We start from the raw sequence: 56,031 nt of genomic DNA, 5'->3' as shown, positions 1-56,031 counted from the left end.
TTAGTTCGTCTAGAACTACGTAAAAATGTAAGTATTAACATCCAATCTCAAACGATAGATCAAATTTTATCTGAAATTCTGAAAAACACCGGTCTTACCTACGTTCTCAATGACAGACAGGTAATGATTATGCGAAAAGGAGAAACAGAACAACAGCAAAAAAGTATCTCTATCAACGGAACAATCAGAGATGCACAGCAAGTTCCATTACCAGGTGTCAATGTTATTATTAAAGGTACAACAAAGGGTACAACTACCGATATTAACGGAAATTACTTCATTGAAGTTCCTCATAAAAACACGGTACTTGTTTTCAGCTATATCGGTTTCGAATCACAAGAAATTAAAGTCGGAGACCAGATCAATATAAACGTAAATATGTCTGAAGAATCGAACAATCTGGATGAAGTTGTAGTAGTTGGTTACGGTTCCCAGAAAAAAGTATCCGTAGTAGGCTCTATCACGACCATCGAACCTGCTCAATTGCAACAAGGAACAACCCGTGCCGTTTCCAATAATCTGGCAGGACAACTGGCCGGAGTGATCGCCGTTCAACGTAGTGGCGAACCTGGTTCTGACGGTTCCGACTTTTGGATTCGCGGTATATCTTCATTCAAAGGGACAGGTATCAAACCATTGGTTTTGGTAGATGGAATAGAACGTACGCTCGATGATCTTTCCGCTGCAGAAATCGAATCATTCTCTGTATTGAAAGATGCTGCTGCCAGTGCTGTCTATGGTGTACGAGGAGCAAATGGAGTTATCATCGTAAAGACCAAAAGAGGGCAACTGGGCAAACCCAAAGTAAATTTTCACTTCGAACAGGGTTTCACACAACCTACCCAGCTCCCGGAATATATCGGATCGGCTGATTATCTTTCATTAATGGATGAACTATATATGGACGCAGGGAATCCTAATCCTCTTTACGGAGAAGAAAAAATCAACAACTACCGTAATAATGTAGATCCGGAGCTTTATCCAAATGTAAACTGGTTGGATGCCGTTTCAAAAGACATGGCATCCAATACACGAGGTGATCTGACTATTACAGGTGGTAGCGATATTCTTCGTTATGCATTAGTTGCGTCCTACTATGGGGAACGTGGTATTTTTGTCACCGATAAAAGTAAAGACTGGGATTCGTCGACCCGCCTGAACAAATACAATATCCGTTCAAATGTTGATATTAACGTTACGAAAACAACCGTTGTCGGCATAAGTATAGGGGGATATTTACAGGAACAAAACGGAATGGCAGTCAGTGGACAGGACATTTGGAATTATGCATTTGATACACCTCCTTTCTACCATCCGATCCAGTATTCCGGTGGACGCGATGTCCGTGTAACAGAGCGCCATAACCCTTGGGCGGAAGCCACACAGCATGGTTATCAGACAACAACCAACTCAAAAGTCGAATCCTTATTTTCTATCGAACAGGACCTGAAATTTATTACTCCCGGTTTGAAAATAAAAGGACTCTTTTCTTTCGACCGTTACTCCAGTTCATGGGTGAAACGCTCCAAAACTCCGACTTACTATAATCCGGCAACAGGCAGAGATCCGGAAACAGGAGAACTGATCCTGACAGTCAGTACGGACGGACAAGAATTTCTGGATACAAAAAGCGAGTCTGCATGGGGAAATAAAGCCACTTATCTGGAAGGAAATATCGCTTACGACCGCACATTCAATAAGAAACACGCAGTCAGTGCCATGTTCCTCTATAATCAACGGGATTATCAGGATGGTAACATTGTGCCGTTCCGCCGCATGGGTATAGCAGGACGTGCCTCCTATACTTTTGACAACCGTTACATCGCCGAATTCAATTTCGGTTATAATGGTTCGGAGAATTTCACAAAAGGACATCGTTACGGATTCTTCCCTTCTGTCGCCGTCGGCTATATGCTTTCGGAAGAAAAATTCATGGAACAATTCAAAGAGACTTTCTCTAAAATCAAATTCCGCGCATCATGGGGGTTGACCGGTAACGACCAATTGGACGGACGCCGCTTCGCTTTCCTACCAACAATAGACACGGATGGATCATATAAATGGGGTGTAAACAACGATTACAACCGTTCCTCCCGCTTTGAGGGAGAATTTGGTGTGACAGATTTGAAATGGGAAACCGTAGAAAAACTAAATGTCGGTATAGAATTAGGTCTTTGGAACGCTCTGGAATTACAGGCAGACTGGTTCAAGGAACAGCGCCGTGATATTTTCATGCAACGTAATAATATCCCGACATCTGCAGGTTTCCGTAAAACACCATGGGCTAACTACGGTAAAGTGAACAACACAGGTATAGATCTTTCATTAACTTACAATAAACAGTTCAATAAAGACCTGCACGTGGGTTTTCGCGGAACTTTCACTTATGCACACAACGAAATTATTGAAATGGATGAAGCGATGGGAGTTATCGGAACAAATCGTCAACGCACCGGAAGAGCTGTCAATGAATTATTTGGCCTCGTTGCCGAAAGATTATTCACAGAAGATGATTTCACTACAAATGAAAAAGGAGACCTGGTTTTAAAAGAAGGTATACCGGCACAAACTTTCAGCGCTATCCGTCCGGGAGATATTAAATATATGGACATCGACGGTGATGGCGTTATCACTAATAAGGATGAGAAGGCAATGGGCGGAACCGTCAATCCAGAAATTGTCTATGGCTTCGGAGCAACAGCTCGTTATAAAAATGTAGACTTCAATATCTTCTTTCAGGGGAACGGGCAGACTTATCGTTTTATCGGAGGCGTTGTTTCCAATTTCTTACCAGGAGCTTCCCAAGGATCTATGGGTAACATCCTGACCAACTACAACGATCGTTGGACCCAGGAAAACCCGAAACAGGATGCCTTCTACCCGCGTTTAAGTTATGGAACAAACGCCAACAACAGCCAAAATTCGACCTGGTGGTTGCGTAACATGAGCATGCTCCGGATGAAAGATATAGAAATCGGTTACACATTTCCCAAACACTGGATTAATTCGGTCGGCCTTGCCAATATCCGCCTCTATGCCAAAGGTTCCAACCTCTTCACTTTCTCCTCCTTCGATCTTTGGGACCCGGAGTTGGACACGGCAAACGGAGCTAAATACCCGATCATGAAATCCTTCTCTTTCGGACTGGATATTAATTTCTAACAGAGTAATAAATATAAAACATATAGAAAATGAAACTACTCAAATATATTGGCTTATCATTTTTAGGCTTATCCCTCAATAGTTGTACGGATTATCTGGATAATGCACCGGATGATACACTAACAATGGAAATGGTATTTAACGATAAAACCAGAACCGAGGACTGGCTCTCCGGGGTTTATAACAGGGTTCCTGACCCTTACTGGAGTCTGTTGAGAGATTATGGTTATGACAGTATGGGAGATGACCTCGATCCTTCCCAACGTTGGTATCAGTGGTGGGGTAATACACTGAATTTCGTAATTGGACAATGGTTTACAAGTTCCTCCTGGGACGGAGCGGTATGGAGTCAATGCCCTGTACGTATCCGTTCTGCCTACCAGTTTATTGAAAATGCTCATGCACTTCCGGATCAGGGAGTTACAGAAGAAAAGATAGAAAGAATGAAAGATGAATGCCGCTTTCTGATTGCCTATTATTACTGGATGATGATTGAAGCATACGGCAGTGTTCCTTTCTTCGACGGATTGGCAGATGTCAATGATCCCAATTTAATGCGTGGGCAGATACCTTTCGACGAAATGGTTGACTGGATTGACGGACAATTAGTCAGCCTATCAAAAAAACTGCCGACTTCCTGGCTAAGCGAATCGACACAGTTCTATGGACGTGCCACATCCATTATGTGCCTCGCAGTCCGTGCCCGTATGTTATTGTTTGCAGCCAGCCCGCTGGTCAACGGCAATGAATGGTATAATGGATTTAAAAACTATGACGGTAAAGATCGTTTTAGCCAGACTTATGACGCCAGCAAATGGAACCGCGCGGCAGATGCCTGCAAGGAATTGATAGAGGCAGCCCATGCTGCCGGTCACGACTTGGTACGCGAATATAATGCAGACGGGAGCATCGATCCTTTCATGTCCTGCTATAACGTGCTATTCCTGCGTGGAGATGTGAATCCGGAAGCATTATTCGTTCGTTCAGACAGTAACTTCAGTGAATTTGAAAAACATGCTACTCCACGCGGAGCATCCGGTAACGGAGGATTAGGTATTTATCAGACATTAGTCGATGCCTTCTCCATGAAAGATGGTTCATTACCCATTACCGGTTATAAAAGTAACTATGGTTCGCCGGTTATCAATGAAAAGTCAGGTTATACAGAGCGTGGTTTCTCCGACCAGCCAGATATCCGCAAAACCAAATACAACCTGTATCGCAATTGCCCGGGAGCAACAGTCGATTCTGTCGGTACAGACGGCAATACTTACAATCAGGTTGCAGCTACTGGTACATATAATATGTATATCAACCGGGAACCTCGTTTCTATCTGACCGTTATGTGGAACCGGCAATGGTACCATCAAGCCAACCGCGAAGTACAAATGATGTCTAACGAACAAGACGGTGGCCCCACACACGATGCTCCTCAAAATGGTTATCTGAATCGTAAAAAAGTTTCTTTGGAACAAAACCAGCGTGATAATATACATCCATATCGCCCGGGAATACTTTATCGTTTAGGGGAAGCTTACCTGAATTATGCCGAAGCATTAAATGAATGTGATCCGGGTAACGCGGACATTTTAAAATACCTGAACCTGATTCGTGAACGTGCAGGCGTTCCGCAATATGGAACCGGAATTGACAGCAATGGTTTCAACAAGATTCCTTTAAACGGCCAGGAAGAAGTCAGACGGGCTATTTATCATGAACGCCGTGTAGAATTATGTTGTGAAAATGGTATCCGCTATTTTGATCTGCGCCGATGGAAAAAAGCGGAAGAAGTCTTGGACCAGCCAATGTATGGCATGAATTTCAGCGGAACAGAATTGTCTGATGATCCGAATAACCCCAAAGCTTTCTTCGTCCGTACACAATACATCAAACGGGTCTATGAACGTAAATTCTATTGGTATCCAATTTATCAGGAAGAGATAGATAAGGACCCGACGCTTGTTCAAGCACCATTCTGGGACAAATAAAGACCAATAAATAGATTAATACTACAGATGAGTTTTTAATTCGGGAGGGTAATTCCATATGGGGTTACCCTTTTCCTTTTTTACGATTCAGCCAGAAAAATAAAGACTAACCATAAAGGAACTACTCCTCCTTGCATACGTTCCAACGCACGATAAATAATTTTACGTACACTTTTAGGCGTTATATGAAGAATTTCCGCTACTTCCTGATAACTCAGTTCCTGCATAAAATGCAAGTAAACAACCTCACGCTGTTTATTGGTCAATAAACGGAATAAATTATCCAGTTGTTCTTCATAAGCCAACCGTTCCTCCTCATCTTCCAGTAATGCAAGTGCATCAACCTTAATCTGGAACTCATATTCCATATTGTCATCAAGACTTAATAAATTGAAATTCTTTTGTTTAGAGGATATAATTTTGTTTTTAAGAGAACGGAGTAAATAAAACTTGGGATTATCAGGCATTTCTATTTTATTTACCGATTCGTATAAATGTAAAAAAACATCATGTATGACATCCAGCACATATTCTTTCTCCATACCGAATGCCATTCCATACGAAAACAATTCATCAACATATTGTTCATACCACTTATCGAACTCTCTTATTTTCTGCTCCATTTATACTTTGCCAGTTATCATGAGAAAGCTTAAAATTCAATTACAAACTTACAAATAATAAAATATTTAATTTTATATTTATACAATAAAAAAGGAGAAAAAACAAAAAGCCACCCCGCAAACACGGGATGGCTTCCTAATATATTTAATCCGTTATCTGATTAAAGTTTGTTGTCTGAACCAAGTACATTAAGAATTTTGTGCTTGTACAGTTTTTCCATGTTATCGCGAGCCGGGCCCAGATATTTACGTGGGTCGAATTCAGCCGGTTTTTCAGCGAAAGTCTTACGGATTGCAGCAGTCATAGCCAGACGAGAGTCTGAGTCGATATTGATCTTGCAAACAGCAGATTTAGCAGCCTTACGCAATTCTTCTTCAGGAATACCGATAGCAGCCTTCAAAGCACCACCGAATTTGTTGATTGTTTCAACTTCTTCTTCAGGAACAGAAGAAGAACCGTGAAGAACGATAGGGAATCCCGGAAGTTTTTCCATTACTGCATCCAATACTTCGAATGCCAATGGAGGAGGAACCATTTTGCCAGTCTTCGGGTCGATGTGGCACTGTTCCGGAGTAAATTTGTAAGCACCGTGAGAAGTACCGATTGAGATAGCCAAAGAATCGCAACCTGTGCGAGTAGCGAAATCGATTACTTCTTCAGGGTCAGTATATGTGTGATGATCTGAAGAAACTTCGTCTTCAACACCAGCCAATACACCAAGTTCACCTTCAACTGTTACATCGAACTGGTGAGCATAGTCAACAACTTTCTTAGTCAAAGCTACGTTTTCTTCATAAGGCAGGTGAGAACCGTCAATCATTACAGAAGAGAAACCTGAGTCGATACAGCTCTTGCAAGTTTCAAATGTATCACCGTGATCCAGGTGCAGAACAATCTGAGGATTCGGACAGCCTAATTCTTTTGCATATTCAACTGCACCCTGAGCCATGTAACGCAACAGTGTTGCATTAGCATACTGACGAGCACCTTTAGAAACCTGAAGGATAACCGGAGATTTTGTTTCAACAGCAGCCTTGATGATAGCCTGCATCTGTTCCATGTTATTGAAGTTGAAAGCCGGAATTGCATATCCGCCTTTGATGGCTTTAGCGAACATTTCTTTTGTGTTCACCAAACCTAAATCTTTGTAATTTACCATTGTAGTATATATTATTACGTTAATGATTGAAAATTCTGCACAAAGATAAGAACTCTCTGAAAACTTTATGCTTTTAAGCATATAAAATAATACAAAAGTAACGCCTTCGGAAAAAATAGTTCGATTTTCTTTGTTAGTTTGAAGCAAATCCATACCTTTGCAAGCCAATTTACCGGTTACCAAACTAATAAGAGTATAAATTAAATTAGATAAAGAAGCAATGAAAAAAGGAATTCATCCTGAAAACTATCGTCCTGTAGTATTCAAGGACATGTCAAACGAAGATGTATTTATCACTCGTTCAACTATCAATGCAAAAGAAACTATCGAAATCGACGGTGTTACTTATCCGTTGGTAAAAGTCGAAATTTCTAATACTTCTCACCCGTTCTACACTGGTAAATCTAAACTGGTGGATACAGCAGGACGTGTTGATAAGTTCATGAGCCGTTACGGTAACCGCAACAAAAAATAATTGTAGATTGACAAAGTTCAATTAACAATTCAAAATGAATTTATAAAAAAGGCAGCGAACAGACTCGTTGCCTTTTTTATTTTGTCAAAGATTATTTTTACATTTGCAAGCATGATTGAAAAGAGTACAACAACAACTTGTTTTCAATAGTCAATTATCAATTGTCAATTAATAAATACCATGGCAAAAACAAAAGAAGAATTACTGAACATTCTCGACCAGTTCACACTGGCAGAAAAAGTTGTTTCCGCTGAACCTTTCGGAAACGGACACATTAACGACACGCTGAAAGTAACAAACGAAAAAGGCGAGATCAAATACGTATTACAACGTATCAACCATCTAATTTTTACCAATGTAGATATGTTACAGAACAATATCAATATTGTAACGACTCATATCCGCAAAAAACTGGAAGCTAAAGGCGAAAGCGATATCGATCGCAAAGTGCTGACTTTCCTTCCGACCAAAGAAGGTAAACCATATTATTTCGATGGTGACAGCTATTGGCGTGTATGCTTGTTCATCCCCAACAGCAAAAGCTACGAAGAAGTAACTCCGGAACTCTCATACGAAGCCGGTAAGGCTTTCGGTGATTTCCAGTCTATGCTGGCAGACCTGCCCGAAGGTTCACTGGGAGAAACAATTCCTAACTTCCACAATATGGAATTCCGTCTGGAACAATTCCATGATGCAGTAAAGGCTAACGCTGCCGGACGCCTGGAAGAAGTAAAAGACTTGATAGAAGAAATCGAAAAACGTGCCGAAGCAATGTGCATTCAGGAACGTCTGTACCGTGAAGGCAAGTTGCAGAAACGTACCAACCATTGCGACACGAAGGTTAATAACATGATGTTCGATGCCGATACCGACAAGGTACTTTGCGTAATCGACCTGGATACGGTAATGCCGGGATTCGTATTGTCCGATATCGGTGACTTTATCCGTACAGGTGCCAATACAGGTGCCGAAGATGATGAAAACCTGGACAATGTAAATGTAAACATGGATATCTTTAAGGCTTATACCCGTGGTTACATGGAAACAGCCAAGGCATTCCTTTCTCCGCTCGAAATCAGCCTACTTCCTTATGGTGGGCGCCTGCTGACTTACATGCAGACCGTACGCTTCCTGACAGACTATATCAACGGTGATACATATTATAAGATCCACAGCCCGAAACATAATCTGATCCGTACAAAAGCCCAGTTCAAACTGCTGCAAAGCCTGGAAGAACATGCGGAAGAAATGGATAACTTCATGAAGGAATGGCTGTAAACAGTCGTATATTCAAATAATTTATAAATTAAGAGGTACTTCTTAATCGGTTTATACCAAGTGTAAATCAAGATTGGATGTACCTCTTTACTATTTAGACCAACCTCTATATTTTTAATGTATAAACAACCATTTACCCGAGCAACCAATAAAAGAGAAAAATAAAGAAATAAAATCACCAAATCAGAATATAATCCATCTATAAGAGTATATTATCTATTGATTTTTTATCGAGAACACGATTCCTTTGCATCATAATTTCACATATTATTAAATACTCATGAAAAAGTACTTATCAGTCCTATTTATCTTTTTAACCCTAATGGCCTGCCGTCAGGTTGATGACAAACAATCCCTGCAAGGGAAATGGCGCTTTGCCCTCGATCCCAATGACCTCGGATTAACTGAACAATGGTATAACAAATCTTTAAACGACACAATTCATCTGCCCGGTTCATTACAGGAACAAGGTTATGGCGACAATGTCGGAATAGAAACACCCTGGACCGGACAGATCGTCGACAGATCATGGTACGATGCTCCCCAATATGAGAAATTCCGTCAGCCAGGAAATATCAAAGTTCCTTTCTGGCTGAACCCGGACAAGCATTATGTAGGAGTTGCATGGTATCAGAAGGAAGTAGAGATACCCGCTTCATGGAACGGCCGGCCGGTAGAACTCGAACTGGAACGCACGCACTGGGAAACGACGCTCTTTCTGGATGGCATGGAAATGGGGAAACACGAATCACTGTCCACTCCGTACAGACAAACTTTTAATGAATTGTCCCCCGGAAAACACACGTTAACTCTCCGCGTAGATAACCGGGTAAATATAGAAGTGGGCACAAACGCACACAGTGTATCCGACCATACCCAATCGAACTGGAATGGTGTCATCGGGACAATCAGCCTGACAGCCAAACCGTCCCTCTACATAGACGATATACAGATTTACCCGAATATCACAAACAAAACGATCAAAGCTATAGTTTCGTTGGACGGAACAATCGGAACGAACGGTTCTTCCCTACTTCTTCAGATAGAGAAGAAAAATGGAAGTATCGTTGGCAAACCTTACAAAATAGAGATCACTTCTGGTTCCGGTATAATACAGGAGGCCACTCTAGCAATGGGTGATGACGCTCAGCTCTGGTCTGAACACACTCCGAACCTTTACACCTTACGTGCAGTTATCAAAAACGGCGAAAATAAAGAAGAACAATGCCGCACATTCGGTCTCCGGGAGTTTAAGGCGAACGGTACGCGTTTCGAAATAAACGGACAACCAGTATTCCTTCGCGGGACTCTGGAATGTTGTATATTCCCACTAACAGGCTATCCGGCAATGGACAATACTTACTGGGCAAAAATATATAACCAATGCAAAGCACACGGTCTAAATCATGTCCGTTTCCATTCCTGGTGTCCACCGGAAGCAGCTTTCGCAGTAGCAGACAGCATGGGTATTTACCTACAAGTCGAATGCGCAGGCTGGGCAACAGTTGGTGACGGAGGTTACTCCGACCAATGGTTCCGTGACGAAAGCGACCGCATCCTGAAAGAGTACGGTAATCATCCTTCTTTCTGTATGATGGCTTACGGTAACGAGCCGGGAGGAGCCAATCAGGCTACATATTTGTCAGGCCTGATAGATTATTGGAAATCAAAAGACCTCCGCCGCGTCTATACAAGTGCCGGTGGCTGGCCTTATGTTGAAAACGCCGACTATTGGGATCCTATGGAACCACGCATCCAACGTTGGGGAGAAGGTATGAACAGTATCATCAACGCACAACAACCCCGTACTGACTTTGACTTTGCCGACATTATCCGGAAAAATATGCCGACTGTCAGCCACGAAGTCGGACAGTGGTGTGTCTATCCGAATTTCAAAGAAATAGAAAAATACACAGGAGTACTGAAAGCTAAAAACTTCGAGATATTTCAGGAAACCTTGAAAGAACATCACATGGCTGACTTAGCAGACGATTTCCTGTTTGCATCAGGACGCCTGCAAACACTTTGCTACAAAGCAGACATTGAAGGGGCTCTCCGTACGCCCGGTTTTGCCGGCTTCCAATTACTCGACCTGCATGATTTTCCGGGACAAGGAACAGCCCTTGTCGGCGTTCTTGATCCCTTCTGGGAAGAAAAAGGTTATGTAACACCGGAAGAGTATAGTACTTTCTGTAACAAAACAGTTCCTCTTGTCCGTTTCCCGAAAATGGTCTGGCTGAACAACGAGACATTGAACGTTCCCCTCGAAGTGGCACATTTCGGAGAAAAACCGTTACAAGCAGCCAATATCACCTGGGAGATCAGCAACCAGGCAGGAGAAAAGATTGCACAGGGCAACTTCGTGAAAGACCTGCCCGTAACCAATTGCATTCCTGCCGGAAATATCGAATATCCATTCTCCGGCATAGAAAAACCGACACAATTGGTTGTCAGTGCGGAAGTGAAAGAAACCGGCAGTAAAAACCAATGGAATATCTGGGTATATCCGGCAAAACAAGAAACGGTAGATAAACAACCTTATATAACTTCGACATTGGATAACCAAGCCATGGCACAACTGGAAAAAGAAGAAAACGTCCTGCTCCTGTTGTCACCCGGAAGCATCCTGCCGGAAAAGGGAGGAAATATCAGTGTCGGCTTCTCCTCTATTTTCTGGAACACGGCTTGGACCAACAAACAACCGCCTCATACGCTCGGTATCCTCTGTGATCCCAAACACCCGGCACTGGCAGCTTTCCCCACAGAGAAATATAGCGATTATCAATGGTGGGACCTGGTAAGCCATTGCAATGCGATGGTACTGGACGACTTCCCAGCAGATTACCGCCCGGTTGTACATCTGATCGACGACTGGTTCACAAACCGGAAGTTGGGAATCCTGTTGGAAGGTAAAGTCGGTAACGGCAAACTGATGGTATGCAGTGCCGATCTGCAAACGGAACTGGATAAACGTCCGGCTGCCCGCCAGTTCAGGCAAAGCATCTTGCAATATATGGCATCCGACCGCTTCAATCCGTCTGTATCACTTGATCCGACACTAATCAAATCATTATACAAATAATTTAAAACAAACATGAAACGACTCTCTGTAATTGGCAGACTAGTGCTGCTTTTTGCCTTCGCGCTGGTTTTTCAGGCCAGGGCCCAGCATGTAAATCTGAAAACCCGTTCCACCCAGATAGGGATAAACAATGAAGGTTACTTTTCTTCTATCCAGGTAGAAGGCAAGGATATTCTCCATACGGGTAAATATCCGCTCGTAACGGCCTGCACGGACAACAAACTCATAACACCGTCCAAAATGAGTGCCAACGGAAACCAACTTAAACTAACGATGTCCGACGGCGGCACAATCACACTGAAACATAAGGAAAGCGATGTCTGCATCACATTGGAGGTAGCAAATATCCCGGAAAAATACGACGTATTACTGTTCGGCCCGTTAGCTGTTACGATCAATGAAGTTGTTGGAGACGTGGTCGGTGTCGCACAGGGTAACGGCGTTGCTTTCGGTATACAAGCGCTGAACATTAAAACGAATGCCGGTATCCCTGAGGAATACGGGCAATTGATTACCAGCACATACGGTTATAAAGGAAAATCTGCTGAACTGTCGGTAGCCAGCATCCCGGACTTCAAACTGGCAGCCGCCGATATTTCTGACGGGACGGTATTCCATTTCTCCGCCCGCAGAAGAAACAAACAGGAATATCGCAAAGTACAGCAAATACAGAAATCACTGGTCCTTCCGGTCGAAGGGGAAGACGGACTGATAAAAGGTTCAAAAATCGCTCTCTTCGGCTGTAAGAATACAGATGCTTTAGCCCGTATCGGCGAGATTGAAATCGAGCAGGGACTTCCCCACCCGATGTTCGACGGCGAATGGGGGAAAACAGCTCGCGCAGCCATGAAATCTTATCTGATCTCTGATTTCTCGGAAGACAATTTTGATATGATCCTGGACAAGGCTAAGATTGCCGGTTTCGAATACGTTTACCATAGTGGCCCGTTCCTGGACTGGGGACATTTCAACTGGGACCCCAAATTCACCAAAGGCGGGGATGAAGGCGTAAAGAAGATGGTAGACAAGGCAAAGGCACAGGGTATCGCTGTCGGTGTCCATACCCTCAGTAACTTCACGACTACAAACGACGCCTATGTAACACCGGTTCCTTCCGACCACTTGCTGAAACAAGGCATACTCACCCTGACAGCCGATCTGAACAAAGACCAGACCGACATTACAATCAAAAAGTCAGACCTGTTCTCCATGCCGATGACGCTCAACACCCTTCAGATCGACAAAGAGCTGATTACTTACGGCACAACAGAAGAACAGGGAGAAAACATCCTGCTGAAAAACTGTAAAAGAGGTGCCTGGGGAACAACAGCCGCCAGCCATTCACAGAAAACACCGCTGTACAAACTCTGGGACTACCCTTACAAAACCCTCTTCCCTGATCTGGTCCTGCAAGATAAATACGCTGACCGCCTGGCTGAGATAATGAATAAAACAGGTATCCGCCAGATATCCTTCGACGGTCTGGAAGGATGTTCCTACACCGGTCAGGACGAATATGCAAACAACCGCTTCGTCTATCGCTTCTACAATCAGCTCGACCAGAATGTGCTTAACGATGCCAGCCGCCTCAGCCATAACTTATGGCACATCCACACTCGTATGAACTGGGGTGAACCCTGGGGCGAAGCGATGCGCACCGGTCAGGTTGAAAATCGTATCAAAAACCAATCATTCTTCCACCGCAACCTGTTCCCGCGTATGCTAGGTTGGTTCCTGATCCGTCTGGCCGACCGTAATTTCGAATGTTCTTCCCTCGAAGACCTGGAATGGGCATTATCCGAATCAGCCGGTTTCGATGCCGGTTATGCGATGACAATCAACAGTAACACACTGCGCCGTCACGGACAAATCGATAAATTACTGGAAGCGATCAAAAACTGGGATAAGCTGCGCGAAGCAGAAGCATTCACGGACGAGCAGAAAGTCCGTCTGAGAGACCCGCAGACAGAATGGCACCTGGAAAAAACAGACGAACAGAACTACAACCTGTATCCGCTCTATATATCCAAACATTTCCGTTGCAACCTGTCCGAAATGCAACCGGGACAACCGGGCGGTGCCGACTGGTCATGGAGCAGTCCCTACGAAAGCACATATGCCATCCGCCTGAAAGTAGATGGAGACGGAACCATCAAAGACCCGTCATTCACCACGCCTCAGGGGGTGATTAAGTTCCCCTGCGAGATTTCAGATCGCCAGTATCTGCTTTACACATTCGACGGTAAGGCCGTAGTAACCGATAAGAACTATAATGTAATCAGCGAAGTGCAGCCCCAGGGAAAAGCCGTACTTCCCGTAGGCTCATCAGCCGTAGCCTTCTCCTGTGAGCAGACCAGTGAAGACGCTCCCGAAGTAATCATCCGTTACATTACCAAAGGGACTCCGGAAGTGATAAAACTGAAGAAGTAACAAATCCTCGGCCTGCCGGATAGCATCACAGGTATCTCCTTATTGAAGCATTTGTTTCAGTAGGGAGATATTTTTATTATATAGAATGATTATCCGACTTCAATTCATTAAATTGTTTCACACGATACTCTCTCGGGGAACAACGGACCATCTTTGAGAACAGGCGGGAAAACTGGGAAAGGTTGGTGATGCCTACTTTTTCCGCAATTTCGATAATCGACATATGGGAAGTAAGCAGTAAAGTCTGTGCCCGTTCGATTCGTTTCATCTGGATATATTCGCAGGGAGGCATGCCGATAATCCGTTTAAAGACTTTGGAAAAATGGTCGGGAGTAATACACATTAAATCAGCCAGAACCGAGACAGAGATACGCTTGTCCAGATGCTTATTTATATATTGTATAGCCACATCCAGTTTTTCATACAAGCTGTTCGCCTCCGGTGAAAGCAAACACTCTTCCGTTATAAAACGGGAAAACAGTTGCAGCAGGATACCGCTACTCTCTACCAGATTGGAGAATGTCGAAACCGAAACCTCATCCTCCCGGGTATAAATATTCCTGTCGTTATCATAATGCTTCGGGTCGGACGTTGGCAACGACTTATACGGGTTCAGCGCCAAAAAACGTTCCATCAGGGAATAATCCATCGGAGTAGCCTCTATCTGCAAATCCATTTTCATCGGATTGCTGATACCTTTCCCTCCTTTCGTCTCATCGAAAAAACAGATATAATAATGCTCCATAAAATCATCACATTCATAACTATGGAAAGCAAACTTGGGTATAAGGAAAAGTTGTCCGGGCAATAGTTCGTATCCCTTCTGATTAATATAGACTTTTCCTTTCCCTTTCGTAATCAGGTAAAGCCGGTAAAACGGACTGATGACATCCTGATAATTCCACCAGGTTTCAACCCGGGAATAGTCAGCATAAAGTAAGGGTAACGACAGGTCGTAAGGAGAATAAGAGACAAGCATATCAGACATTTATTAGTTAACCGGTGTAAATGTAGGAATAATATTTAAATGTACAATATCGGATTATGCAAAGTATTCATCTTATTTTGTCAAAGATTATAGCCGGATAGCCTTTACTTTTGTAATTACTAAACTTCATCTTATCACATAATTCTAATTACGCTATGAAACGGCTTATAACAGCATTACTTATCGTGTCCGGACTATGTAGTCCGTTCCTCCTTTCGGCGCAGGACTCCTGGCAAAGCCTGATTAACAGGCTTACCTATTACTCACCGGAAAAATACAAATCGGCAATAGATAACCTGAAAAAGAAATATCCTGACAGTTACCACCCCGATAAAGATTGGGAGAAAGCGCTCAGCGAACTGAAAACCGATAAGGAAACACTTATCAGCGGTTTGAAAGCCAAGGACCCCAAAGCGGAAAAACAGGCAAAGAAACTGTTGAAACAACTGGATGCCGCCCTGCTGGCCAATCCTTTGCTGGCGGACAAACAGGTGGTAGCTATCCGCCGGACGCTGGGCGATAAGGCCCGTACAGCCATGAGCGGGCAACTGGGCATCGCCCCTTCCAATTTCCAGAATAATTCGGAGATTGGAAATCCGAAAGCAGGCTGGACCAACGAGTTTGTTTCATTAACCGTCAACCCTGATAAAATAAAACAATCTCTCCTGTACAAACCGGAAGACGGAAAAATCATCACCGATCCGGAACCGCACTTCGACGGGAAAAGACTAATGTTTTCTTCCATCGGTACCTCCGACCGCTGGCATCTGTTCGAACTCGACCTGACCACAGGTAAAGCCCATCAACTAACCCCGGATACATATAAAGATTTCGACAGCTTCGACGGATGTTATACACCGGACGGACGATACATCTTCTGTTCGACAGGTACCTTCTTCGGACTGCCTTGTACAGATGGAGGAAATAAAATGTGCGGATTATTCCTGTATGATCCAAAAACAAAACAAACCCGTCAGTTGACATACGACCAGGACAGCAATTGGGGACCGGTCATGATGGACAACGGTACTGTGCTCTACCAGCGTTGGGAGTATGCCGACCTGCCCCATTCCAATTCGCGCCTGCTGTTTACCATGAATCCGGACGGCACCACACAATCGGCTTTCTATGGTTCCAACTCCTACTTCCCGACTTCATTCTTCAATGCTCGCCCCATACCGGGACGACCATCAGCCGTGGTTGGCATAGCCTCCGGTCATCACAGCGTTTCGCGCAGCGGACGCATGCTGATCATCGATACCAATAAAGGCCGCCACGAAGCGGACGGAGTTGTTGCCGAAATCCCGTATGCCGGTAGAAAAGTGGAAGCTGTCGTTCGCGACCGCCTGCCCGACGGTATATGGCCGCAGTTCCTGCAACCGTATCCATTGAACGATACATACTATTTGGTTTCCATGAAGGAAAACCCGGAAAGCTTGTGGGGACTTTATCTGGTCGACACGTTCGATAACCGTACTCTGATTGCCGAAGAGGAAAACGTTGCCTACCTTGAACCGGTACTAATGGACAGTCGTAAATCACCGAATGTAATCCCCGACCGTATCAATCTGGCATCTTCAACTTCCACTGTTTTTCTGCAAGATATTTATGAAGGTGAAGGACTAAAAGGTATTCCACGTGGCACAGTAAAGAAACTACGCATCGGCTCTTTCAGCTTCAGCCCGTGGGGTCAAGGCGGATTGCTGGGCACCATCGGTATGGACGGACCGTGGGACATCAAGCGAATCCTGGGCGAAGTGGATGTCGAAGAAGACGGCTCGGCCATGTTCACAATCCCTGCCAATACGGCCGTATTCGTACAACCGCTGGATGCAGAGGGAAAAGCATTACAGGTTATGAGAAGCTGGTTTACCGGAATGCCGGGCGAAACGGTCTCTTGTATAGGTTGCCATGAAGAAAAATCAACAATAGCCATTCCGAAGCGGACAAAAGCATCCCTGCAAAAACCGCAAGCCATCAAAGAATGGTACGGGAAAGAGAGAGGATTCAGCTACCGTCACGAAGTACAACCCGTTTTGGATAAATATTGTATCTCCTGCCACAATCAGGACAAACTTGGAAAACCGTACCTGAAAGGGGACAAATGGATTAATGACTGGACTTCAAACATATCGGGAAGAGCCTGGAAAAACGGCGGACATTTTACACTTTCGTATGCCAACCTGCACCGTTACGTGCGTAGGCCGGGTATCGAAAGCGATATGCACATGCTGGTTCCGATGGACGTACATGCCGATCAAACCGAACTGATGCAGATTCTCCAGAAAGGGCATTACGGCGTTAAACTGGATAAAGAGTCTATGGAGAAGCTAGCCTGCTGGATAGACTTCAATGCACCTTTCCACGGACGCCGTTCTGACATTCCGAAGTTTGAAGATGCAGAAAAGAGTAATGAACTTCGTGAGCTATACCGCGAAATGTTCGGTGCCCCGGAATCGACAGCCGAATGGTTACCGGAAATCCCGCAGAATATAGAACCCGTCAGATTTGAAAAGGAACAGAAACCGTTAGGCGATACCCTGCTGGCTAAATGGCCTCTTTATGACCCGACCGAAAAATCATACGCACAATGGGACAACACGCAATGGAAACAATTGGCATTAGGCAACTTCCAGAAAAGCATCCCGCTGGGTAACGGTATTACTCTGGAATTGGTGAAAATCCCGGCAGGTTCCTTCATCATGGGTAGCGATCGGCATCCGGACGAATTGCCCCAAACAATCGTACAGGTAGACAAACCTTTCTGGATGGGGCGTTTCGAAATCACTAACGCACAGTTCAGGGCCTACAACCCGGCACACGATAGTCGCGACGAACACCGCCACGGCTACCAGTTCGGACGCAAAGGCTATTCCATGAACCATCCCGACCAGCCGGCCGTACGCATCTCCTGGCAGGAAGCGATGGATTACTGTAAATGGTTATCCGAAAAGACAGGCATGAAGTTCTCGCTTCCTACCGAAGCGCAATGGGAATGGGCTTGCCGTGCCGGAAGCGATACGCCTTTCTGGTATGGTGACATGTCGGCCGATTTCTCACGCTATGCCAACCTGGGAGACATCAAGCTGAAAGAATTTGCCGCCTGTACCGCTTATAAATTCTACGAAAGCGCCATGGTGATAGAGAATCCCAATAAATACGACGACTGGATTCCGCGCGACACGACTTACAACGACGGAGGTTTCATCTCCGAACCGGTAGGACGTTACGTCCGCAATCCATGGGACTTGTTCGATATGCACGGAAATGTATGGGAATGGACCTTGTCTTCCTATCTGCCTTACCCGTACAACGAAAATGACGGACGAAACGAATTGTCTTCGGAAAACGGCAAACGGGTTGTACGCGGAGGTTCCTGGTACGACCGTCCTTACCGTTCGACATCTTCTTTCCGCCTGCCGTACCGTGAATATCAGAAAGTATATAATGTTGGATTCCGTGTAGTAATGACTGAAGAATGATAGAACGCTATTTTAAATATCTGTTTTGCATTGTAGTAGTAATTAGCACTTGTTGCTCGTGCAGCAATACCAGAGAAAAGTTGCTTGTTTCCGGCTGTGGCTGGAAACAGGTAGCAATTCTCGACAAAAAAACAGGAGAGATAGAATGGAGTCACCCGCTTAACAAAGGGGAAGACTGCAACGATGTTGAAATAACCAGGGAAGGAAATATCCTGTATGCCTACACTTCCGGTGCCCGGATGATTACCCGTGACCAACAGACGGTGTGGGACTTCAAAGCAAAGAAAGGGGAAGAATTATTCACCGCAACCCAGCTACCTTCCGGCCATTACATGCTGGCAATCTGCGGCACCCCTTCCCGCATCATCGAACTCGACCCGCAAGGCCATCCTGTCGAAGAGATTAAGTTTGACACCAGCATCACAGGTGTGCACGACCAGTTCCGCCAGATTGTAAAGACACCGCAAAACACTTACCTGATACCACTGATGGGAAAAGGGGAAGTAGTTGAAATGACTAAAGAAAAGGAAATTATCAACAGGGTCGAATGCGGTGGCAACCCCTTCGCCATCCAGATACTGAAAAACGGAAACTGGCTGGTATCCTGCGGCGATGCGCATAATTTCGTGGAGATAGCCCCCGCCGGCAAACAGATTGTCAGAAAAGTCGGAAGCGACGACTTACAGAACATCTCTTTGTTGTTTGTTGCCGAACTGGTCCGGTATGACAACGGAAACACGCTGATAAGTAACTGGAACGGACATAGTAAAGATAAATCGCAACCACTACTGGTAGAAATAACTCCGGATAATACAGTTGTCTGGGCGCTTCCGCTACATCAGGACATTATCAATATCTCAGCCGTCTATTCATTCAGGGAATAAGACGGCTATTCCTTTTTTATTCTTCAATAAGCCATTGTCCGATATTACGTTCGGAGGCGTCGAACATAACGCCGACTTTTATCTGTTTACGGTTATCAGCCATATAGGGTATCAGGTATCCTTTATCATTGATTTGTTTTAAAGCCGCTTCAGCAGAACCATTCAGTTTAAATTCAAAAATATAGATAGAATCTTGTGTTTTAACTACAGCATCCGCACGCCCCCGGGCACTCCGTACTTCCGCATCACAAAACTGCCCCATCAGTTTAAATACCAGATAAAAAACAACTTGATAATGACGTTCAGTCTTATCATTCAACTCATACGGAAAATCAGCAAAGAATGCTTTCAAACGTGTCAGGAAAGAGTCCACATCGCCACTTTCCAACTCACGAACAAATTTACCGATATAAAAACCATTGTCTTCATCGCCGACAGATGTGTAAAACGGAGTTATGAAATCAAGAAAACCATATTTTACCTCATCATTGGGAAATCGCAAAGTATAAAGATGGAAACGCTCATCATAATCCTTTATCGTCAGATAACCGCTTTGATAAATCAATGGGATCGGATTATTTTCGGCTACCCTATATTCAGAGAAAGCAGACTCTTTCATCTCCACACCATCGATTAACGTCCGCAAATCGTATTCGCTCTGCTTTAATAATTCCACCAAAAATGTCGGTGTACCTGTTTGAAACCAATAACTTCCAAACCGGCTAAAACTCAACGTATTTAATAAACTAAACGGATTAAAAACAAACCGCAAATAACGGTCCGCACTTTTCAATACGCCATAAAACGCTTTCAGAGTCTTTAGGTATTCCGTTTGCAGTTTTTCATCATTAAATACCTGTAACAAAGGCTTATCATATTCATCTATCAAAACAACAACCTGACGTCCTGTCTTTTCGTAAGCACGTGTTATCACACCTATAAAACGGTCAGACAAACTATTCTCTCGCGTATCTTTACCCCAAGTATCTTCCCATCCGTTGATATGACGTTCCAGTATATATGTTAATGCTTCAATAGAAGTATATTTTTCTGCATTTAGATCCAGATGCAACACAGGATATTCCAGCCAATCCGTTTCCAGTTTCTCGATAGCCAGTCCTTTAAACAACTCTCTTTTCCCCTGAAAATAGGCTTCAATGGTAGACAACAACAGACTTTTACCAAAACGGCGGGGACGGCTCAGGAAATAAGGCTTTCCCATAGTTGCCATTTTATAAATCAAGGCTGTTTTATCAACATATAAAAAACCCTGGTTCCTTATATCTTCAAAACTTTGTATGCCTATCGGTAATTTTCTTACGGCTGCATTCATAACTTTATTTTTTCTCATATAAATATAGGATATTATATCACGTAATAGATTAATTAGAGATGTAAAATTACCGTCTCCCTTAAACGCCGTGCGGCGTCTTGATGAGACGTAACGTTGCGTTTAGGGGAGACGATGGGTTGCGTCGCGGGGAGACGTAAGGCGGCGCCTCGATGCGACGCGGGGAGGTTATTCGATTTCGGGGCGGTCACCATCGCCACTTCCACCCGTGCCTACGGTGAGAGGGCGTTCGTACTCGATGGTACGGGGCTCTTTCAACAGGGTGGTTGTGTTGGAGAACTGGGTGACGATACGTAAGGTGTACTGACCGTCTGCCAAGTCTGATGGGACACGGGCCAGGAGGCATTTCGGATCGTTCGTTGTCAGGCGGCGAGTGACGGGATGCTCCGTACCGTCGCTGGCGATGAAGAAGACACCGACACCTGCGGCTTCACCGGATACACGGATCTTTTCGCCTTCAATACGGATATCGTCGCCGGGAGTGATGGTATCATTGGAGAGGCCGGTGACCGTATCGATAACCAGGCCAATATTAGCACCGCTATCCTTCACCGTCAGAACTTCCACTCCGACATGGCTCAAGGCTTCACGCATTTCAGAAGAGAGCGTGATATCGAGCGTCACCTTATGTTTCTCAGGATCAAATTTGGCACTCGAGCCGATCCATGGACCTAGCACACGCGGGGTGTACTGGCAGGTTTTCGTTAATACACTGTAACCGTCCATAACCGCTTCACGGATGATGCGGTCATGCTGGTTGATGATCGATAACAAGGTATCGTACTTATATTCCGAACCTTCATTTACTATCCGCTGCGCGATATCTTCGTTACGCAGGGAGTTTTTCATGGTGGAAACTTCGGCTGTGTAGTCGTTATCCACATCTTTTGTCAGGAGGTTCAGGCGGAGCCAGACCTTCCAGAATTTAATGTAATTTGCCATGATTAATAATTTTATATTACTAAGTTTCTTCTATTTTCGAAGAAATTTTCTATTTTCTTTTTACACAACGGAGATTACAGATATTTTTTTCTCCTAAAGTCCATGTTGAGAACCATCCATTAAAAAATCTAAGTCCCCAACCTATTGGATCATTATTCGAAGCCCAATAATAAACATCTCCAGGATTATTTCCATAAGCCTTCTTTACTTGAGGATACGAGTTCAAATTATAGGCAAGAGTGTTACCTTCAGAAATACCCATAATTGTCAGATTTTCTCCATGAGAAGGAATCCACCAACCCGAAGGACAAGCTGTTCCGTTTGTAACTCTATTACGCATATCATAATATGAAATCGAATTTGCAGAATTAACAGGAGCTACCCAATAACTATTTACAGGATTTGCAGGATACTTACTTCCCGGATAAACAATACCTGCTTGATATTGCGAAATACCAAAACTTTTAGAACTTTGTGAAGGATAATTATTAGAAACAGTTATCGTAAACCTAGATTTAAAGCTTGCAAAATAATTGTCTGCATATACTCTTTGAACCCTAATCACACTTTGTATGGCTCCAGAAGACAATATTGTTTTGGAATATTCTATTGCTTTAGCCCAGGAAGAGCCACCAACGGTAATTCCTTTTGGCGAAACGACTGTAAATTCACAATAAGAATCTGCACATGGGAAATAAGTGATTTCAGGCGTTGCATTGCTTATATTATTAATGGACGAATAATCGGAGTTATCTGTATAGTTGCTAAAGACTAATTCCTTTTTTATAGAATAGACCGTATATACTTTAGTTATTGAATTATCAGCTTTACTACGGAATGTCAGTTTCTGACTTACTCCTGTAGAAGCACCAGCACCTACGGAAAAAACATATGTGTTCGTATTTTTATCTGTAATTGTTTTATCCACTGTTAACCAATCAACAGTTGCATCCAACTCAACACCTCCGACGGCATTTACATTCAACGTTATTTCATCATTCGGGTTATTATATAAGCGCAAAATATCTTTACTTGCATCGAACTCCGCATTTCCAGCAATAGCAGAAGTGGCTGTTATATCCGATTTCAACTTCAATTTAAAAGTCGTCTTTTTCGTTTCATCCCCTTTGTTTACTATATGTATTGTTTTTCCATCAAGAGGATACGGATCAGGGAAATCTGCAGCAGATGAGTTTAAAGTCAAAGTATAATTGCTTTGCGACTGGTCTTGTTCTGTTGCCGGAGATATGGTTAGCCAATTACCGGGAGTATCACCGTCCGGGAATTCCAGTTTACTTCCGCCGGAAGAAAAAACGCTAAACTCTACAGCAGGAGAAGTCACTGATGAGGATTGATAAAGCACTATTTCTCCGGCATCAACATCAATCGTACTACCACTGGATATAGTCTTTTCCTTGACCACCGGATTGGCTATCGGCTGCACTATGACAACCGTTTCTTTGGCTGAAATCTTATCAGTGAAACGGATGAAGGCTACAGGGAATTTTGTACCTATATATTCATTTTTCTTGCTTACAGTATATATTGTTGGCACAGCTTCCGCTTTCGTTGGCATATAGTCAGCCTCCGGATTGATGGTTAGCCATTGATGATCGACATCTCCATTTTCATAGTATAACGTAGTAAAGTAACCGGACGTTGAGTTTCCTTCTATCGTAAACTGAACATCATTGGTAATTGCCATTGTTACCGTACGGGTATCTGTATCATACGTCCCATTTGCATCTGTGATATTTACAACCATACCATTCTCATCCGCTTCCCCACCCGGTTCATAATCATCTATATTACCTTCGTCCGTCCAGTCTTCCACATTGATCGTGAAGTCAAGATGATATTCGTCGGCTTTAGTAATATTGACCGTGTAGCGGTGATTCTGGGATACTTCTATATAGTTGCCATCTCCTTCGGGTTTGAAAGGCACTTTATAGGTGACAGGGACATTTTCGGTCTGGTTAGTGGCATAAGTCCCCGATAAGATCAGGTAACCACCATCTCCCATTGGACTGGGCCAGGTATAGAAAGCGCCGAGACAGTTACCTGTATTTGCTTTCTCTCCATCGAACGGACGAGCGGGATAGGTGATCAGATCGCCGCTAGCGGCTGTCGGCAAAGTACCCGTAACTTTTAAAGGAAAGAAACTTACTCCCCGACGGCCATTCGCCATGCTGACCGATTGGATCGTAAACTTAGAGGTGGCAGCATCATTCACGATATCGAAACGAGCCACCGAACGGGTCAGGCGGAAACCCAGTTGCAAACGTGCCGAAACTGAGAAATCGGTCAGGTCGAGCGGCGTAGCATAGGCCCCGATCATGGGCAGCGGGGTTTTTAGTATGTCGGTTGCCGATGCGGGGTCGAGTTGGATACTTTTGAAGAGCAGGAAATCGGACTCGGTCGGAGTTCCTTCCGTGACAGTGTTACCCGGTTGTCCCGGATTCGATTGCACGAGCGGAATAAAGCCATTAAACACGGTATCAGTGGCCGGATCGATCAGCTTGCTTTGGTTGGCGATGCAGTAGAGTTTGACAAACAAGCCTTTTTTCAGGGATAAAAGGGCATTCGTCTGTTTGCCGTCGCTACCGACTGCCGTCAGATCGAGAGGCGTCACATCATTGCCCGACGGCATCTCCGCACTGCTTTCACGATAGCTGAAACGTTCCTGATAGGTGTAGGTTCCATTCTCGGTCGTACTGCCGAAGACGTAGATGTCGAGCGACGAGATTTTGTTCTCATCGGTTGTGGCGATCGCATCACCGGCCTTGGTCTTTACGACCGACAATTTGTTTTTAAGCGTTAGCATCACTTCACGGCGGGCCTCGCTTCCGGAGGGGTCCGGGGCAGACGTCCGGTGCTGTTCCTCCGTCTCGCTGGTGCAGGACGCCACAGAGAGAAGCAGGGTAAACAGGCTGATTCCATATAACTTATTAAATAGTCTCATCTTTATTTTCATTTGTTGATTGACAATCATTCTTTTTCTCGTTCAATGCGGCCAGCAGGAATTTGCCGGGCTTGAACTTCACACTGACACGCGCCTCGATGCGGCAGGTCTCACCCGTTCGGGGATTACGGCCTGTCCGTTCGGTCTGGCTCCAGGCAAAGAAGGTGCCGAAGCCTTGCAGCGTGAGCCGTTTACCGGACTGCAATGCGTCCGTGAGAACGCCCTCCCAGGCGTTCACAATCTCAACAGATTGGGATTGGGTCAGGGAGAGGCGTTCGGATAGGCATACTACTAAATCGTGCTTATTCATCAGATGGATGGGGAGGCTTCTTTTAGTTTCACATTCACTGTTGTTTTCGCACCTGTTGCCGCAGAGGTAAACGTCAGCGTAGTCGTGTACGTCGCATTATCCTTTGCCGTCGGCAACGTTATCGTATAGATACCTTCGGCTTCCGCAGAGCTGGCAGGAGATACCTGAATCCAGTTGTCCGCCGAAACAGTACTGCTTCCGGTCTCGGGCGATTCGCCCGGTATGGCAACGGCAGTCGCTTTCAGCTGGATGGCCTGCCCGTCTTCATTCAGGAGCGTCACCGTCCGGGTGGCCGCATTGTAGGTATTGTTGTTACTTTCTTCTTCCACCAGGCTGATATCCGGACCTGTCTGGTCTTTCGGTACAACGATTACATCCAATGTCTTGCCGCTGGCTACATTGGTAAGCTGAATGGTTACCGGGCGGAAATTGCTCATATCGGCAATACCGTCCGCCGTTTTATATGTAAATTTGGTAAGCATGGAGGCTTTCGTCGTGTTCGTCCTCTCACCATCTACGACCAGCCATTCGTCACCACCGGCATAATCCAGTTTTTCGGTGATGCCCTCCACCTTCACATTGTTCGATGCGATGGTAAAAGCCAGTGTTTTCGCAGCTTCGGTAGTCATCATCACCCTGCCGTCTGCGAGCAGTTTCACTTCCGGGCTATTGCCTGCATCGGCCAGAGCCAACGCATCTTTGGAAAAGTCGTTATCCGGCTTGTAATTGTCGACTGTGCCCTCGTCCGCCCAGTCAGCCACATTCAGCGTGAAGTCCAGATGGTATTCGTCGGCATCGGTGATCTTGACCATGTAACGGTGGTTATGCGCCACTTCGATATAGTTACCCGTCTCGTTGCCTGCGGGTTTGAAGGGGACCCTGTAGGTGACCGGGATATTGTCGGTCTTGTTGGCTGCATAAGTACCGCTCAGAATCAGGTAACCGCCGTCGCCCACCGGACTCGGATAGGAATAGAAAACACCTGTTCCTTTGGGACTCGCGGTTGTTTGGTCGGCTACATAGTCGCGGACCGGATAGGTGATCAGGTCACCGTCGGCAGCCGGCTCGGTTCCCAGGACCTTCACCGGGAAATAGGTGGCGCCGGTACGTCCGTTGCCCATACTCACCGATTCGATGGTGAACTTCGATTTCGACGCATCGTTCTCCACATCGAAACGGGCGACCATACGGGTCAGCTTGAAGCCCAGTTGCGTACGGGCGGAGACGGAGAAGTCGGTCAGGTCGAGCGGCGTGGTGTAGGCGCCGGTCATAGGCAGCGGGGTTTTCAGGATATCGGTCGGCTCGTCGGCTTTCAGGACTGCGGTATGGAGCGCCTTGAAGGCTGTCTCGGTCGGCACACCGGGAGTGACAACGTTATCCGGCTGGCCGGATTTCGTCTGCACCAATGGCTGGAAGCCGGCGAACTCTGCACCGGCAGCGTCGATCAGTTTGGTGCTGTTGGCAATACAGTAGACTTTGACGAAGAGACCTTTCTGCATTTTCAGCAGGGCGGTCGAGTTATCGGCTCCCGTATTCAGGGTGAAGCTGGTGGCATATTCGCCGTCGACAATCTGGCGGGCGTCTTCACGGTAATAAAACTGTTGCAGGAAGGTGTAGTCGCCTCCCTCCGTCTTGGAACCGAAAACGTAGACGTCGAGACTGTAGATATGGTTTTCCTCCACCGTGGCGATCACATCGCCGGCTTTCGTTCCGACAGGGCTGACTTTCAGTTTGTTTTTAAGGGATAACAGGACTTCACGGGTGTTGTTTGCCGATGCCGTGCCTTCGTCGGGAGGCGTCGGGGGTTCCAGTGTGTTTTCACTGGTGCAGGCGGCCAGCAGGAAGCTGGCGGCGATGCTGGATAGTTTATATTTTATGTTCATGATTCTTTTTTTTGTTATTTACAGTTTATTGTTTCTTCAACGTAATCGTTTTATCACCTCCGCCGGTAATCGCATTCGTTACAGTGATTGTTATATCATTTGTAGCATCTGCATTTACAGCCGTTGCTGCAGAAATCGTAATTTCTGCCGTACCATCTTCCGCTATAACAGAAGGAGGATTCGCAATGCCGGCCCAAGCACTGCTGACATCCGAGACAGCAATAACGGAACCTTTATAACCTTTGATTTTTACTTTGATTGTTCCGTATGAATCTTTAAAGGTTATCCCATTTACATTAATATCATCACCCACTATCGTTCCTGCACTGGCTGTATCCAACGTTTTCTCAAATGTTATCGCCGGATCCAACCAGGTTATAGTCAGTGTTGCCGTACGGGTTTCATCACTGCTGTTTTTAGCGGTGATAACCGTTGTGGCTCCGGCTGTAAACTGGGTGGCATCCGTTACTTTGACCTCGTAATTATCGTCAGATTCTTTAGTCATACTCAGACCGGTGACACTGGCAAAGGCGGCTACTTCATCACAGGTCATTTTTACATACACCTTACTGCCGTTAGCTTTATACATGTCGACTGTTGCTGTGCTTGCGTCAGGGAATGAGACCGTTCCGTTGAAGTCGCTGGCTGTTCCTGCTGTGGCGGCTTCCAGTTTGGGTTTGCTGGCGGCCTTGTTCAGCGTGACGGTCAGGTTGGCTGCTCCCGCCAGGGCATTGGTAAAGAGGAGGTCGAAGTCATCGAAGTTGGCTGGAGTACCTCCTTTGGCTGCAACCGTATATTCGGCATAACGGTTACCGTCGGTATCCGCCCAGGCATGGCTTTCGGTGATTGTCAGCCACGGACACTCCAGGCTTCCCGCTGTAAGGCCTTGCGGGGCATTTACCTTGAAGGTGAAGTTTCCGGTGGCCAGAACGTCCAGGTCGACCTTGATCGTATTGCCGATCACATCAGCGGCATTGTTCGTATCGGTTCCTTCTTCCATGGTCATGCCCGGTTCGGCCAGGGTTACGGTCAATTCGGTTTTAACGTCACCCGCTTCCTTGTTCTTGAACGTGATTTTCTGTTCGTTACCTACCAGTTCTGATACTTTATTGATCTTTACCGTATAAACAGTCGTATAACCATTCGTTTCACCTGCTTCTGCAACAAATCCGGCAGGGACTTCCACCGTTACCCCTTCGATACACATGGCTTCCACTTTGATAAGGCTGTTATTGAGCTTATACATCGTGGCGGTAGACGCTGCGATATCCACCGCGTTTCCGGTACTGTGTCCGTTTGCCACCTCTTTCAGGGACGGGGCGGCCAGCGGGCCGTAGAATGTCAACGTGGTCCACAGGTCGGGATCGTAAGAGGCGGCGTCGTTGATGAAAGTAACGTTTACAGGTTGTTTTCCCGTTGCGTCGGTAGATTTGAATACGAATGTCGTATACCATATGCCGTCCTTCTCTTCGTAAGTCGGGGCATCGAAGGTCAGCCAGGCATCGGGTGCCACATCGGCTTTGGTTGCCGGGGCTTTCTCTGCACGGATTTTACCGGTGGCTGCGAGGGTTGTCTTAAAGGATTTTCCATCCACTACCTTAAATTCAGTGGTGGAAGTTGTTCCCCCGGCATAGGTTACTGCGACCGGGATATCCGCGATATTGCCTCCGTCGGCAGCGGTAAATCCGGTGGCGACATCGAATACAGGTGCATCGTTACCCGGTTTGACTATCACACCACCGCCCGAAGTCCAGTCTTCCACTTCGAAGGTGGAGAAGATGTTTGATTCGGTCACGTCCGTGATGTGCAGCTTGTAACGGCTGTTGGCGTTGATGGCGATGTAATTGGCAGGCTCTGTAGGGGTGGCGTCTTCAGGGGTTTTGACGATAGGGATGTTATAGGTCACATCTATCGGCTGGCCTGTAGACGGGCTGCTGTAGGTACCCTTAATGATCAAAAAGCTCTTATCCGTGGCCAGGTTCGGATAAACATAAAGGGCACTTTCAAGGGTTCCCTGGTTGGCGTTCTCTCCTTTGTATTCGACGTCGGCATAGGTCATCACACCCGCAGGAGGCGTTACCTCCGCCAGTGCCGCACCAAACAGGGAGGCGTTCGGACGGCCCTGTCCCAAAGCGATATGCGTGATGGTCAAACGGGAGGTCGCCGTCGTATTGTCGATGTCGAAACGGGCCACGACACGTTTCAGCGTAATGGCGACTTTAGAGACGCTCCCGCTGATCTTCGTTTTCTCCATTCCCGTCATGACCAGGGGAGTTTTGATGATACCGTCCGCTGCCAGATTGGCCGTATAGGTGGCTTTGAAATCGGCCAGGTCGGTTGCCGCAGCGACATTCTGGGGCGCACCGTTGGCATCGACCGTTACGGCGGTCAGGCCGCCAAAAGCATTGCCGTCACCTTTAAAAAGGTCGTCCTGGTTCGCCACACAGACCAGTGTCAGATACGGAAGGCCTTTCAACTCTCCGGGTTTGATAGAGGCCTTATACGAAGAGCCCGACGATTGAAGGAGGAACTGGTTTCCGGTAGGGGTTGCCTCCGTCTTCGACCAGGTTTCCATGTAATAATACTCGTCATCACCCGCTTCTGCCGACGACGAGGCAAAAAGATAAACCTTCAGGTTCTTTATCTCATTCTCACTGTTGGAAGCGATGGTCTTCGTATATTCCTCGCTCTCATCGCTCCCGCTGAACACCAGCTGGATCTCACCGCCGGCACCGGACGGACTCTCCGTCGTGCCGTCATCGTTTGTACAACCGCTTCCCAGGCCGGACAGGGCCAGAAGCAACATTAAATACGTCTTTTTCATAACTACTCTTTTAAAGTGAATACTATATGTTTAAAAATCTCTTTCCTTAGCCAATCGCACCGCCTTCGTCCCAATCCGATTCCGTTACTTCCGTGACGATGATCTTATCGGCATAGACCGTGACCAGGATTTCGAACTCCTGCTCGATATTACGGTCCATATCCATCGGTTTTTTAGCAAAAAAGCGATACAGGTCCAGATCGCCGACGATACGTTCGTCGTTACGCCACAGGCTCCATAACTGGTGCGTGCCCGAGGTATAGCGGAAAGTGACGAACTCGCCCGTCACTTCGCCGTCGTAATTCATCGAGGCACGTGTCTCGTGATTGGTACGTGAGGTGCCGATGTATGGAACCGCATACGAACCGCCCCCCGGCTGTTCCTCACTCTCCCAGCCTTTCACAAAGCCGTATTCCGAGGCGATCCCCTTCATCCGCATCCGGTAGGTACCGCCTTCCGCCGGCGCATCCGCCATCCATTGCACCGTGACATGCAGCGAGGCATGGGCATGCGAGAGGTAAACACGGCGCCGGAAGTTCCGGCCTTCCTCCACGCGGAACGTCAGGTTGCCATAATACAACCGACCGGTGTTCGTCCGGTATCCCGGAGGGGCACCGGATGTGACGGCGCTCAGTTCCATATCGGCCAGCCTCTGTCCGGATTCCGGCTCTATAGCCAGGCCGTCACTGCCGTCGTCCGCCAGGTTGCCCCAGAGGACGACCGTATATTCACCCGCCGCCAGGTTGCCCTGCCAGCCGCGGATACTGTCGCCACGGAGGGGTTCGACGCCCAGCAGTTCACCCTCGCTATCGAACAGGTACTGCCGGAGGTTGTCGACGTAGACCGGCAGCTGGTTCTCGCTACCGCTGCCTGCATACCAATAGTCCAGGCGGGTATTGTAGGGACAAACGCCGGGTTCATCTCCGAAAGTGCAGCTTGATTGCAGTACTGTCAGTATCATAAAAATCAAATGCTTGAAATATGTCCGGGACCGTTTCCTATTCATCGCTTTCCAAATAACTTTCAGCTATCTCCAGATTCTTCCGCGCCTTGCGGGGCTCCACACCCACCGCCTTACGGAACCACACCGCCGCACCGGACGGGTCGCCTTCCATCAGCGTCAGCACGCCCAGGTTGTTCCAGGCACGCGGGTCCGCCTCCACCTTGCGCAGATAATCCCAGGCCGATGTAAGGTCGCCCGTCAACATAACAGCCGAGGCCGCATTCACATTCGCCACCACATCATCCGGAAAATGAAAGGCGGCTATCTCGTAGACTTCACGGTATTGTTCCGTCCCGGGACGGTAATAGCGTGCCACGGCATATATCTCCTTCAGGCTCAGCAGGTCGGGATGCGTATAGATCAGTTCGGCCGCTTCGTCGCCCTCCACTTTGCGGACATCGTATTGAACGACAACCTCTATACGCCGCAGTTTCGGAAAGTAACGGCGCATCATCTCCCTGTAGGGCGTCCCGCCCTCTAAATCCATCAATTGCTTTTCACGCCCGTTGAAAATCCCGTAACGGCGGATCACCCGGAGCACGGCATCCTGCCACGAAGGTTTTTCCTGCCTCATAAGATCGGACAGTCCTTCCCAGTCCTCTGCCACCGAAGAAACTTCCACCAGGTTGCGGGGAATGCCGTATGCATTCCGCAGGTAATAGGCAAAAAGCCCCGAACGCGCTTTTGCCAGCCGTTCATTGTCGCCGTAAGGACCGTCGGGGGAAGAATAGCCGCAGATACGGATACGCTCCACCGAGGTAAAGCGGTTATCCTGCAAAGGCACCATGATACGGTCGATCTTATCGATCTCTTCACATCGGTTGCGGCACATGGTTTAAGCTGAGTTTACGTACCAGCGTATCCACTCCCAGCAGTTGAAGGTCACAGCAATCTTTCACCTCCTGGCAGAGTAATAAAGAAGCCTGCTGCATCCACGAGGTGTAAGGGACGGACATCCGGTAAGTTATTTTCTTTGATCCCGTATGCCGGGTATCGCGGATGCGGAGATATGGGACGGAAGATTCTTTGCCGGCAGACAGGTACCGTTCGCGGCGGTCCTGACGCTCACGGATACGGCCGCTGATAATGACAGGGGGCAAAGAAAGAAGTTGTTTGGATGGTCCCAGCAATTGAGGGGTAAAAATAACGGCTGTGCTTGCGGACACATTCACTGCCTCCAGGTCCATATCGAGCAGCAGTTGCAGGCTGTCGTTACGCACAGAGACCTGCTGCGGCACGACACGGATATGCTGCGCGCCGGCAGGCAACGCAAAAAACACCAGGCAAACGGCCCATACATATATATTATAGAAGATGATATGTTTCATCGGACAAGTTATTTTAGCGTAGAAAATAGATGACTGAAAAACCGATACGCGTCGGGCCGAAATAGCTACGGCTGTAAGAACCGGATGCCTCCGCACATTCGGTACATTTATATTTGGTATATTTCATCGAAACATAACCGCCGCCGATCATCGCCTCTAATCCCCAGCGGTTGCCGACCGCCCAGTGGTAGCCATAGGTTACGCCGCCGCCATAAAGGTCACCTCTCAACACATGGTCTTTCAGGCCGGAAATAAACGGAATCATGCCGATATTGAAATGACCGTAATGACCGTGTACCCCGAAGAAATGCCCTTCAAACTTGCGGCACGGCCAGAAACGGACTTCCGGCTGTATCAGGTACAGATTCAGACGCATATCATCCGGATACTTCCAGGCGTTATAGGCACCCCAGATATCCATGGTGAATTGACGTCCCATCCCGAACTCCACTCCGGCATTCGGGATCGTGGTCGCCCAGAACAGGAGATTCGTTTTCAGTGCGGTTTGTTGTCCATACATATTTGTCGTTAGCAACAAACAACCGGTATACAGCAGCGATAAATAAAGAACCCTATACATTATATTAATACTAGATTTGGTAACTATCAGTGGGGTTCTGTCTCTTGGGAAGAGACGGAACAAGGATAAACAAAAGGCACAAGAATCAGGGATTCCAGCGGCTTTTATGACATCACTCCGTAAGCCGGAAATGGGCCGGGGCAACATCCGGAAAACAAAACGGGAAGACGGAAAACGGGAACAGTGGAAAAGTGTTTGTTTTTCAGGTTATATCATTAAGCATCCTTGCCCCGAAAGAGAGAAACTGCTGGAAAACAAACAGTAAACAACAGATAATCAACAATTAACGAACAGAAAAAGAAGCAGAAAGACAGACATAGAGAGACCCGAGAGAGGCATGAACAACAGGCCTTCTTTCTTAAAAGATGTAACAATATTCAGTAAATACATGAATATTAAGGCTAGCCATGTGAAAAAACACCGTACTAAATGGTGCAAGTATAAAAAAGAGTTAGTACATTTGCAAAGTTTTAACACTGACTGTCACCGACGGACCGTCTCTTCCCAAGAGACAGAACACACCTCACAATACGGCTTTACAAACAGGCTTTGATTTACAATCCTTCTTATGTATCACGATTTCATTGGCACGATCCACCCGCGAGGTATCCAGGAGCGCCATATAGATACGGGTCGTTTTAACAGACTCATGTCCCATACCCTGTGAGATAAGTTCTTCCGGTATCCCTTTCTGTGCGGCAACGCTGGCCCAGGTATGACGGGCAATATAAGTCGAAAGGTCGGCCCCGACCAGCTTTCCCAGTTTCTTCAAACGCTTGTTCTGAACACGCAGCGCACTCTGATAACCGATATAGTCCGGGCGGGAACCCGTAAGGACTGGGAACAGGAAAGGGCCGGATACATATTGGTAACGGGCAATCAGTTTCCTCATTTCAGGAAGCAGGCGTATCTGCAACTCCTGCCCGGTCTTGCGCCGGATATAGACAATCTTATCCCCCACGATATTCTTCCGCGTCAGATGGGCAAGATCAACAAAGGCCATTCCACGGGCATAATAAGAGAACAGGAACAGGTCGCGTGCCAGCTGCAACGCAGGCGACAGAAGCTGCAAAGCGACAAGACCCAGGATCACATTCTCCTGAACCGCACGTTTGCGCGTCTTTTCAATACCGGTATGGACATTACTGAAAAGCTGCGGGATGGCTTCGACAAGGTTATCCCTTACCGCCCGGTTACGGATAGCCCGGAGCACGCGAAGATAGAAAGAAACGGTATTGGCACAAACTCCGGAACTGAACAGGTAGGTCTCAAACTCTTTCAAAAGCGGCGCGTCGATCTCGTCCAGCCTGAGTTCGCAGCCACCCCGGAAATGCATAAAGACATTCAGCGTACTCTGGTAATGCCTGGCCGTTTCATCCTTGCCCTCCCCTTGCAGCACACAGATCTGTTTCTCCACATATTTTGTCAGGTTGGCAACGGCAAAACGTTCCTTACACGCCTCCACTATTTCATCCGGAGTAAAGGAACCCTTTTTCTCCTTCAAATAGATTACGGACCGGACTGTCCGGCAATCGCGGGAAAACTGCTCACGAATGGCATACAATTCTTTTGACCGTTCGGAAGTGCTTTCACCCGGGATATTGATTTCCTCCCTGCCTCCGTCCCACTCTTCTTCGGATAACTGGTACGGCAAAGCCATCTTCCGGACCTCGCGGCGATAAATAATCTGCACATAGAGCGGCATCCGCTTCCCAGCCTCTATCGACTTACGCCTTTTTACTTTTACTGATACGTTATACATACTGGTTTCATTTTGTTACCTAATATAACAAAATGAAAACAACTATAGCCTACTGTATTTCAGACTTATTCAAACAATATACGGAACCTTGTCAAACCGTCCGTATAAGTACGCAGGGAAAAAGAGCAGTTCTGTTTCTGCAATACTTCGCGTATAAAGATCAGTCCGATCCCCTGCCCGTTCGGTTTGGTGGAGAAAAAAGGACTGAATAATTTCTTTTCAGTTTCTTTGTCTATTCCTTTACCGGTATCTGCTATTTCCAGGCAGACAGGGTTACGTGAAGTACGTATATAAATCTTGCCGTCGCGCTCGATCGACTCGGCGGCGTTCTTTATAATATTGACAAGCACCTGTTCAAAAAGCGAACTATCCAGCCGCACAACAGGAGACACTTCATCCAGCTCCATAATGATTTGAATGTTGCGGTTCTGGCAAACCGTCTCCATAAACCGCTTGCAGGAAGTCACCACCATATTCAATTCATGGTTACGTATTTGCGGTTCCGGGATGCGCACCACATCGGCAAAGTTTGTAATGAAATGACTCATGCTGTAACAGCGTTCGATGGAAACACGCAACACGTCGCATATATCTTCCGTATTTTCCATCTCGCTGAAAGTGGATTCCAACGTATCCAATGTAGATGTAATACCGGCAGTTGTATTATTTACCTCATGGGCAATCATGCGGATCACCTTTTCATAGGCTTTCTTTTCAGCCTTAAAGACTTCCTGCGTCAGTATTTCCACCAGATAGAACGAGTGATGGAATCCCCGGTCGACAAAAGAGGAATGCGTACATTTATATATATTGGCATCGTTCAGGCGAACAGTCTGCGATTCATACAAGGGAATACGCGCCAACTCCACCGCCAACGGGGAATCTATCTCTGTAAAGGATTTTCCGGCGAAATCGACCGACAAAGGTTGTCCGAACATCTTGCGGGCAGCGGGATTCAGCGATATGATCTCGTTATCCAGATTCAGCATAATCACTCCCATAGGAGAAGCATTGATCAGCAAATCCAGGAAATGATTCTGTTCCCGCAGGTGCAAACGTTCGTTTTTCAACTGTTCCATCATCTTATTGAAAATGTCCACGATGCGGTCGGCCTCCTTCTGCCCGACACGGCTCAGGCGGGAACTGAAGTCCTGCTCTTTCAGCAGTTCCATACCATTGCCGATAATATCCAACGGCTTGATGATACGACGGTAAAAAAGGAAAAGGTACAAGATCGTAACCAGGACAACACCTTCCACAATAAAGAACATGAAGGAAGAATAATTATAGAAGACATGGTAAGTGATAACTGCCAGAATAGTCAGCAGCAACCCGGTCAAGATCCAGAACAATCCTTTTATCCTCATTCGAATATCATTTATTTATCGGTAGGTATTCCGTATTTCTCTAACCGGCGGTATAAGGCTGCCCGGCTGATTCCCAATGCGGATGCGACATGCGAGAGATTTCCCTCATGTGTATCCAAAGCCTGAAGGATAGTCCGCCTTTCAATCTCGTCCAGCGTCATACCCTCGAAACTGACGGCTCCGCCTTTTCTCACGGATTGTTTGTTCCCCAGATTCAGGCATTGCCCTTCAAAATCGGACACATCCAACAAGGATTTACCGGATACCAGCATCGTTCTTTCCACAAGGTTCTTCAATTCACGGATATTTCCGGGATACGGAAGACGTTGCAGGAAACTGACGGCATCCGAAGAGAAAGTGACTTTAGGCAAACCGTTGACTTCCGACTGCTTATCGGCAAAATAACGGGCCAACAAAGGAATATCGTCTTTCCGCTCGCGAAGGGCGGGCAGATGGATCGTGATCAAATTGATACGGTAGAACAGGTCTTCACGGAACGTACGTGCGGCAACCATTTCCGGAAGGTTGCAGTTGGTAGCACTCACCACCCGGATATCCACTTTCCGGGGACGGCTGTCGCCCAGCACTTCAAATGTTTGGTCCTGCAATACACGCAATAGTTTTACCTGGCAGGATAACTCCAGGTCACCTATCTCATCCAGGAAGATAGTTCCTTTGTTTGCCATTTCAAAACGTCCGGTACGGTCTATATAAGCATCCGTAAACGCACCTTTCTTATGACCGAACATCTCGCTCTCAAAAAGGCTCTGAGACAATCCTCCCAGGTTGACCTTGACGAAAGCCTCTTTCATACGGGGACTATTGGCGTGGATCGCTTCCGCAATCAGTTCCTTGCCTGTCCCGCTTTCACCGGTAATCAGCACCGAAGCATTGGTCGGTGCTATGCGGGAAACGGTTCCCAACACATCCATCAGCGCATCACTCTGTCCGACAATCTTCTCGAAATGGAATTTACTGTCCGCATCGTTCCGGTTCAACGGCGATTTCTGCATCTTCTTCTGCTCATTCAGTTCCAGAGCCGTACGGATCGACTTCAGCAACACCAGGTTGTTCCAGGGCTTGGTCACAAAATCGAAAGCGCCGGCCTGCATACCCTGCACAGCCAGCGAAATGGAGCCCCAGGCGGTCATTAAGATCACTGGGACATCCGGCTGAAATATCTTTACTTGTTTTAATAGCTGTATCCCTTCTTCTCCCGTCGTAGTCAAGGTAAAGTTCATATCCATCAGAATCAGTTGGGGCGCTTCCCGGCGCACAATAACCAACGCTTCTTCAGGCCCCGGAACAGCTTCCGGTTCAAAGCCTGCCCGCTTCAACAAAAAAGTAAGCGAAGAACGGACAGCTGCGTCATCATCAATAATTAATATCATATAGGTTTCTTTAATTGGGTTTGTAAAGATACGAATAAGTTACCTACTTTCTGACAATTTCCTCAAAATCGGCATCCAGATTACGGTCGTTCAGAAAATCGTAAAGCGTCACGCTGCGGACATTATAGAAATAACTCCAGAAACCGTATAATTCCTGTATGTGCTTCTGTTTGGCATCATCTTTCGATTGCTGGGCATCATTCAGGTCGAGAATATTGATCTTGCCGATCATAAATGTTTCGATAGATGTCTGGTAGCGTTTCTGGGCGATCTCATCGGCTTCTTCCGCAATTTCCAACTGGGCAGCCTGGTTGTTGAAGTTCTCCACCAGCAAGAAGATATTCTGGTTGAATGTCATCTGGTCCTGACGGTTTTTGGAGAGAACCACTTCGCGGTTGGATTCGGCAACCTTAACCTTTCCCTTCCGTTTTCCCCAGTCCAGCAAAGGGATGCTGAAACCGACTTCCACCACCTGGTTATCTTTCAGCGGATTGTAAGCGCCACTGAAATCACGGTCTTTCCCTGTATATCCCACGGAAGCAAACAGGTTGATATCGCGGCGTTTCCCTTTGGCCGTCGCTACTGCATAATCGGCTTCGAGTTGTTCGCGTAGTATGCGTTTGGCAAACGAGTTGTTTTCCTGGGCTTTCTCCAATACTTCTTGATAGACCAGCCGCATGTCGGGGACAGATTCGGGGATGACCGGTTCTATCACATCTTCCTCGCTCAATCCCAAGAAAGAACGCAGCTGGAACATTTTGGCGTTCAGGTTCGACTGCGCTTCCGTCAACTTACCTTTCGCCTGTAAAGCAGATAATTTCAATTGCATCAGTTCACTTTCAGAGATATGACCGATCTTGCGTTTCGCGATAGCGATATCATACAGTTTATTTGCGTTATCCAGATTCTGCACAGACGTTGCCAGGTTTTCTTTCGCCAACAGAAGATTGAAGAAGTAAGCGATTGTCGAGATGGTTACCCCCTCTACGCTTTCAATATAAGCGGCTTTTGCTTCCTGGTAACGAACAGGTTCGATCCGGCGGTTCCATTTCTGGTCGTTCACGCCGAAGATAGGTTGCGTCAGGGTCAGACCGACCGGGACACTCATATATTCATTGAAGGCACCATGCCCCAACTGGCGGGAGAAATTAAGAGAAGAGTTCAATGAGATCTTACCGCCTGTCAGAGCGATATTCTGGTCGATAGAGATCGCTCCGTCCATCGACAGGTTATTGTCCTGCACAAAAGCATAGGTTCCGTCCGATTGTTGGTAACGTGAATATTGCTTGCTGTAACTGGGGAGCGTTCCTTTAAAATTAACCTCCGGCAATTGGTCGGCGACATGGGTACGGTATTCCCAGTAAGACGTCTTTAATTCGTTCAGAGCCACAGCCGCATCGACAGACTGGTGTTGTGCCAGCGTAATGGCATCTTTCAAAGTCAGACGGACTACATTATCTTGTTCTTCGGCCTGTAAACCAAAGCATGTCAGCAATAAATAAGTAATGGCTATATAGATCTTTTTCATCGTAATATATGTTTTGCCATGCTACAGGCAAAAGGTATGCCAAAAACATATATCATTGATTTTCTGAGTATAACACAAAAGAATAGTGTCCGATAATGAACAGTATGTCCGATAATGGAGTTATGAAGGGAAAATGGACAGAGTTCGTTAAGAACTTTGTTATTAATGGAGACAAAGATAATAAATACAGAGGATAAGCAATCAAACATGCGATAAAATTCATCTTTTCTCTTCTTTTTCTCCTCTTCCACCAAGGATAATGCGATAAAGCCGGGTTCTGTAAAAGTACCACAAGGGAATTGGCAGGGGAGGAAACAAGGAGAAATCTTGCCGGAAATAAGCAGTTTTTAATCAAGTGGCTTGGCTGTTACAGGTTTATTTGCAACAATTAAATCTTTCTGTTTATGGATAACTCCATTATTTCTATAGCGCCCCCCTAATTTCCTGAGTTCTTAACGAACTCCATTAAATAAGAGAAAATGGCCTACTACAAATTATCGAATACGCTGTATTTCCGGTAATACGGTAGTTAATCCACTGATTGAGGGCGAAGAACAGAAAGTGAACAATTTATATTAACTAATATCAGAGAACAAAAAGAAGTAAACCATACTCCTGAAAACGGAGTATTTATACCGATTTAAAGGATATTATGCTGAAAAGTTATACCCTGCTTCTACCGCAGAACTACGTCTCCGGCCAAGTATCCCGAACACTTGTTCTAAAAACGATTTAAACCTGTAGTATATGAATAAAAGTAAATTGATCGGACAAATAGCCGCAGACACCGGCATGACGAGAGCAGCGATAAAGGCGGTACTCAACTCCTTCATTGACAATACCACCGAAGCCCTGCAAGAGGGAGATACGGTCGTATTCCAGGGATTCGGCACCTTCCTGCCCTGGGAGCAGACCGAACGCCCCGCCCGGAATCCACAGACCGGAGAGCCGGTGATGATCAAGCCGCGTACCTCCGTCAAGTTCCGCGCCGGCTCAGACCTGATAAAGGCGCTGAACAAATAATTTTGCACATTCCGGTAGTTACAGCGTTCCGGGACTGAATTTCCATAAACTGGAAGAAGCCGGTCCCGTCCCCTGCGAACAGAATATCTCCGACCGTCTGGTGTTAGACGATATACGTCATAATGCAGTGATCGTAGCCTGGTCTGCCTATAATGCTGCAATGAGGGATGAGAGAATGCCAAGAAAATAAAAGAGAAACATTTTTCAGTTGACAAAAAAAGACATTATCCGTTTATTCCTGATGTTACATTAATTTAACGGGGCCCAGCATACCTGTCGGTGCCCATTTCTGATGATGGGTCCATGCCTGCCCTATTTTGTTTTCAGGCGTACCCTTCAGATAATTACCGACAGTTGTCGTGATCTTTATCTGCAATGATTTGACCGGTGCCTTAGCTAAATGTTCCGGCAGTTGATACACACGGTTTCCATACCATTTGCATCCCAGTTTTTCCCCATTCAGGGTTACTTCCGAAACGCCATATACTTTCCCTAAATCCAGGTAATTGAATCCGGCTGCATTATCGACCGTCTTTTCATAATACAGGTCGCCGGAAAACGATTGTGTTTCCGGGTTTGCAGAGAAATCCACCAACGTATCCAGCTCACGTTTGGCCGACTCGCCATTGACATGCGCCATTCTGACCGTCCATCCGTTCAGTTCGAGCGGAGACGAACTCTGAAGCGGCAAAGCCGGAATGGAGATCTTCGCGCCTTTCGTTTCCTCAAAAACAATCAGTTTGGATGCGGCCGGCCCCAGGTCGATCTGTAAAGTGGAACCGGAAGAGACCGGATAAGGTGTCCGTTCGCCTGTTTCCGGATTCCATAACCAAGGTGTTCTGCCATTCGCCTCAAATGTTGCCTGTATCCGTATTTCATCCTCCGGATTACAATTCGTAATAAAATGGTTCTTTACCGACAAAGATCAGTTTACCTCCGGCTTTAACGAATTCAACCAGTGTTTCTGCTGTCGTCGGCATCATCGACTCAACTTCCAGCAGCATCAATGTATTATATTTCCTGTTATTGAAAACAAGATTGCCTTTCTTGAAACTACTTTGCTGAATGATATTCTCACTTATGTAGTCACAACTATTTCCGTTCTGATGAATTGCTTCCCACACATGATATTGATAAGACGGATAATGCAGGCTGGGGAACGGATCACGCTGTGGTCCGTGTATCGTCCACATATCAGCCAGCGGATGCATCACGGCAATATCAGCAAAGAAATCGGATTCCTGAAGGACAGTCGATACCCGGCTTTTATAGGTCGCCCATAAATTGAAATAAGGCCACCAGCTATTCCGTTCGTTCAGAAATGCGCCGTACATGATCCAACCGGGGAACGGCACTTCCAGCGGACTATAATTAAAACCGTGCAGGATCGAATGGGTCACACCGGAAAGGTTACTCTGGTCGCCCGTCATCTTTATTTTCTCCACTGTCAATAAACCGGCATCCTTGCATAAAAGGAATTCCCAACACGAAAAAGATAAAATAATTCAACCCTTACCATTGTGTCATTTTTGTAACATTTAATATCAATAATACAACATACATCCACCCGGTAAATAGTAATTTTATCAACTATTTATAAGAAAGAATACTTTTGATAAAACACTTATTCATATTTTATAGAAACATGAAAACGACCTTAAAAACACTTATATTAAACTGTTTACTTGCCAGTTGTTTTATAACAGTCTACGGACAAGATTTTTATGCCAGCCAGCGGGCATCCTGGTTACAAAAAGCAAAAGAAAGCATTCCTCAACTGACCGTTACAGAAAAAAAGCCGGTCGGTTTAGTACATATAATAAAAGATGAAAATGCTTTCCAGCAATACAAAGCAGAGCAAACAGCACCTATAAATACACTCTACGATAACTCTTTTAAGGAGACAAAAGCCGTCATTGTCGATTTCGGAGAGCACATAACAGGTAGTTTCAGTTTCAGCACGGAGTTACTAAAAGCCGAGGCAGACGCACCGGCACGCTTCAAACTGACATTCGGAGAAGTTCCTTCTGAACTGGTAACACCTTTCGATCCTTATCAGGGAGGACTCAGCCGTGCGTGGTTACAAGATGAAATAGTCACCATGATGACAATGCCGTCAACGATCACCATTCCACGCCGTGTATCCTTCAGATATGTAAAAATAGAACTTATCGCGACTCCTCCCGGATATGACTTCTGTATTTCCGGAATGAAATGCGACGCTGTTACTTCTGCCGTCAATACGCCCGGAGAATTATCGGCTGCCACGCCACAGATATTTAAAGACATAGACCGGGTTAGTTTAAATACCCTGAAAGAATGTATGCAAACCGTTTACGAAGACGGTCCCAAAAGGGATCAGCGTCTGTGGTTGGGCGACTTATATCTGGAAGCATTGGCTAACAACTATTCCTTCAAACAATACAATCTGACCAAACGCTGCCTCTACCTGCTGGCCGGACTAAGCGAGCATAACGGAAAACTAAACGCAACTGTTTTTGAAACCCGGGAGCCCAAGCCCCAGGCAAAACAACATTTATATGATTATTCTTTCCTGTTTGGCGTTACCCTCAAAGACTATTTGCAGGAAACGGGAGACAGAGAGACGGCTGAGGACCTTTGGCCCGTTGTAAAAAAACAATTGGAATCAGCTTACCAATACCTGCAGGATGACGGAACAATGGATTACGAACGGGCATCCCGTGAATGGTGGATATTCTTCGACTGGAAAGACGGATTACATAGAGAAGTAGCTTTTCATGGCGTTACTGTTTTTGCTTTCAAAGAGACCTATGAACTGGCAAAATTACTGAACAAAGAAAATGAGGTCGCCCAACTTCCGGGACTCATCAAAAAGATGAAAAAAGCTGCCCGAAAGCATTTCTACAATCCAAAAACGGGTTTATTCACAGGCAAATTGAATGATCAGGTTTCTTATGCTTCCCAGATATGGATGATACTGGGAGAAATACCTACACAAAAAGAAGCCCAACGATCTTTAAAAGCCTTGAAAACAACAGAGAATGTCTGCACTCCGGGAGCCCCTTACCTGTTCCATTATTACATTGAAGCCCTGATCAAAAGCGGAATGCCGCAAGAAGCCCGAAATGAAGTAGCAGAATACTGGGGAGGAATGATCCACAAAGGTGCTGATACATTCTGGGAAGTTTATGATCCTAAAAATGAGTTTTTATCTCCATACAACTTTTTCCCGGTCAATAGCTATTGCCATGCCTGGAGTTGTACACCGACGTATTTCATCCGGAAATATCCGGAAATATTTCAGGAATAAGTTCAAATACACGTTGAAAAAGTTCATCTAGATTTATTCCGGCATATAAAAGCCTCATACAATCAGGCTACTAAATATCAACACCTTACAACAACACAAATCATTCACTGACCGAATATTGAAAGCTTTTGACCGATAGATGAAACTCTTTCAGGGCAGAATTATATTTCTTTGCCAATGAAAAATCTATATATCATGAAGAACGTGTTTTTAATATCAGTTTTATTATCTGCATTCCTGGGAGCTTGTACACCGGCAATGCAAAAAAGTGAACTATTCATGGAATTGCCGGATGATTGTCCGACACCCGACGGAATGGCAATTGCCCCAAATGGCGACCTGATCCTAGCTTGTCCGAACTTTGCCGATTTGTCGAAACCAGCCTGCCTGATGCGGATTACTAAAGACGGGAAAATCAGCAAATGGATGAATGTACCCATATTAGAAGAAACAGGTTGGGCTGCTCCCATGGGAATCACCTTCGATGATGAAGGAAACTTATTTATTTGTGACAACCAGGGATGGAGCGGAGCTGAAAAGGCCAGGAACAAAGGCCGAATCTTATGCTTAAAATTAGATGGCTACGAACTGAAAGAAGTTATCGAAGTAGCCACCGGTATGGAACACCCCAACGGCATCCGCTTCAGAAATGGGAAATTATATGTAACACAAAGCTCCCTCTCCTCCATCCAGGATCCGTCCGGACTACTGGTAAGCGGAGTCTATTGCTTCGACAAGAACGATAAGAATATAAAAGTAACCAATACAAAAGCAGATAAGAACCTGCTCACAACCGTCATTACGAAAAACAAAGCAGTTCAGTACGGACTGGACGGAATCGTATTCGATAAAAAAGACAATTTATATGTAGGAAATTTTGGAGACGGCACCATTCACCGAATAACCATGGATCCCAAAGGCAACGTTATCGGAAATGAGATATGGGCACAAGACCCGTCACAACTACGCACCACCGACGGAATGTGCATGGATGACGACGGAAATATCTGGGTAGCCGACTTTTCTGAAAATGCAGTGGCCCGTATAGACAAGAACGGCCGCATTCAGCGTATCGCCCAAAGTCCGGATTGCGACGGTAGCGACGGTGGTCTGGACCAGCCGGGAGAACCGATCGTCTGGAACGGCCAGGTGATTGTATCCTGCTTCGACATCGTGACAGGTCCCGACAAAGTAAATACCAAACACGACAAGCCTTTTACACTAGCTAAATTACAATTGAACTAACAGATCATAAACCTAAATATCATGAAACACTACTTATCTACATTTGCCGGTTCGGCAATATGCGGAGGATTTGCTTTCGGCATCTGGCCGGAACTTTGGAAAACATACGGTTTAATGGGAGGATGGCTGGCTGCTACCCTTATTATCGGGATCATGTGGTACATGAACCATTATAACGGAGCCATATTAAATCCGGAAGGAAAAATATGGCTGGACCAGGGATGGTGTATCGGCTCTGCCGGCATAGCCTGGGGAATCGTCCGTTTCCAGGGTGATTTCACTCAGTTTTTCCTGGCTGCCCCCACTTTGCTTTGTTGTCTGATCGGAGGTGCTTTAGCCGGAATAACCATCTGGATAATGCGTTCATGCGGTAATCGCCTGTCAAAAGAGGAGGATGCAGTATGAGCGAATGGTTACAAACTTACAATGAATTGTTCGGCATGTACAATGCCGGTATCATAACCAGTATATTCGGTTCTTTCGCCGTCACTTTTACAGTTATATTCTGCTGGCCCAAACTGGTGAAAGATTTTGGAGCAAAAGGAGGATTTATTGCGGCCGCCTTAATTATAGGAACATTCTGGCTGGTGAATCACAAATTGCCCGGTTTCGGTTTCTCCACCGGTTTAGCTACCGATGTAAACGGATTACCCATGCAATTCAGCCTCATCCATCAGGGAGCCCGCGGAAGTGCTCCCTGGGTGGATATGGGCTGGGCCATCGCTATGGGATTTGTCGTATGTGATACACTCTGTGCTCCCAGAGGGACACGTTTGGGATTATTGAAAGAGGCATTTCCACGTTGGGCCGTCATTATTGCCGGGGGGATAGCAGGAGGCATCCTGGTCGGACTGACCGGATATACGAATGCTGCATTATAAATAAAATTCAAAGACCATGGCAAAATACGTCATTGCACACGATTTAGGAACAAGTGGCAACAAAGCCACTTTATTCAATGAAGAAGGCATGCTGGTTGCATCCCGTGTCGCCTCCTACCAGACTGTTTATGCCGCCGGTAACCGCGCGGAACAGGATCCGTCCGACTGGTGGAAAGCCATAACAGAAACAACAAATGCATTACTTCAACTCGTATCACCCGAAGAGATCGCCGGAGTTGCCCTGAGCGGCCAGATGATGGGATGCTTATGTATCGATAAAAAAGGGAATCCGCTTTCTCCACACCTGCTGTACTGCGACCAGCGTTCACAGGAGGAAGAAGCTTTCCTGTATGAAAAAATGGACCCGCTTCATTTCTATGAAATAACAGGACACCGTATCAGTGCTTCCTATTCAATAGAAAAATTAATGTGGATACGAAAACATATGCCGGAAGTTTTTGCAAAAACGTACAAAATGCTTAATGCAAAAGACTACATCAATTTCCGCCTTTGCGGTACGATCGCCACCGACCCGTCAGATGCTTCCGGAACAAACGCCTACGACCTGAACAGATGGTCATGGAGCGAAGAGATCATAGAAGCAGCAGGACTGGATATCTCCCTCTTCCCGGAAGTCCGTTCTTCTATTGATGTTATAGGAGAAGTAACGGAGGAAGCAGCCAAAGCCACCGGACTCCGTAAAGGTACACCGGTTATCTGCGGAGGAGGCGACGGCAGTTGTGCCGGAGTCGGCGTAGGTTGTGTAGCCCCGGGAACATCCTACAATTATCTGGGCTCCTCCTCATGGGTTGCCCTGACAGTAGAAAAGCCGGTTGTAGACGAACAACGCCGTACCATGAACTGGGCGCATGTCGTACCGGGCATGCTGCATCCGTCGGGAACTATGCAGACGGCAGGCGCTTCCTATAACTGGATGGTGCAGCAACTCTGCCTGTTTGAACAGGAAGAAGCCAGAATCAGGAAAGGGAATGTGTACGAACTGATTGACGAACAGATACGGAAATCTCCGGTAGGCTCCAACAAACTATTGTTCCTGCCTTACCTGATGGGCGAACGTTCTCCCCGCTGGAACGTAAATGCCAAAGGCGCTTTTATCGGACTGACGGTAGGACACACGCATGGCGATATGCTTCGTTCCGTCATGGAAGGCATCACCCTGAACCTGGGACTTATCGTCAATATATTCCGCAACCACGTCCCCGTAGAAAATATGACGGTAATAGGAGGCTGTGCTAAAAATCCGATCTGGCAGCAGATGATGGCCGATATTTATCAGACTGAAATAAAAATCCCGAACTATCTGGAAGAAGCGACCTCCATGGGCGCCGCCATCCTGGCAGGAATCGGAGCCGGCTTATTCAAAGATTTCAGTGTAACCGACCGGTTTATCCATATCGACAAAAAGATCAGCCCTATCCCCGCCAATGTAGAGAAATACAAAGAATTAATAGCTGTTTTCGACCGGACGTACGAGCATTTGAAAGATGTTTATACAGACCTGTCGGATTTAAATCTATAAGAATGAATATGAAAGGAAAAATGAAAAGCGTAATCGCAACAGCTCCCGGCGTAGTAGAAATCCGGGAAATAGATATGCCTGTTATCACTCCGTACCAGGCCCTCGTAAAAACAGAAATGGTCGCTTTGTGCAATGCCACCGACAGCAAACTGATAGCCGGACATTTTCCGGGGGCAGATCAGTTCCCGATGGCTTTAGGCCATGAAAATGTCGGCATTGTAATAGAAGTCGGAAGTAAAGTTCGAAATTTCAAGGTAGGCGACAGGGTAATCGGCGGATTGAATGCCTCCTTTACGACACCGGGGCTGAACAGTGCCTGGGGCGGTTTCTGTGAATATGTCGTAGTAAACGATTTCGAAGTTTTGCAGGAAGAAGGCCTTGCCACTCAGGAACAAGGCTGCTGGGACAGCTTCGAAATACAGAATGCAATACCGGCCGATATACAGCCGGAAGAAGCAGTCATTGCCTGTACCTGGCGTGAAATAGTGGGTGCATTCAAAGACTTCCGCCTGGAACCGGGAAAGAAAGTGATGGTATTCGGTGCCGGTCCTGTCGGATTGAGTTTTGTGAAACTCGGCAAACTATTCGGTCTCGGACAAGTGGATATTGTCGACATGCTACCTGCCAAACTGGAACTAGCCAGACAAATGGGTGCTGATAATGGCTATACGCCGGCTGAGATTGCGACACCCGAATTTATCGCTGCCGCAAATCGTTCATACGATACGGTCATCGACGCTGTCGGCCTGCCTTCCATCGTTCATTCGGCCCTACCCCTTATAAAAATGGCCGGAGATATTTGTGTATATGGCGTAATGACAAAGAATCCGACGATCGACCTGGACCAGGCTCCTTACAATTTCAACCTGTTCATCCACCGCTGGCCGACCCGTTCGGAAGAGAAACGGGCAATGATAGCGCTGACCGAATGGATACGCGAAGGCCGGCTGTCCGCATCCGACTTCATCTCCCACCGCTTTAAAATAGAACAAATCAACGAGGCCCTGGAAGCCGTAAAACGTAACGAAGTTATAAAAACAGTTTTAACATTCTAAACATCATTTATCATGAACGAAATAATAGCGAACTTATCAGTAAAACAATTGGCAGGAATGATCGACCATACTTTCCTGAAACCTTTCGGCACAGCAGAAAACATTGAGAAACTATGTGCCGAAGCACGCAAATACGAATTCGCCATGGTTGCCATCAATCCGGCGGAAGTAGAAACCTGCGTCAAACTGCTGGAAGGTTCGCCCGTCCGTGTCGGTGCAGCCATCGGCTTTCCGTTAGGACAGACCACGACCGAATGCAAGGCTTTCGAAACACGCGACGCCATCGCTAAAGGCGCGACGGAAATAGATACAGTAATAAATGTACGCGCGTTACAAAAAGGCCGCCTGGATATTGTAAAGAAAGAAATCGAAGAGATGGTTGCTATCTGTAGACCGGCAGGCGTTATCTGCAAAGTGATTCTGGAAACCTGCTATCTGTCGGATGCCGAAAAGGAAACAGTCTGCCGGATAGCCAAAGAGGCTGGAGTTGACTTTGTTAAGACCTCGACTGGTTTTGGAACAGCCGGTGCGACTGTAGAAGATGTAGCCCTGATGCGCCGTGTTGTTGGTCCGGAAATCGGAGTAAAAGCGGCTGGCGGTATCCGCGACCTCGATACTGCTTTAGCCATGATCAAGGCAGGAGCAACCCGCATCGGCACATCCAGTGGAGTTACTATTGTGGAGGCTTATAAAAGTGCTATTAAGTAAAAATCCCCACTAGTATGGGGATAATTCCCCATTGCAAAGGGGATTATTCCCCACACTAGTGGGACTTTTTCCCCACAAAGAAAAAATAAGTGGGGAAAAATGACTTCCGTTTGCCAATTCCGGCAAACCAATAATAACAAAGAAGGGAGTAATATATATGAATAACTTACACAAAATAGGATTAGGACTTATGCTCCTCATTCTGGCAGCTTGCCAGAACAAGGAAAAAGTATATAAGGACCACTATCCCGCCGACAAACAGGAATTTATAACAGACATACAAGACCGGTTTAATAAAATAAAGGCAACCGAAGGTCTTGTTTCAAAAGACAGTACTGCCACCCTGATCCGGGAGGCACATCTGCATTTCTATCACCACTATCCGGTTTACTACGACTGGTGGCTACAGGATGGAAGCGATGTAAAATGGTTTGACATAACATTGCCCGAACAAATTTCAGAGCGTTTGCAAAAATTACAGCAGGAAACCAAAGTAACCAACACGCCGGAAAGCATAACACAGGCTTTATCCGCCTATCTGGATGCCTGTAAAGCAAGAAGGGAACAGCGGCTGGCATCCTTTATAAAAAACACTCCCGAAGTCGTGTTTACCAAATTCCGCACACTTCGCCCTTCCTTTTTCGCTTATACGGAAGGTCTGTCGGATGCCCGCGCAGAATGCAACTTCTTTGCTGGTGGCGAGCTGGCTTATTTCAAAATGGACGGGATCTGGGCAAAGGAAGAAACTTTATTAAAAGATACAGCCGGTGTCTTCCGGGATCCGGATGTTCATTTCGACGGTAAACATATTCTCTTTGCCTGGAAGAAATCACAAAAGGAGGATGATTTTCATCTCTATGAAATGGAGATGCCGTCGCGGAAACTGAAACAAATCACTTCAGGTCTGGGATTTGCCGACATAGAGCCGATCTATCTGCCCGACGAAAACATTCTGTTCAATTCGACCCGCAACGGAAGTGCAGTGGATTGCTGGACTGTCGAAGTCAGCAACCTCTATCTCTGCGACCGTGAAGGACGTTATATGCGCCAGGTTGGTTTCGACCAGGTACATACATCAAACCCGACACTGCTCGATGACGGACGGGTTGTCTATACCCGCTGGGAATACAATGACCGTGGCCAGGTATTCATGCAACCGCTTTGCCAGATGAATCCGGACGGTACCGGACAAGCGGAATACTATGGCGGGAACAGTTTTTTCCCAACCACACTCACCCACACCCGGCAAATCCCCGGAACCCGGAAAGTGATGGCGACAATCCTGGGACATCACACTCCCCAGCATGGCAAACTATGTATCATCGACCCGGAAGCCGGACGTGACGAGAATGAAGGCGTCATGCTGGTTGCCCCGCTCCGGAAACCGGAAGCCGTAAAAATCGACGCCTACGGGCAGTTCGCCGACCAGTTCCAGCATCCTTACCCATTGAATGAAAAGGAGTTTTTAATATCCTATACCCCATTAGGTTACCATGTAGGTCATCCGATGGAATTCGGTATTTACTGGATGACACCGTCCGGTGAACGGGAACTGCTGGTTTCAGACGCCAGCATATCTTGCAACCAACCGGTCTTGTTGTCCGAACGTGAACGTCCTTTCCAGCGCGTAGACAATGTGGATTACACAAAAGAGGAAGGTGTCTACTATATGCAAAATATCTATGAAGGCAACGGCTTGAAAGGTGTTCAGCCCGGAACGATCAAAAAACTGAGAATTGTAGAACCCATCTACCGGGTAGCCAGTATCGGTGCTGCTTTCGGTTTTGATGCGGGTGGTGCCGGACATGCTTTCTCTCCGGTAGGTGTCGGCAACGCCAGCTGGGATGTAAAACGGATATTGGGAACTGTCGATGTTAATCCCGACGGTTCGGCTTTCTTTAAAGTTCCTTGCCGTACTCCGCTTTATTTTCAGGCATTAGACGAAAACAACCGGGTTGTGCAAACCATGCGCAGCTGGTCGACACTGCAACCGGGAGAAACGCAGAGTTGCGTGGGCTGTCATGAACATAAAAACACCGTTCCGATAGCCTCGCATCCGGTATCTATGGCGATGAACACCGGTATCCAAAAGATCGAGCCGGAAGGTATCGGCGACCGTTGTTTCAGTTATATCAAAGAAGTGCAGCCCATCTGGGACGCTCATTGCATTTCCTGCCACGACGGGGTAAAAAGCAAGCTAAGCCTGAAAGGCGAATTAAAAGTAGTAGACCAGCAGACGAAGCGTAAATTCTCAGACTCTTACCTGAACCTGACTCATGCCCGTCAAATGACCAGAGATAACGACTCCTGGCAGGGAGACGCCCATCATCCGGAAGTGAACTGGATCAGCAATTTATCCGAGCCGACTTTACTTGCCCCTTATTTTGCAGGTTCCAATACAAGTAATCTGATCAAGCGACTTGAAAACGGGCATGGCGGCTGCAAACTGAGCAAGGAGGAAATAGAAACGATCGCTTTATGGATCGACCTGTGTGTACCGTTCATCGGCGATTACCGGGAAGCGAATAACTGGACACAGGAAGAAAAAGAGTATTATACTTATTATGAGAAGAAACGGGAGACATCCCGTGCTGCGGAAAAAGAAAATATCCGCCAGTATCTTCAATCATTAAAAGCTAAGAAGTAATGATCATGAAAATAAACTGGACCTACATAGCCTGTCTCTCCCTGACCATCCTGACCGGATGCAGCGGAGATGATATTTTTGCTCCGGACCATATATGGAGTGCCGGAAAGCAAGGCGGACTCCTGGTGACAAACCGGGATAAAAAAGAAATATACCTCATCGACGCCAATTTCAATAAAACCGGGACAAAAGCGGTACTGCCCGCCCCAGCAAACGATCTGGCGGAAACACCTGACCAGCATATCTGGGTAGTGTGTGACGGTGTAGACGGCTCTCTGTGCGAATTGAACGGAAAAGATTTGTCCGTCATATCGGATACCCGATTGGGACATACGCCCTCCGCCCTGTTATTCAATAAACAAACCGCATCCTTGTGGACTACGCAACGTTTCAATAATGAACTTTGGGAAGTCTCTCCGAAAACAAAAGAAGTACTGAACCGAATTCCCGTTGGACGTGAACCGGTAGACCTCGTCTCATTTGCAAACGACAGCATGCTGCTGGTAGCCAATAACCTGCCGGAAATGTCGTCGCTTGCTTATCCGGTTGCCTGTCAGTTGGATATTGTGGATGTGAACCACAAAAAGGTAGTGAAACGATTACAACTCCCGAACGGTTCGACTGATGTAAAAACCCTGGCTACAGACAGTAAAGGCGACTATGCATATGCCGTCCATTTGCTGGCACGCTACCAACTCCCGACCAATCAGGTGGACCGGGGATGGATGAGTACCAACGTTTTATCTATCATCAACCTGCATTCACAGGAAGTGGAAAACACTGTTCTGCTGGATACTCCCCAGAAAGGAGCCTCAAATCCCTGGAATGTCGTTGTTTCACCGGACGACAGCAAAATATGGGTGGCAATTTCCGGTACCCACGAACTGGCCTGTATAGACAGAGCGATGCTGCATAACCGTCTGGCACAGGTAAAAGAAGGGGGAAAAGCAACTCCCTCGACAAAAGATTATGCACATATCCGGGATGACGCCGGCTTCTTATACGGTATCCGCGATTTTTACAAAACACAGGGGAAAGGTCCCCGGGCCTTACACGTCACTTCGGATAAAGTATATACGGCAAATTACTACACCGGTGAACTTGTAGCCTTCAATCAGAGTGGAAAAGAGATGACTTCTTCTTCATTGGGTACTCCTCTCGCTTCCACTCAAACAGGCAAAGGCGACATGTATTTCCATGACGCATCGATCGGTTTCCAGGGATGGCAGAGTTGCGCCAGTTGTCATCCGAATGATGCCCGGATGGACGGACTGAACTGGGACTTGCTGAATGATGGAATGGGGAATCCTAAGAACACCAAGACGTTAGTCCTCTCCCATCAGACACCGCCCTGTATGGTCACCGGAATCCGTAAAGATGCAGAGACCGCAGTTGTTTCGGGAATCAAATATATTTTATTCTCAGCTTCAACCGAAGAAGTAGCTCCGGCTATCGATGCCTATCTGAAATCGTTATCCCCGGTTCCCAGTCCCCGACTGGTGAACGGCAACCTGTCGGAAGCGGCAAAGAGAGGCAAAGCTCATTTTGAGAAAGATTGTTCTTCCTGCCATTCCGGAACTTACTACACAGATATGAAACAATATAAAGTGAGCTGGACCAACGGACCGGACGAGCATGTCAAAATGGATGTTCCCGCCCTGAACGAAGTATGGAGAACAGCCCCCTATTTATACGACGGACGTGCTTACACAATGCAGGAAATGCTGAAAATACATGCTCCGGCAGAAGTATTATCTGAAAACGAACTGAATGACCTGGCAGAATACGTATTATCTTTATAATCAATAAAAGATCATGAGAACCATTATTTATACACTCATTCTTTCTTGTATCTGTTGCCTGGCAACCGTGGCCCAGTGCGGGAATTTTGTTGGAGCAGACTATTCGCAAGGGATAGTGTTCATTATGGAAAACAACCGGATCGTCTGGCAGCATAAAGCTCCGGAATCGAATGACATCTGGGTATTACCCAACGGCAACCTGTTATTTTCAACCGGCAAAGGGGTACTGGAAATCACCCGTCAGAACGATACCATTTTTCATTATACTTCCGAAAGTCCGATCTTTGCCTGCCAGCGGTTGAAGAACGGAAATACGTTTATCGGAGAATGTAATGCCGGACGTCTGCTGGAAGTATCTCCCGATGGGAATATCGTCAGTGATATATGCATTTTACCGGAAGGCGTTTCAGACGGGACATTTGCTTTTATGCGCAATGCCCGGAAACTGGATAACGGACATTATCTGGTCGCTCATTACGGCGATGAATGTGTTAAAGAATATGACCAGGCAGGTAAAGTTGTCTGGCAGGTACAGATACCCGGTGGCCCTCATTCCGTAATCCGGCTGCCGGATGGACACACATTGGTCGCTGTTGCTGATAAGACACAAAACCCCCGCATCGTGGAGCTAGACAAACAAGGTAAAACCGTTTGGGAAATATCCAACAAGGATATTCCCGGTAAACCGTTGAAGTTTCTGGGAGGCATGCAATATTTCCTGGACGGGCGTCTGTTGTTTACCAACTGGGTAGGACATGTCAACCCAGAACAACGGAACCATCTGTTTCTGGTAGACAGGGAGAAAAATATTCTTTGTACAGTAGAGAACCGGGAAGGAATACAAACCATGTCATCTGTATTCAGCCTCGATGAGAACGGGAAATCGTACCATTAACACCAAAACAGGCGGTCATCAATCACTGATAACCGCCTGTTTTTATGTGATCGGGCTGGGATTCGAACCCAGGACCCACAGCTTAGAAGGCTGTTGCTCTATCCAGCTGAGCTACCTGACCATCCTTATTTGCGGTGCAAAGGTAGCATTAATATTTATATTTGCAAACAGGAAAGTCTTTTTTTTCATCAGAAGGGATATCCTACTGCAAAATGCCAGGCAAAATTATTCTTTAAATTGGGATTCAGAATAGCCCACCGATCTTTTCCACGTACCTGTGGATTATAGGCTTTCATACCTGTATCGAAACGAATCAGGAAGAAATCGAAATCCAGACGCAATCCCAAACCATAAGATACGGCTATTTCTTTATAGAAACGGGAGAAATCGAAGTTTCCATCTTTATGATCCTTATCCGGCTTCATCATCCAGACATTTCCTGCATCGACATAAGCCGCCAGTTCAAATTTCCAGAACATCTTGGTCCGGTATTCCAGATTCAAGTCCAAACGGATATCCCCGACCTGGTCGGCAAACGATGTAACAGAGTCTGCCAGCATTCCTCCCGGTCCCAATGACCGGACAGACCATCCGCGGACGCTGTTCGCCCCACCGGAAAAATAACGCCGCTCAAAAGGCAGCATCTTCGCATTTCCATAAGGATAACCGACACCTACTCCCACATGAAATGCGATCTTATTACGGCTATCCAATACATAACTTTTACTGAAATCAACATCCCCCTTTACAAACTGTGAGTAGTTAATTCCAAACAGATTATACAATCCGTCTTTATCTTTCTTTGCATTCGTTATCTTGGAAAACGCATACAACAGATTTCCGGCCATCTCAAAGGATACACGCAAAGAATGTGTATTCCTCAAACGGTTCTGAGGATTATAATTCGTAAATGAATAGGTATAACCGGAACCAACGACAAACTGGTCCGTAAAATTATATATCCGGGTAGAGTTTGGCAAACTCTCTTCAAAATCATGATCGATCTTCGGCAAATGCACATAATCGATATCCAGCAATTTAAATACATGCCGTGCTTGTGTATTCGAGCGTTCCTGCCAGATATAACTCCATCCGCCGGAAAGGATCGCACGTCTGTACTCCGGACGTGTCTGAATACCGTAACTGACCTTCAACTCCGTAGAAGCACGCACCCTTCGTTTGAAACTTTCATTGACAAAGGGAAACAGAAAACGGGGAAACAAAACAGACGCTTCCGCTCCAACTTCCCAATAACTGCCGCCCGCCGAACTCTTGGATAAAGCCTCATAGGCTCCACGCACTTTCGTTGATAAAATCTCCGAGCCTCTGAACAGATTCCTGTGTTGGTAACTCACACTGGAAGCAAAACCGAAATCACCAGCCGAGTTCGTTCCTTCCAGGTCAACACCAAAACCTTGTAGCTTTGCCGGAGAAGTCAGGATGGTACAATTCAACATCATCGTGTCGCGTTCTTCCACTTCCGTAAAACGTATATTTACATTCCTCAATGCGCGGAGAGCGGCAAACGAAGAGTAAGTTTGTTCAACAGCCCGTTCGTTAAATAACCTGCCGGGAGTTATATAAGTACTTCTACGTAAAACATTTGGGCGGATAGTTCTACCATTCTCTCCGTAGAGAATCTGTAAATCTCCTGCTTTCACCGTATCGGCAGAAGCAAACGACAAGTCACTCTGCGTCTGATTCAGCGGATCATAATCTGTCACAATCGTTACATCTTTGATGTAATATTGGCGATGCAGAGTATCGACAACAGAACCGTCCGGCTTTAATTTACGGTAAGGTTTAAGAACCATATCCAAATCCACAATATTCCTATTGTAGGAACTATCTGCCAGATAAGCCAGGTAATCACGGTTAAATGCATAATATCCTCTTCTACGGAGCAATGTCGTGATGCGTTGCCGCTCCTTATCCAGTATATCCCTGTCAAACAGGGAACTGTCTTTCACCAAAGAGGTATAGTCTTCCGGATATACCCGAAAAGCCGAAGAGGCAGCCGAACGCTTAGGAGCTTTCAAATGGGCAATACTGTCAATCTTCGAATCATCCAGTTCCATCGTATAATTATGTATCCGGTAAGGCTCATTCGAATTAATCTTATAAATGACAACCGCCTTCTTCTGCCGCGAAGTATCTATC

The 56,031-nt window shown here is 46.3% G+C and carries 39 protein-coding genes and 1 tRNA gene (1 of these 40 only partly in view); 19 read left to right on the top strand and 21 right to left on the bottom strand.

Annotated features, from left to right (window positions below):
* Together DWW91_RS05940 and DWW91_RS05935 are read left to right on the top strand one after the other, a co-directional pair.
* Positions 1-3,162 (top strand): TonB-dependent receptor (locus tag DWW91_RS05940; protein ID WP_255420016.1); only part of this gene is annotated, 3,162 nt, incomplete at its 5' end.
* Positions 3,163-3,191: 29 nt separating this feature from the next.
* Complete coding sequence (locus DWW91_RS05935; protein ID WP_046145107.1) at positions 3,192-5,150, top strand: RagB/SusD family nutrient uptake outer membrane protein; 1,959 nt, start codon at positions 3,192-3,194, stop codon at positions 5,148-5,150.
* Positions 5,151-5,230: 80 nt separating this feature from the next.
* On the opposite strand, the gene DWW91_RS05930 is transcribed toward DWW91_RS05935, so the two are convergent.
* Positions 5,231-5,773, bottom strand: a complete 543-nt coding sequence (locus DWW91_RS05930; protein ID WP_007659109.1) for an RNA polymerase sigma factor — start codon at positions 5,771-5,773, stop codon at positions 5,231-5,233.
* Positions 5,774-5,934: 161 nt separating this feature from the next.
* The gene (locus DWW91_RS05925; RefSeq protein ID WP_044214855.1) at positions 5,935-6,933 is read right to left on the bottom strand and encodes a class II fructose-bisphosphate aldolase; all 999 of its coding nucleotides are present in this window, start codon (positions 6,931-6,933) and stop codon (positions 5,935-5,937) included.
* A 220-nt stretch (positions 6,934-7,153) separates the two neighbouring features.
* Between DWW91_RS05925 and DWW91_RS05920 the strand changes: the two genes are divergently transcribed.
* The 4 genes from DWW91_RS05920 (at position 7,154) to DWW91_RS05905 (ending at position 14,198) form a co-directional block, all read left to right on the top strand.
* On the top strand, positions 7,154-7,408 hold the full coding sequence (locus tag DWW91_RS05920; RefSeq protein ID WP_007659112.1) for a type B 50S ribosomal protein L31: 255 nt from the start codon (positions 7,154-7,156) through the stop codon (positions 7,406-7,408).
* 180 nt (positions 7,409-7,588) lie between these two features.
* A complete protein-coding gene (locus tag DWW91_RS05915) occupies positions 7,589-8,686 on the top strand; it encodes a phosphotransferase enzyme family protein (RefSeq protein ID WP_122327230.1) in 1,098 nt (365 codons plus the stop codon).
* 280 nt (positions 8,687-8,966) lie between these two features.
* A complete protein-coding gene (locus DWW91_RS05910) occupies positions 8,967-11,768 on the top strand; it encodes a sugar-binding domain-containing protein (protein WP_122327229.1) in 2,802 nt (933 codons plus the stop codon).
* Positions 11,769-11,780: 12 nt separating this feature from the next.
* Positions 11,781-14,198, top strand: coding sequence for a hypothetical protein (locus DWW91_RS05905; RefSeq protein WP_122327228.1), 2,418 nt, complete (start codon positions 11,781-11,783; stop codon positions 14,196-14,198).
* Positions 14,199-14,274: 76 nt separating this feature from the next.
* On the opposite strand, the gene DWW91_RS05900 is transcribed toward DWW91_RS05905, so the two are convergent.
* Positions 14,275-15,177 carry an AraC family transcriptional regulator gene (locus DWW91_RS05900; protein ID WP_007659116.1) on the bottom strand — a complete coding sequence of 301 codons (903 nt, stop codon included), beginning with the start codon at positions 15,175-15,177 and terminating at the stop codon, positions 14,275-14,277.
* A 164-nt stretch (positions 15,178-15,341) separates the two neighbouring features.
* Here DWW91_RS05900 and DWW91_RS05895 point away from each other — a divergent pair, with 164 nt between their 5' ends.
* Together DWW91_RS05895 and DWW91_RS05890 are read left to right on the top strand one after the other, a co-directional pair.
* On the top strand, positions 15,342-18,668 hold the full coding sequence (locus DWW91_RS05895) for an SUMF1/EgtB/PvdO family nonheme iron enzyme (RefSeq protein WP_122327227.1): 3,327 nt from the start codon (positions 15,342-15,344) through the stop codon (positions 18,666-18,668).
* On the top strand, positions 18,665-19,552 hold the full coding sequence (locus tag DWW91_RS05890; protein ID WP_122327226.1) for a hypothetical protein: 888 nt from the start codon (positions 18,665-18,667) through the stop codon (positions 19,550-19,552). Before DWW91_RS05895 ends, DWW91_RS05890 begins: the two co-directional genes overlap by 4 nt.
* Before the next feature lie 16 nt (positions 19,553-19,568).
* Here the strand turns inward: DWW91_RS05890 and DWW91_RS05885 are convergent, their stop codons facing one another.
* The 14 genes from DWW91_RS05885 to DWW91_RS05825 form a co-directional block, all read right to left on the bottom strand.
* Complete coding sequence (locus DWW91_RS05885; protein ID WP_122327225.1) at positions 19,569-20,885, bottom strand: ATP-binding protein; 1,317 nt, start codon at positions 20,883-20,885, stop codon at positions 19,569-19,571.
* A 186-nt stretch (positions 20,886-21,071) separates the two neighbouring features.
* Positions 21,072-21,845 (bottom strand): DNA-binding domain-containing protein, encoded by a 774-nt coding sequence (locus DWW91_RS05880; RefSeq protein ID WP_122327224.1) that lies wholly within the window; start codon positions 21,843-21,845, stop codon positions 21,072-21,074.
* A gap of 49 nt (positions 21,846-21,894) precedes the next feature.
* Positions 21,895-24,807, bottom strand: coding sequence for a fimbrial protein (locus DWW91_RS05875; protein ID WP_122327223.1), 2,913 nt, complete (start codon positions 24,805-24,807; stop codon positions 21,895-21,897).
* Positions 24,794-25,117, bottom strand: a complete 324-nt coding sequence (locus tag DWW91_RS05870) for an HU family DNA-binding protein (RefSeq protein WP_122327222.1) — start codon at positions 25,115-25,117, stop codon at positions 24,794-24,796. Before DWW91_RS05870 ends, DWW91_RS05875 begins: the two co-directional genes overlap by 14 nt.
* Positions 25,117-27,000: a hypothetical protein gene (locus DWW91_RS05865; RefSeq protein WP_122327221.1), complete on the bottom strand. Its 1,884-nt coding sequence runs from the start codon at positions 26,998-27,000 to the stop codon at positions 25,117-25,119. The genes DWW91_RS05870 and DWW91_RS05865 overlap by 1 nt, the downstream gene beginning before the upstream one ends.
* 25 nt (positions 27,001-27,025) lie before the next feature.
* Positions 27,026-29,824 (bottom strand): hypothetical protein, encoded by a 2,799-nt coding sequence (locus DWW91_RS05860; protein ID WP_122327220.1) that lies wholly within the window; start codon positions 29,822-29,824, stop codon positions 27,026-27,028.
* 46 nt (positions 29,825-29,870) lie between these two features.
* Positions 29,871-30,830 carry a FimB/Mfa2 family fimbrial subunit gene (locus DWW91_RS05855; RefSeq protein WP_122327219.1) on the bottom strand — a complete coding sequence of 320 codons (960 nt, stop codon included), beginning with the start codon at positions 30,828-30,830 and terminating at the stop codon, positions 29,871-29,873.
* A complete protein-coding gene (locus DWW91_RS27995) occupies positions 30,823-31,659 on the bottom strand; it encodes a tetratricopeptide repeat protein (protein WP_229102482.1) in 837 nt (278 codons plus the stop codon). Before DWW91_RS27995 ends, DWW91_RS05855 begins: the two co-directional genes overlap by 8 nt.
* Positions 31,640-32,155: a DUF3868 domain-containing protein gene (locus tag DWW91_RS27990; protein ID WP_229102481.1), complete on the bottom strand. Its 516-nt coding sequence runs from the start codon at positions 32,153-32,155 to the stop codon at positions 31,640-31,642. The genes DWW91_RS27995 and DWW91_RS27990 overlap by 20 nt, the downstream gene beginning before the upstream one ends.
* 13 nt (positions 32,156-32,168) lie before the next feature.
* A complete protein-coding gene (locus DWW91_RS05845; RefSeq protein WP_122327218.1) occupies positions 32,169-32,735 on the bottom strand; it encodes a DUF3575 domain-containing protein in 567 nt (188 codons plus the stop codon).
* Positions 32,736-33,258: 523 nt separating this feature from the next.
* Positions 33,259-34,497: a site-specific integrase gene (locus DWW91_RS05840; protein WP_122327217.1), complete on the bottom strand. Its 1,239-nt coding sequence runs from the start codon at positions 34,495-34,497 to the stop codon at positions 33,259-33,261.
* A gap of 65 nt (positions 34,498-34,562) precedes the next feature.
* On the bottom strand, positions 34,563-35,864 hold the full coding sequence (locus tag DWW91_RS05835; protein WP_046145119.1) for a PAS domain-containing sensor histidine kinase: 1,302 nt from the start codon (positions 35,862-35,864) through the stop codon (positions 34,563-34,565).
* A gap of 11 nt (positions 35,865-35,875) precedes the next feature.
* Entirely contained in the window at positions 35,876-37,255 is a 1,380-nt protein-coding gene (locus DWW91_RS05830) for a sigma-54 dependent transcriptional regulator (protein WP_046145120.1), read from the bottom strand.
* A 43-nt stretch (positions 37,256-37,298) separates the two neighbouring features.
* Entirely contained in the window at positions 37,299-38,783 is a 1,485-nt protein-coding gene (locus DWW91_RS05825; RefSeq protein WP_007657565.1) for a TolC family protein, read from the bottom strand.
* Positions 38,784-39,530: 747 nt separating this feature from the next.
* Between DWW91_RS05825 and DWW91_RS05820 the strand changes: the two genes are divergently transcribed.
* Positions 39,531-39,806: an HU family DNA-binding protein gene (locus DWW91_RS05820; RefSeq protein WP_007657564.1), complete on the top strand. Its 276-nt coding sequence runs from the start codon at positions 39,531-39,533 to the stop codon at positions 39,804-39,806.
* A gap of 244 nt (positions 39,807-40,050) precedes the next feature.
* Here DWW91_RS05820 and DWW91_RS05815 read toward each other — a convergent pair whose 3' ends face one another.
* Both DWW91_RS05815 and DWW91_RS05810 read right to left on the bottom strand, forming a co-directional pair.
* Complete coding sequence (locus DWW91_RS05815) at positions 40,051-40,728, bottom strand: hypothetical protein (protein WP_122327216.1); 678 nt, start codon at positions 40,726-40,728, stop codon at positions 40,051-40,053.
* A complete protein-coding gene (locus DWW91_RS05810; protein WP_233584425.1) occupies positions 40,694-41,251 on the bottom strand; it encodes a glycosyl hydrolase in 558 nt (185 codons plus the stop codon). The genes DWW91_RS05815 and DWW91_RS05810 overlap by 35 nt, the downstream gene beginning before the upstream one ends.
* 200 nt (positions 41,252-41,451) lie before the next feature.
* On the opposite strand from DWW91_RS05810, the gene DWW91_RS05805 reads away from it, so the two are divergent.
* The 10 genes from DWW91_RS05805 to DWW91_RS05760 all read left to right on the top strand — a co-directional run bounded on the left by DWW91_RS05805 (position 41,452) and on the right by DWW91_RS05760 (position 53,871).
* On the top strand, positions 41,452-43,098 hold the full coding sequence (locus DWW91_RS05805) for a family 78 glycoside hydrolase catalytic domain (RefSeq protein WP_122327215.1): 1,647 nt from the start codon (positions 41,452-41,454) through the stop codon (positions 43,096-43,098).
* Between the two features lie 195 nt (positions 43,099-43,293).
* The gene (locus tag DWW91_RS05800; protein ID WP_010802359.1) at positions 43,294-44,343 is read left to right on the top strand and encodes an SMP-30/gluconolactonase/LRE family protein; all 1,050 of its coding nucleotides are present in this window, start codon (positions 43,294-43,296) and stop codon (positions 44,341-44,343) included.
* A 21-nt stretch (positions 44,344-44,364) separates the two neighbouring features.
* Complete coding sequence (locus DWW91_RS05795; protein WP_046145124.1) at positions 44,365-44,748, top strand: hypothetical protein; 384 nt, start codon at positions 44,365-44,367, stop codon at positions 44,746-44,748.
* The gene (locus DWW91_RS05790; protein ID WP_007657547.1) at positions 44,745-45,224 is read left to right on the top strand and encodes a hypothetical protein; all 480 of its coding nucleotides are present in this window, start codon (positions 44,745-44,747) and stop codon (positions 45,222-45,224) included. The genes DWW91_RS05795 and DWW91_RS05790 overlap by 4 nt, the downstream gene beginning before the upstream one ends.
* Positions 45,225-45,240: 16 nt before the next feature.
* Positions 45,241-46,764 (top strand): xylulokinase, encoded by a 1,524-nt coding sequence (xylB, locus tag DWW91_RS05785; RefSeq protein ID WP_010802357.1) that lies wholly within the window; start codon positions 45,241-45,243, stop codon positions 46,762-46,764.
* Between the two features lie 20 nt (positions 46,765-46,784).
* On the top strand, positions 46,785-47,819 hold the full coding sequence (locus tag DWW91_RS05780) for a zinc-binding dehydrogenase (protein WP_086004296.1): 1,035 nt from the start codon (positions 46,785-46,787) through the stop codon (positions 47,817-47,819).
* Positions 47,820-47,831: 12 nt separating this feature from the next.
* The gene (deoC, locus tag DWW91_RS05775; protein WP_007657539.1) at positions 47,832-48,527 is read left to right on the top strand and encodes a deoxyribose-phosphate aldolase; all 696 of its coding nucleotides are present in this window, start codon (positions 47,832-47,834) and stop codon (positions 48,525-48,527) included.
* Between the two features lie 157 nt (positions 48,528-48,684).
* Positions 48,685-51,174, top strand: coding sequence for a hypothetical protein (locus DWW91_RS05770; protein WP_122327214.1), 2,490 nt, complete (start codon positions 48,685-48,687; stop codon positions 51,172-51,174).
* On the top strand, positions 51,174-52,976 hold the full coding sequence (locus tag DWW91_RS05765; protein WP_046145126.1) for a c-type cytochrome: 1,803 nt from the start codon (positions 51,174-51,176) through the stop codon (positions 52,974-52,976). The genes DWW91_RS05770 and DWW91_RS05765 overlap by 1 nt, the downstream gene beginning before the upstream one ends.
* Positions 52,977-52,989: 13 nt before the next feature.
* On the top strand, positions 52,990-53,871 hold the full coding sequence (locus tag DWW91_RS05760) for an aryl-sulfate sulfotransferase (protein ID WP_007657533.1): 882 nt from the start codon (positions 52,990-52,992) through the stop codon (positions 53,869-53,871).
* A 47-nt stretch (positions 53,872-53,918) separates the two neighbouring features.
* Here the strand turns inward: DWW91_RS05760 and DWW91_RS05755 are convergent.
* Together DWW91_RS05755 and DWW91_RS05750 are read right to left on the bottom strand one after the other, a co-directional pair.
* Positions 53,919-53,992 (bottom strand) — tRNA-Arg (locus DWW91_RS05755).
* Between the two features lie 67 nt (positions 53,993-54,059).
* On the bottom strand, positions 54,060-56,031 hold the 3' portion of the coding sequence (locus tag DWW91_RS05750; RefSeq protein WP_199722557.1) for a BamA/TamA family outer membrane protein. The gene runs 383 nt beyond the window's last position; only the last 1,972 of its 2,355 coding nucleotides appear in the window; its start codon lies beyond the right edge, outside the window; its stop codon occupies positions 54,060-54,062.

The sequence above is a fragment of the Parabacteroides sp. AF17-3 genome (assembly GCF_003635445.1).
Lineage (GTDB): Bacteria > Bacteroidota > Bacteroidia > Bacteroidales > Tannerellaceae > Parabacteroides > Parabacteroides goldsteinii.
The sequence above is the reverse complement of the archived record's forward strand: the minus strand, read 5'-3'. Positions and strand labels throughout refer to the sequence as shown.

Excerpts from the sequence above, each read along its gene's own strand:
- DWW91_RS05830 (WP_046145120.1), bottom strand. The coding sequence starts at position 37,255 with ATGATATTAATTATTGATGATGACGCAGCTGTCCGTTCTTCGCTTACT.
- DWW91_RS05870 (WP_122327222.1), bottom strand. The coding sequence starts at position 25,117 with ATGAATAAGCACGATTTAGTAGTATGCCTATCCGAACGCCTCTCCCTG.
- DWW91_RS05925 (WP_044214855.1), bottom strand. The coding sequence starts at position 6,933 with ATGGTAAATTACAAAGATTTAGGTTTGGTGAACACAAAAGAAATGTTC.
- DWW91_RS05855 (WP_122327219.1), bottom strand. The coding sequence starts at position 30,830 with ATGAATAGGAAACGGTCCCGGACATATTTCAAGCATTTGATTTTTATG.
- DWW91_RS05935 (WP_046145107.1), top strand. The coding sequence starts at position 3,192 with ATGAAACTACTCAAATATATTGGCTTATCATTTTTAGGCTTATCCCTC.
- DWW91_RS27990 (WP_229102481.1), bottom strand. The coding sequence starts at position 32,155 with ATGAAACATATCATCTTCTATAATATATATGTATGGGCCGTTTGCCTG.
- DWW91_RS05930 (WP_007659109.1), bottom strand. The coding sequence starts at position 5,773 with ATGGAGCAGAAAATAAGAGAGTTCGATAAGTGGTATGAACAATATGTT.
- DWW91_RS05880 (WP_122327224.1), bottom strand. The coding sequence starts at position 21,845 with ATGGCAAATTACATTAAATTCTGGAAGGTCTGGCTCCGCCTGAACCTC.
- DWW91_RS05920 (WP_007659112.1), top strand. The coding sequence starts at position 7,154 with ATGAAAAAAGGAATTCATCCTGAAAACTATCGTCCTGTAGTATTCAAG.
- DWW91_RS05885 (WP_122327225.1), bottom strand. The coding sequence starts at position 20,885 with ATGAATGCAGCCGTAAGAAAATTACCGATAGGCATACAAAGTTTTGAA.
- DWW91_RS05820 (WP_007657564.1), top strand. The coding sequence starts at position 39,531 with ATGAATAAAAGTAAATTGATCGGACAAATAGCCGCAGACACCGGCATG.
- DWW91_RS05825 (WP_007657565.1), bottom strand. The coding sequence starts at position 38,783 with ATGAAAAAGATCTATATAGCCATTACTTATTTATTGCTGACATGCTTT.
- DWW91_RS05780 (WP_086004296.1), top strand. The coding sequence starts at position 46,785 with ATGAAAAGCGTAATCGCAACAGCTCCCGGCGTAGTAGAAATCCGGGAA.
- DWW91_RS05915 (WP_122327230.1), top strand. The coding sequence starts at position 7,589 with ATGGCAAAAACAAAAGAAGAATTACTGAACATTCTCGACCAGTTCACA.
- DWW91_RS05770 (WP_122327214.1), top strand. The coding sequence starts at position 48,685 with ATGAATAACTTACACAAAATAGGATTAGGACTTATGCTCCTCATTCTG.
- DWW91_RS05765 (WP_046145126.1), top strand. The coding sequence starts at position 51,174 with ATGATCATGAAAATAAACTGGACCTACATAGCCTGTCTCTCCCTGACC.
- DWW91_RS05805 (WP_122327215.1), top strand. The coding sequence starts at position 41,452 with ATGAAAACGACCTTAAAAACACTTATATTAAACTGTTTACTTGCCAGT.
- xylB (WP_010802357.1), top strand. The coding sequence starts at position 45,241 with ATGGCAAAATACGTCATTGCACACGATTTAGGAACAAGTGGCAACAAA.
- DWW91_RS05835 (WP_046145119.1), bottom strand. The coding sequence starts at position 35,864 with ATGAGGATAAAAGGATTGTTCTGGATCTTGACCGGGTTGCTGCTGACT.
- deoC (WP_007657539.1), top strand. The coding sequence starts at position 47,832 with ATGAACGAAATAATAGCGAACTTATCAGTAAAACAATTGGCAGGAATG.
- DWW91_RS05800 (WP_010802359.1), top strand. The coding sequence starts at position 43,294 with ATGAAGAACGTGTTTTTAATATCAGTTTTATTATCTGCATTCCTGGGA.
- DWW91_RS05865 (WP_122327221.1), bottom strand. The coding sequence starts at position 27,000 with ATGAACATAAAATATAAACTATCCAGCATCGCCGCCAGCTTCCTGCTG.
- DWW91_RS05790 (WP_007657547.1), top strand. The coding sequence starts at position 44,745 with ATGAGCGAATGGTTACAAACTTACAATGAATTGTTCGGCATGTACAAT.
- DWW91_RS05795 (WP_046145124.1), top strand. The coding sequence starts at position 44,365 with ATGAAACACTACTTATCTACATTTGCCGGTTCGGCAATATGCGGAGGA.
- DWW91_RS05910 (WP_122327229.1), top strand. The coding sequence starts at position 8,967 with ATGAAAAAGTACTTATCAGTCCTATTTATCTTTTTAACCCTAATGGCC.
- DWW91_RS05900 (WP_007659116.1), bottom strand. The coding sequence starts at position 15,177 with ATGCTTGTCTCTTATTCTCCTTACGACCTGTCGTTACCCTTACTTTAT.
- DWW91_RS05760 (WP_007657533.1), top strand. The coding sequence starts at position 52,990 with ATGAGAACCATTATTTATACACTCATTCTTTCTTGTATCTGTTGCCTG.
- DWW91_RS27995 (WP_229102482.1), bottom strand. The coding sequence starts at position 31,659 with ATGTGCCGCAACCGATGTGAAGAGATCGATAAGATCGACCGTATCATG.
- DWW91_RS05875 (WP_122327223.1), bottom strand. The coding sequence starts at position 24,807 with ATGAGACTATTTAATAAGTTATATGGAATCAGCCTGTTTACCCTGCTT.
- DWW91_RS05860 (WP_122327220.1), bottom strand. The coding sequence starts at position 29,824 with ATGAAAAAGACGTATTTAATGTTGCTTCTGGCCCTGTCCGGCCTGGGA.
- DWW91_RS05890 (WP_122327226.1), top strand. The coding sequence starts at position 18,665 with ATGATAGAACGCTATTTTAAATATCTGTTTTGCATTGTAGTAGTAATT.
- DWW91_RS05840 (WP_122327217.1), bottom strand. The coding sequence starts at position 34,497 with ATGTATAACGTATCAGTAAAAGTAAAAAGGCGTAAGTCGATAGAGGCT.
- DWW91_RS05895 (WP_122327227.1), top strand. The coding sequence starts at position 15,342 with ATGAAACGGCTTATAACAGCATTACTTATCGTGTCCGGACTATGTAGT.
- DWW91_RS05905 (WP_122327228.1), top strand. The coding sequence starts at position 11,781 with ATGAAACGACTCTCTGTAATTGGCAGACTAGTGCTGCTTTTTGCCTTC.
- DWW91_RS05845 (WP_122327218.1), bottom strand. The coding sequence starts at position 32,735 with ATGTATAGGGTTCTTTATTTATCGCTGCTGTATACCGGTTGTTTGTTG.